The 54,922-nt window shown below is 45.1% G+C and carries 45 protein-coding genes; 17 read left to right on the top strand and 28 right to left on the bottom strand.

The window, feature by feature from the left end; all coding sequences use genetic code 11:
* Nucleotides 1-225 precede the first annotated feature (225 nt).
* Nucleotides 226-837: a recombinase family protein gene (locus J2Y43_RS33345; RefSeq protein WP_309993641.1), complete on the top strand. Its 612-nt coding sequence runs from the start codon at nt 226-228 to the stop codon at nt 835-837.
* A 45-nt stretch (nt 838-882) separates the two neighbouring features.
* Nucleotides 883-1,521, top strand: coding sequence for a hypothetical protein (locus J2Y43_RS33340; protein ID WP_309993643.1), 639 nt, complete (start codon nt 883-885; stop codon nt 1,519-1,521).
* Nucleotides 1,522-1,538: 17 nt separating this feature from the next.
* Here J2Y43_RS33340 and J2Y43_RS33335 read toward each other — a convergent pair whose 3' ends face one another.
* The 8 genes from J2Y43_RS33335 to J2Y43_RS33300 form a co-directional block, all read right to left on the bottom strand.
* Nucleotides 1,539-2,891: a hypothetical protein gene (locus J2Y43_RS33335; protein WP_309993646.1), complete on the bottom strand. Its 1,353-nt coding sequence runs from the start codon at nt 2,889-2,891 to the stop codon at nt 1,539-1,541.
* Nucleotide 2,892: 1 nt separating this feature from the next.
* A complete protein-coding gene (locus J2Y43_RS33330; RefSeq protein ID WP_309993648.1) occupies nt 2,893-5,079 on the bottom strand; it encodes a DGQHR domain-containing protein in 2,187 nt (728 codons plus the stop codon).
* The gene (locus J2Y43_RS33325; protein ID WP_309993651.1) at nt 5,080-6,219 is read right to left on the bottom strand and encodes a DNA adenine methylase; all 1,140 of its coding nucleotides are present in this window, start codon (nt 6,217-6,219) and stop codon (nt 5,080-5,082) included. It abuts the gene before it with no gap.
* Between the two features lie 196 nt (nt 6,220-6,415).
* A complete protein-coding gene (locus J2Y43_RS33320) occupies nt 6,416-7,240 on the bottom strand; it encodes an SOS response-associated peptidase family protein (protein WP_309993653.1) in 825 nt (274 codons plus the stop codon).
* Nucleotides 7,241-7,257: 17 nt separating this feature from the next.
* On the bottom strand, nt 7,258-7,734 hold the full coding sequence (locus tag J2Y43_RS33315) for a hypothetical protein (protein WP_309993656.1): 477 nt from the start codon (nt 7,732-7,734) through the stop codon (nt 7,258-7,260).
* A 15-nt stretch (nt 7,735-7,749) separates the two neighbouring features.
* Nucleotides 7,750-10,980, bottom strand: coding sequence for an error-prone DNA polymerase (locus J2Y43_RS33310; protein ID WP_309993658.1), 3,231 nt, complete (start codon nt 10,978-10,980; stop codon nt 7,750-7,752).
* A gap of 14 nt (nt 10,981-10,994) precedes the next feature.
* A complete protein-coding gene (locus J2Y43_RS33305; protein WP_309993660.1) occupies nt 10,995-12,494 on the bottom strand; it encodes a DNA polymerase Y family protein in 1,500 nt (499 codons plus the stop codon).
* Nucleotides 12,495-12,510: 16 nt separating this feature from the next.
* Nucleotides 12,511-13,248, bottom strand: a complete 738-nt coding sequence (locus J2Y43_RS33300; protein ID WP_309993661.1) for an Error-prone repair protein ImuA — start codon at nt 13,246-13,248, stop codon at nt 12,511-12,513.
* 69 nt (nt 13,249-13,317) lie between these two features.
* Here J2Y43_RS33300 and J2Y43_RS33295 point away from each other — a divergent pair, with 69 nt between their 5' ends.
* From J2Y43_RS33295 to J2Y43_RS33285, 3 genes are all read left to right on the top strand, one after another.
* Nucleotides 13,318-14,178: a LexA family transcriptional regulator gene (locus J2Y43_RS33295; protein WP_309993665.1), complete on the top strand. Its 861-nt coding sequence runs from the start codon at nt 13,318-13,320 to the stop codon at nt 14,176-14,178.
* Between the two features lie 925 nt (nt 14,179-15,103).
* Nucleotides 15,104-15,469 (top strand): DUF6876 family protein, encoded by a 366-nt coding sequence (locus tag J2Y43_RS33290; protein ID WP_309993667.1) that lies wholly within the window; start codon nt 15,104-15,106, stop codon nt 15,467-15,469.
* Nucleotides 15,470-15,994: 525 nt separating this feature from the next.
* On the top strand, nt 15,995-16,225 hold the full coding sequence (locus J2Y43_RS33285) for a DUF433 domain-containing protein (protein ID WP_291036806.1): 231 nt from the start codon (nt 15,995-15,997) through the stop codon (nt 16,223-16,225).
* A gap of 144 nt (nt 16,226-16,369) precedes the next feature.
* Here J2Y43_RS33285 and J2Y43_RS33280 read toward each other — a convergent pair whose 3' ends face one another.
* The 5 genes from J2Y43_RS33280 to J2Y43_RS33260 all read right to left on the bottom strand — a co-directional run bounded on the left by J2Y43_RS33280 (nt 16,370) and on the right by J2Y43_RS33260 (nt 21,092).
* Nucleotides 16,370-16,765 (bottom strand): hypothetical protein, encoded by a 396-nt coding sequence (locus J2Y43_RS33280; protein WP_291036808.1) that lies wholly within the window; start codon nt 16,763-16,765, stop codon nt 16,370-16,372.
* 401 nt (nt 16,766-17,166) lie between these two features.
* Nucleotides 17,167-18,084: a hypothetical protein gene (locus J2Y43_RS33275; protein ID WP_291036810.1), complete on the bottom strand. Its 918-nt coding sequence runs from the start codon at nt 18,082-18,084 to the stop codon at nt 17,167-17,169.
* An 856-nt stretch (nt 18,085-18,940) separates the two neighbouring features.
* The gene (locus J2Y43_RS33270) at nt 18,941-19,669 is read right to left on the bottom strand and encodes an isoprenylcysteine carboxylmethyltransferase family protein (protein WP_291036812.1); all 729 of its coding nucleotides are present in this window, start codon (nt 19,667-19,669) and stop codon (nt 18,941-18,943) included.
* On the bottom strand, nt 19,666-20,415 hold the full coding sequence (cmoA, locus tag J2Y43_RS33265; RefSeq protein WP_291036814.1) for a carboxy-S-adenosyl-L-methionine synthase CmoA: 750 nt from the start codon (nt 20,413-20,415) through the stop codon (nt 19,666-19,668). Before cmoA ends, J2Y43_RS33270 begins: the two co-directional genes overlap by 4 nt.
* A gap of 32 nt (nt 20,416-20,447) precedes the next feature.
* On the bottom strand, nt 20,448-21,092 hold the full coding sequence (locus tag J2Y43_RS33260; protein ID WP_291036816.1) for a hypothetical protein: 645 nt from the start codon (nt 21,090-21,092) through the stop codon (nt 20,448-20,450).
* A 554-nt stretch (nt 21,093-21,646) separates the two neighbouring features.
* Here J2Y43_RS33260 and J2Y43_RS33715 point away from each other — a divergent pair.
* The 8 genes from J2Y43_RS33715 to J2Y43_RS33225 all read left to right on the top strand — a co-directional run bounded on the left by J2Y43_RS33715 (nt 21,647) and on the right by J2Y43_RS33225 (nt 34,892).
* Entirely contained in the window at nt 21,647-21,973 is a 327-nt protein-coding gene (locus tag J2Y43_RS33715; protein ID WP_409012433.1) for a DUF6660 family protein, read from the top strand.
* 84 nt (nt 21,974-22,057) lie between these two features.
* On the top strand, nt 22,058-26,377 hold the full coding sequence (locus J2Y43_RS33255; RefSeq protein ID WP_291036818.1) for a CusA/CzcA family heavy metal efflux RND transporter: 4,320 nt from the start codon (nt 22,058-22,060) through the stop codon (nt 26,375-26,377).
* A gap of 3 nt (nt 26,378-26,380) precedes the next feature.
* The gene (locus J2Y43_RS33250) at nt 26,381-27,685 is read left to right on the top strand and encodes an efflux RND transporter periplasmic adaptor subunit (protein ID WP_291036820.1); all 1,305 of its coding nucleotides are present in this window, start codon (nt 26,381-26,383) and stop codon (nt 27,683-27,685) included.
* 79 nt (nt 27,686-27,764) lie between these two features.
* Nucleotides 27,765-29,783 carry a heavy metal translocating P-type ATPase gene (locus tag J2Y43_RS33245; RefSeq protein ID WP_291036822.1) on the top strand — a complete coding sequence of 673 codons (2,019 nt, stop codon included), beginning with the start codon at nt 27,765-27,767 and terminating at the stop codon, nt 29,781-29,783.
* Nucleotides 29,780-32,017: a T9SS type A sorting domain-containing protein gene (locus tag J2Y43_RS33240; RefSeq protein WP_298936343.1), complete on the top strand. Its 2,238-nt coding sequence runs from the start codon at nt 29,780-29,782 to the stop codon at nt 32,015-32,017. The genes J2Y43_RS33245 and J2Y43_RS33240 overlap by 4 nt, the downstream gene beginning before the upstream one ends.
* 164 nt (nt 32,018-32,181) lie before the next feature.
* Nucleotides 32,182-33,069, top strand: coding sequence for a DUF2279 domain-containing protein (locus J2Y43_RS33235; RefSeq protein WP_291036826.1), 888 nt, complete (start codon nt 32,182-32,184; stop codon nt 33,067-33,069).
* Between the two features lie 120 nt (nt 33,070-33,189).
* The gene (locus tag J2Y43_RS33230) at nt 33,190-33,945 is read left to right on the top strand and encodes a phosphatase PAP2 family protein (protein WP_291036828.1); all 756 of its coding nucleotides are present in this window, start codon (nt 33,190-33,192) and stop codon (nt 33,943-33,945) included.
* Between the two features lie 59 nt (nt 33,946-34,004).
* On the top strand, nt 34,005-34,892 hold the full coding sequence (locus J2Y43_RS33225; RefSeq protein WP_291036830.1) for a bestrophin family protein: 888 nt from the start codon (nt 34,005-34,007) through the stop codon (nt 34,890-34,892).
* A gap of 337 nt (nt 34,893-35,229) precedes the next feature.
* Here the strand turns inward: J2Y43_RS33225 and J2Y43_RS33220 are convergent, their stop codons facing one another.
* From J2Y43_RS33220 to J2Y43_RS33205, 5 genes are all read right to left on the bottom strand, one after another.
* Complete coding sequence (locus J2Y43_RS33220; protein WP_291036832.1) at nt 35,230-35,952, bottom strand: ZIP family metal transporter; 723 nt, start codon at nt 35,950-35,952, stop codon at nt 35,230-35,232.
* Between the two features lie 627 nt (nt 35,953-36,579).
* Entirely contained in the window at nt 36,580-36,897 is a 318-nt protein-coding gene (locus J2Y43_RS33710; protein WP_409021155.1) for a DUF6660 family protein, read from the bottom strand.
* A 106-nt stretch (nt 36,898-37,003) separates the two neighbouring features.
* Nucleotides 37,004-37,837, bottom strand: coding sequence for a metallophosphoesterase (locus J2Y43_RS33215; protein ID WP_291036835.1), 834 nt, complete (start codon nt 37,835-37,837; stop codon nt 37,004-37,006).
* An 8-nt stretch (nt 37,838-37,845) separates the two neighbouring features.
* Nucleotides 37,846-39,261, bottom strand: coding sequence for a hypothetical protein (locus J2Y43_RS33210; protein ID WP_291036837.1), 1,416 nt, complete (start codon nt 39,259-39,261; stop codon nt 37,846-37,848).
* Complete coding sequence (locus J2Y43_RS33205; protein WP_291036838.1) at nt 39,251-39,868, bottom strand: RNA polymerase sigma factor; 618 nt, start codon at nt 39,866-39,868, stop codon at nt 39,251-39,253. The genes J2Y43_RS33210 and J2Y43_RS33205 overlap by 11 nt, the downstream gene beginning before the upstream one ends.
* A gap of 234 nt (nt 39,869-40,102) precedes the next feature.
* Between J2Y43_RS33205 and J2Y43_RS33200 the strand changes: the two genes are divergently transcribed.
* Together J2Y43_RS33200 and J2Y43_RS33195 are read left to right on the top strand one after the other, a co-directional pair.
* The gene (locus J2Y43_RS33200; protein ID WP_291036840.1) at nt 40,103-40,711 is read left to right on the top strand and encodes an HD domain-containing protein; all 609 of its coding nucleotides are present in this window, start codon (nt 40,103-40,105) and stop codon (nt 40,709-40,711) included.
* A gap of 48 nt (nt 40,712-40,759) precedes the next feature.
* On the top strand, nt 40,760-41,452 hold the full coding sequence (locus J2Y43_RS33195; protein WP_291036842.1) for a DUF1345 domain-containing protein: 693 nt from the start codon (nt 40,760-40,762) through the stop codon (nt 41,450-41,452).
* Between the two features lie 578 nt (nt 41,453-42,030).
* Here the strand turns inward: J2Y43_RS33195 and J2Y43_RS33190 are convergent.
* Entirely contained in the window at nt 42,031-42,732 is a 702-nt protein-coding gene (locus J2Y43_RS33190; protein ID WP_291036844.1) for a hypothetical protein, read from the bottom strand.
* A gap of 67 nt (nt 42,733-42,799) precedes the next feature.
* Nucleotides 42,800-46,108 (bottom strand): C25 family cysteine peptidase, encoded by a 3,309-nt coding sequence (locus J2Y43_RS33185; RefSeq protein ID WP_309993677.1) that lies wholly within the window; start codon nt 46,106-46,108, stop codon nt 42,800-42,802.
* 281 nt (nt 46,109-46,389) lie between these two features.
* Here J2Y43_RS33185 and J2Y43_RS33180 point away from each other — a divergent pair, with 281 nt between their 5' ends.
* The gene (locus J2Y43_RS33180) at nt 46,390-46,956 is read left to right on the top strand and encodes a hypothetical protein (RefSeq protein WP_291036848.1); all 567 of its coding nucleotides are present in this window, start codon (nt 46,390-46,392) and stop codon (nt 46,954-46,956) included.
* A gap of 109 nt (nt 46,957-47,065) precedes the next feature.
* Here the strand turns inward: J2Y43_RS33180 and J2Y43_RS33175 are convergent, their stop codons facing one another.
* The 6 genes from J2Y43_RS33175 to J2Y43_RS33150 all read right to left on the bottom strand — a co-directional run bounded on the left by J2Y43_RS33175 (nt 47,066) and on the right by J2Y43_RS33150 (nt 52,742).
* Entirely contained in the window at nt 47,066-48,292 is a 1,227-nt protein-coding gene (locus J2Y43_RS33175) for a hypothetical protein (RefSeq protein WP_291036850.1), read from the bottom strand.
* Nucleotides 48,289-48,732, bottom strand: coding sequence for a ubiquinol-cytochrome c reductase iron-sulfur subunit (locus J2Y43_RS33170; protein ID WP_291036851.1), 444 nt, complete (start codon nt 48,730-48,732; stop codon nt 48,289-48,291). The genes J2Y43_RS33175 and J2Y43_RS33170 overlap by 4 nt, the downstream gene beginning before the upstream one ends.
* A 5-nt stretch (nt 48,733-48,737) precedes the next feature.
* Complete coding sequence (locus J2Y43_RS33165) at nt 48,738-49,934, bottom strand: di-heme oxidoredictase family protein (RefSeq protein ID WP_291036852.1); 1,197 nt, start codon at nt 49,932-49,934, stop codon at nt 48,738-48,740.
* Nucleotides 49,935-50,680: 746 nt separating this feature from the next.
* Entirely contained in the window at nt 50,681-50,962 is a 282-nt protein-coding gene (locus J2Y43_RS33160) for a hypothetical protein (protein WP_291036854.1), read from the bottom strand.
* A gap of 11 nt (nt 50,963-50,973) precedes the next feature.
* Nucleotides 50,974-52,131 (bottom strand): hypothetical protein, encoded by a 1,158-nt coding sequence (locus tag J2Y43_RS33155; RefSeq protein ID WP_309993681.1) that lies wholly within the window; start codon nt 52,129-52,131, stop codon nt 50,974-50,976.
* Between the two features lie 5 nt (nt 52,132-52,136).
* Entirely contained in the window at nt 52,137-52,742 is a 606-nt protein-coding gene (locus tag J2Y43_RS33150) for a recombinase family protein (protein ID WP_291036858.1), read from the bottom strand.
* Between the two features lie 341 nt (nt 52,743-53,083).
* Between J2Y43_RS33150 and J2Y43_RS33145 the strand changes: the two genes are divergently transcribed.
* Nucleotides 53,084-53,908, top strand: coding sequence for a hypothetical protein (locus J2Y43_RS33145; protein ID WP_309993684.1), 825 nt, complete (start codon nt 53,084-53,086; stop codon nt 53,906-53,908).
* A 194-nt stretch (nt 53,909-54,102) separates the two neighbouring features.
* On the opposite strand, the gene J2Y43_RS33705 is transcribed toward J2Y43_RS33145, so the two are convergent.
* On the bottom strand, nt 54,103-54,375 hold the full coding sequence (locus J2Y43_RS33705; RefSeq protein WP_409014535.1) for a MafI family immunity protein: 273 nt from the start codon (nt 54,373-54,375) through the stop codon (nt 54,103-54,105).
* Nucleotides 54,376-54,670: 295 nt separating this feature from the next.
* The coding region (locus J2Y43_RS33140) for a hypothetical protein (protein WP_309993686.1) at nt 54,671-54,922 on the bottom strand (252 nt) is incomplete at its 5' end.

Here is a 54,922-nt window from a genome sequence, read left to right as displayed (position 1 = left end):
CTTTGAGTTGACTTTGTGAAATTCTCAAAAGTGACCGATTGAAAATCATTCACCAGAAATCTCCTGCGAGTTCTGCAACGGCCACGGTCGTTTTTCTGTACTCTGCCGACCGATAGTCATTTGGCCACTTTCATCCAAAATAGGGCCTTAAAAGAGTTCATTTTAGTGGTACATCAAATCAAATTACAGTATATTGCAACCATAGGCGTTAAATTGTAATTTCAGATGATTTTAGGATACGTACGTGTTTCGAAGAATGAGCAAAACCAAGATTTACAATTTGATGCTCTCCGGAAGGCGGGGTGCGAGAAAATTTTTCATGAGAAGGTGTCGGGTGCATCTAAGGACAGGCCTGAGTATGCCAAGATGGTTTCAGAGCTTCGGAAAGGGGACGTGATTGTAGTATGGCGGATTGACCGACTTGGGAGGGCCACTTACGAGCTGATTAAATTGATGGTTGAATGGAAGGAGATGGGTGTGGACTTTCGAAGCATTTCAGAAGGAATCGATACGTCGACAAAGATGGGGCGTCTTTGGTATATGCTCAGTTCGGTATTCGCCGAAAATGAAAGGGAAATTCTGATGGAGCGAACACTGGCAGGAATGGAAGCAGCTCGCGCTAGGGGCAGGGTCGGGGGCAGACCAAAGGGCCTGACAAAGAAGTCGAGAGATTTGGCTAAGCTTGCGGCGACCCTCTATCAAAGCAAAGACTATACTACGAAGCAAATATGCGATCAGTTAAGGATCGGAAGCAAAGCAACTCTTTATAACTATTTGAGGCATGAAGGGGTAAAAATTGATGGTTGGGATAGAGTGAAGAAGTCCCAAGCTGAATAAATTTGTAATGCTCATTGACGTAGAAAAACGCCCACAATATTGAAAATGAACGATTTACATAAAGCGGTAAGACTCACTTTGTTTATTTCTGGGAGTTTCGCGACAATAGTAATTGTCGCCTACGTTGTAGCTCAGGGATGGAACGATTCTGCGATGTGGGGTGCATTTGGTGATTTCGTGGGTGGCATCCTGAACCCGATCTTTGCTTTTGCGAACGTTGTGGTACTTGTCGTCATTTCATATCAACTCGCAGAAATGGAAGATGATCGAGCTGAAAAGGATCGACGCGCGCAGGATGAATCGAATAAGTTTGGTATGAGATTCGCAGCAAGCAATGAACTACATCGGTTTCATTTGGACCTGCAAAACGCGGTCAGTACAGTCGACGCCGAACAAATCTACGAATTAAGGTCTAAGTTGTTTGGTATGATGCAATCTTACAAACTAATTTTTCCTTCTCTCAAAGAATTACAGGTTATAGATATGTTAGAAACCTATCATCATCTTTACACTTCGGCTTCTATATATGAGACAATCAAGACAATGGATCCTCGGATTGGAGATATAGACGAGTACAGGAAAAATAGAGATTTGAAATTTGAGGAATATAAGTTATATATTCCTCGAGCCTACGAGATTGTCAACGACATCCAGATTGCAATGACCAAAGATCTAATCAATTAGGTAGCTTGTGAAAAATATCAAAAATCTAGACCCCAAAGGCTTGCCCTATTGATCTGGGATAAATATCTAACGTGCTCAGGATTTCGATGAAAGATTGAGTGCATATCATATGAATGGCTTGTATCAGCTAAATCCAAATTCAATTCTTCGATAGAAATGCTTATGTCATTCCATAGCGAATTAAAACTGGTTGGCGATTCTCCTACGGCCCAAAAGCCGTTATCGATTCCATAGTTTTCCCAAACAAAATTCAAGTCTTTAATTTCTAAGTTTGCTTCGGAACATAGTTGAGACACCATTCCTACCGAAATTCTTAAGAGTAACGAGGCACGTGCAATTATTGATAATGGTGTTGTTTCCTTAATATTAGCCAACTGAAAAATCGAGTGGTCATTGTTATACGGTGGTGTCGCATCTAAAAACCGGAACAGAGTCTGATCGGATATCCCATATTGTTCAAATGCGTTTCTTACCGACTCTGAGTAAGTCTGAGTAGTCAACCCTCTTGACTGAAGCTCTTGATGTAGCGTTTGGAAAAGTTTGCGCAATAGATATGAATCCAATAGAGTATACTTGTCACCTCCAGATGGGCTTAGTACGTTCCAAAAACTGTTGATCGATGAAATAATAGTTTTGAAATCAACGTTTTTATCAAAATTTTTAATGCGCTGCGGGCGATAGCTCACCTCATTTCGGCCCTCGCGATCTGCCTTGTAAGATTTGATATCAAAACACCAATCCTTAAGCCATTTTTTAATCGTTCGCTCACTGAGTAGATTGGATGCAGCTACACTTGGATGGAAATACTCCGTCAATTCATAAAAATTTTTGCCTCGCACCTTGAATAATTTTAGAATACTGGAGGTCGGCTTATAAGCCGATGAAGCCCATTTATCCATTGCAGTCCATACAAACTGATGGGTAGCTCCCTTGTTGTAGTCCCTTCTGTGGTATTTGAATATTTCGCAATGGTCACCATCAAAAGCTCCGAAATGCTTTTTGTCAAATACTCCAAGGCCCTCCGTTGCTAAGATTGACATCGCACTTCGAAGTTCAGCATAATATGCTAAATGTATTGAAGCACCTTCATCACCGGAAAGAAGTGAGTTTATCGAGTTTGACAAGTACATCCATCCATCTAGCATATGGGCAACCGAAGAAGCCGCTAGGTATGTTCGAAAATCATGATTTCTTATTGTAAAGGCCTTTGCTGCATTTGCGTGGTTTGATATTGCTGATTTTGCATTTTTGTCAAGTGGATTTGCCGATGATAGCAATTGTTTTTTCGGAATATAATATTTCGAAATATGTTGAAGTCCGTCGATTACCGATTTTCTGGAGGTTCTTCTTATAAAGTGGCCAAGTTTCATGTCAGTTAATATCAGCCAATTGTTTTGCTATTGATTTAATTCGCTTATTGTCCGACTCGAGAAATACCTTTAATAGGTCATTCCAAATTTCGCGATAACCGCCACTTCCTCGGTATTTTTTTTGATACTCTGCTTTTTCTGGATCAAGGAAATTTGCAGTGGATGTCCGCCAATCGAATTTTAGAACTTGTTCCGCAAAAGATTGAATGTAAGAGTATATTGGATGTGATCTAAAATTGTTGATAGCGATGTCAATACTTGCCGCCTCAATCTGCCTCTCGTCAATCTCATTGTCCCACGCTAGGCTATTGAGATCGATATTAGGTTCATTGGCGACAATGTAAAAAAAGTCGTTTGAAAACATCATGAGTCCTGTCACACCCTGATCTCTTGATAAATTTGAAGATTTGCTTGTAAATGCTCTATCTAGTTGTAGTTCTTTCTCAATACTTGATGGCGATGTTTTTTCAGCTCTCACCATTTCAATCCACTCCACACCGTCCGTCGAAGGAGCATCGTTTTTAAGCGCCTGTGAAATTGCATCCCACAAAAGGATCAGAAAAGCGGCCTGTTGAGGTCTAACCCAGCGTAGTTCTTCGTTTTTACTTCGAAGTACGTCACTAAATAATCCGGAGATGCCTTTTCGAGACTTTTTGAAATAACTGTCTGTCAGTGCTCTGATGAATGCATGTTGCGAAATATTATTCGATTCTTCACCGAGCATGCTGATTCGATGGTGCCATGGGCTTTCTGGGTAGCTCCATAGGGCTTCGACTAGTTCCTGAGATCTAGTTTCTCTGTAAACTTTCAGACCGTCTCTTGAATTCTCAAGCCATTCCTGTGTTCTGAGTAGTGGGTAAAGATCGTAACCAAGGCTAGTATTGATTTTTTTTGGCTTTATATTTATAACATAGAATAAGTATGCCTGCCAAGCGCGATCTAGATTATAATATGCAACGACGGGAACTTCATAGTTCCCATTTATCTGTTCAGTTTCGTCGAATGCCCAGAGCCGGTGCTGACCGTCTATCACCTCAAACGGTTTTAATTCTGGATTCCATGTGTCAGAAAACGCTCCTTCTGGAAGGATGATTTTTGCGTCAGTTCCGGTTTCGTCTATTATAGCTAAGTCATCCGAATTTATAGTTGAATTTCCTCTCTTTTGACCTGCACCGAGTATGTTTACTAATATAGCGGTAGGAAGTATTCCCGGCATTCGAAGGATGTCATTTTCCGGATTTAGCCGATCTTTTTCACTAAGAGTGGATAGAGGAAAGCCCTGCTGAACATACTGTTGTATTTCGATAGACCTATCCTCTTTTAGATTTCTCTGGATATTTACTTCGTTTGCACGTGGTTTGTTTGTGCTTCGTCGATGAACATCTGATATCCGTTTCAAGAGTCTTATGTCCATCTTGAACATGTAAAAATGATTATCAGGCTTACTTCGCATTGGTAACGAATAATCGATACTGTCCCAGTTGGAAAGCCATTGGTTTACTCGAAAGCATGTATTGCTTTGATATTCATCTTTTAGAAGATTTAAGTCGTAATGAAATTCTTTTATCTGAGAAACAGACTTTCCTTCTAGCCAAGTTTTAAACTGAGGTTTTGTCAGGCCAAGAGCCAAGTGGAAGTCATTCGCGATCGCTAAGTTTACGGTATCAATTTGAACTTCTTTTTCATCGTATCCAATGCGTCGAAGTCTTTCTGCGATAAGTTCTTTAAAGTTTTTTCCGATTTCTTCCTGGGCGAATATCTTTGAGAAGTCAAACGGAACTTCATGTTTTCTCCTGTAACTTGTCAAGGCTGCCCCACCTTCTACAAGCGCGCTTCTCATATTTGTTTGATGCTTACTGCCGTCAGTGAGAACAAATGTTCCACCCATATTTTTAGTTGAATATGTATGGGCAAATTTTTCTATGTTTTCATGATGGGTGAATATACCAGCCAGCAAGGTAAACATCTTGCGTAGTTGTGAATAATTAGTAATGACATCTTTCCAATATTTTGGAATTGGATCAGAAAGTTTATCAACGCCGAGATATGCTTTTAATATCGCATGATCAATAGGTTGCTCATCATGCAGGTACAAATCCAGTTCGTCGTTTCCGACTATTGTAATGAAGCGAACAGTATCAAACTTCGTCCACGAAGTTTTTAATTTTGTGATATCTGGTTTCGACATTTATCGCTTTGTTATAGTTACTAGATATTCTTTTACCTCTCTATTTTTATCATCATTGCGCCCCATAGTGCTGTGAGTGTGTGGTACCTCACGATGTTTAACATCATATCCGCCGTTCATTGTTGATTGCGCAATACCTATGATTTCGGTTAAGGAGATCATCCCAGTATTGCTATAACTCAGTATTAAATTTGATCGCTTAGCCGAAGTCAGATAGAAAAGCGATTCAAACGCCTCTTTTACCTGTGTTTTTTGACCGAATGGGGATTGATGCCGATCTGATCGATACCGTCCTTTGTGTGCCACGTTTGGATAGTCATACTTAACTAACGTTTCAAGGGCATGGTAGAATCGTGAGTAGTGAACAAAAGCATACGGAGGATCTGCATAGATTAACGATTCAGCTTCTATGGTTTCTAGACAGTTCCGGTAGTCAAGAGTGGTTATTTTGTGTGGTAGAGAACTTTGTTTCCCATACTGTGCCAACTGATTAAACTTGGCACGGAAATATCCAAAAATATTCCGTTGTCTATATGTTAAAATATCCTCCTTTGATGATTCAGCATTTGCATCTCGATATTGCGCATAATGTCCTGTGCTTTGTGAGCAGTATGACATAGCATATATAAGACTTGATAGGATCAAATAGTATATTCGGGTGCCACCGTAGTCGTCTGCAACTCGCCTTAAGGCATCGATTGAAATGCATTGCTCAAACGACCAATAAGTTCCAGAATAATATTTTATGAATAAATGATATGGAAGATGGGAAAAGTCCTGATGTATTAGGTTCTGCTGTTCTTTTTCGATAAACACAAAGTTTTCGATAGACATATTTTCGCTATATACGAAGCCTACATTTGGAATCGTTTCATTAATTTCATCAATGTATGCTAGAAATTTGTGCTCTATGTTGTCGAGAAGTCCAGTGGCATTTTCTGATGAATTGTAACCGCTTAAATAAGTGTTTGCTAACACTGACGAATATTCCTGAATGTCATTCGAATGCATAGGAACAAGGCCACCTAGTGCGCCTGATAGTATGCTTGTTCCGGCGAATAAATCGCAAATTATCCCACCGTCGTAAATGTTGTCAATGCAGTGTACTACATGTTCTAAGATCCCTCTCTTTGATCCCATATATTTAGTTATATGAGGTACGTTGCGATCATATCTTTCAAGTAGTTTCCTATGGCCTATTGGCGAGGCAATTCTCACAATTTTTTGTATTATATAGTTTGAACAAAGTTATTGGTTTTGCTACTCAAAGCCGCATACCCGTTGGTTTGAGTCTCCGTTAATTCGTAAGGCGTTCAGCAAGTGCAATTTATAACTCTTAGAATAGGCTGAGTTGTGTCTGATCTGGCAGATCGTCGCCTAGCGACGGCAAATTCTCATAGCGCCAAAACTCAAACTTCGGCTTCCCATCCGGTCGGGACTTCGCTGACCTGATGCTGAAAACAGTGCGGTAGTCCAGCGCCTCGGAAGGTAGCATGTACTCGAAGACAGCCTTCATATCCGCATCGGTAAAATGCTCTGAAAGCCAAAATTCTTCCAGCTCTGCCGTGAGAAACAGCGGCATGCGGTGACGGAATTCGCCATCATTATGAATGTTAACCATCAGCTCGTTCGCCGTCCGGGTCAGCATCCCAAAGCTGGCGCTCTGTCTTTTTTCACCAGCTGGTCCAATTGACTCGATGATCTGAAAAAGCCCAGGCAGAAACTGCATTTTGCGGTCTTTGGGCCAGATGTAGTAGGGGACTTTCTTTGCCCAGCCCTGGATCGCACGATGCTCATAGGTACCTGTTACTGGTATAAGACACCGGTTCTGACGGATTCGATGCGCATAGGAGCGGGTATCGCCCAGCACGCGCTCGGACTGGATGTCGGCCATTTTGGTACGGCGCTTCCGGCGCTCGACCGGGTTTTTCTCGTAAACAGGATCCAGCGACCATTCCATCTCCGAGAGAATTAGCACTGTGCCCTGGCGGGTGATCACCGGATACTCTGGAAACGCAAAGGAGCTGATGTGGTCATAGACGGGCGAGTCCTGAACAATCCGTTTGTCTTTGATTTTGGGAAAAACCTCCTTGGTCAGCTCAATATCGCTGTGAAGTGATATGTCGTAACAGAGCTGACGTCGGAGAAGGTACTGGATCATATGTAAAAAAGGGGTGCTTATCTAATCATTTCATACAGGTCAAACTCGTGCTCCGGCCCGTTGGCAGTGACCGTCGCTTTGAGCCTGCCGTATTTCAAATCCATCTGAATGACGATCGCATCGTTGGAAGTGACCGGCATATGAGCTTTGATGTAAGATATCATATTCCGCTGATACAATTTAATCATTTTTTTGTTCCAGGACTCTTCGCGGAAGGTGCAAAGGAACAGGCTGTACCTGGGGTCATTGATCAGGGAGGTAATCTTTTCAATGTCGGAAGAAAGATTGAGCAATTTCCCCTCGTTCCCAGAGAGCTGCGCCGCATGCGCCTTCCCTGATTTCTCATCCTTGTAGGGTGTTGCCATAAACCCAAAGCCTTCCTTGATCCCCGGCCACTTGAATCGTTGCAGGACAATAAAGTGGTTTCCATGCTGGGTGATACGCCGGATCATGGGCAGGTTCAGGATTTCAAAAGGGTTGTATGCGGCTACCATGGCACAGAATACAGGTTAACGGAAGTTACGGCCGGAAGGAAAGATTTCCAATTGCACGGCCTTCTTTCGGACCTGGGTTTTGCGGTTAACAGCCTGGGAGACATATTCATCTTTTTCATCTGCGCGCGAGAGCGTAAGCACATCCGGATCCTGGTCTTTCTGGTTCAGGTTGCGCAGCAGCGGGGACATATCATAACAGCGCCGAACGACCACGTGGATTACTTCGCCCTCGATTTGCAGCTTTCCTTCGACCATCAGAAGCCGCGATCGCAGGATCTCTTTGCGGTATTTTTCAAACAGGCTCTGAAAAACAACCAGGTTGGCCACACCAGACTCATCCTCGATGGTGATAAAGCAAACCCCGCCGGCAGTACCCGGCCGCTGGCGCACTAGCACCAGGCCAGCCACCCGGACAAACTGCTTGTCGCGCAGCCCCGCAAGATCGGCCGTCTTGATCACCCGTTTTGCCGAGAGATCCCCACGAACAAATGAAACCGGATGCGCTTTCAGCGAAAGCGAGGTGGACATATAATCCTGCACGACATGCTCGGAAAGCGAAAGCTTGGGAAGCTCGACGGGAGTCTCGAACTCGCTGGCTGATTTGTGGCCCGCAAAAGCGCCCATCGGCCGGTCGGAGAGGGCAGAGGCCTCCCACATGGCCTGCCGCCGGTCCATTCCCATTGATCGGAAGGCATCGGCATCGGCTAGCTTTTCCAGCGCCTCTTGAGAGACGCCGGCATCCCGCATCAAGTGGATTGCTTTGTAAGGCGCGGTGCGCCCGGCGATCAAAGCCAAGGCGTCTTTTTCCGCAAGCCCTTTCACCTGCCGGAAACCAAGCCTGATAGCCCTATATTCCCCTTCTGGTTCTTCGAGGGTATTGTCCCAGCTGGAAATGTTCACATCCACCGGCCTGACTTTGACCCCGTGCTTCTGGGCATCAATCACAAGCTGGGATGGCTGGTAAAAACCCATGGGCTGGCTATTTAATAGTGCAGTGGTAAACACATCCGGATAATAACACTTCATCCAGCAGGAGACGTACACCAACAGCGCGAAGCTGGCCGCATGGCTTTCGGGAAACCCGTAGCTGCCGAACCCTTCCAGCTGCCGGAAGATCCGTCTTGCGTATTCTTCCGTATAGCCACGACCGGTCATCCCGTCAATCAGCTTCTTTTCAAACTGGGTGACAAGACCGTTGAGCTTAAAGGTTGCCATGCTTCGCCGGAGCTTATCGGCTTCCGCAGGGGTGAAGCCGGCGGCAACGATCGCGATCTTCATCGCCTGCTCCTGAAACAGCGGTACGCCCAGCGTGCGGCCGAGAATGTCTTCGAGCTCCTTGGAAGGATATTCAACCGGTTCTTCGCCGTTCCTTCGCCGTAGGTAGGGGTGCACCATATCCCCCTGGATCGGGCCCGGCCGGACGATGGCCACCTCAATCACCAGGTCATAGAAGTTTTCAGGCCGGAGCCTGGGCAGCATCGATTGCTGCGCCCGGCTTTCAATCTGAAAAACCCCGATCGTATCGGCATGCGAGATCATCTCATACACCTTCGGATCGTCCTGTGGCACCGTGGCCAGCGTGTAGGTCTTACCGTAGTGGTCTTTTAAAAGGTCAAAGCCTTTGCGGATACAGGTAAGCATGCCCAGGGCGAGCACATCGATTTTCAGAAAGCCCAGCGTATCGATATCGTCTTTGTTCCATTCGATATTGGTGCGGTCTTCCATTCTCGCGTTAATGATCGGGCAAAGGTCAGTGATCTTGCCCTGGGTGATCACAAAGCCGCCGGTATGCTGGCCCAGCTGGCGCGGAAAGCCCATAAACTGCTTGGTCAGATCCAGCACCTTTAAAAGGTGCGGGTCGCTGGGATTAAAGCCCTGGTCCGAAATCCGCTTTCCTTCAAACCACTCATCGGTAAATTCCCAGATCGAGCTGGAAAGCTTATTGATGGCATCGACTGACATGCCCATTGCTTTGGCCACATCCCGTACTGCGCCTTTCTGGTGCAGCTGGGTGACAGTAGCTACGATCGCTGAGCGGTCGCGGCCATACTTCTGATAGATATACTGGATCACTTCTTCCCGGCGCTCATGCTCAAAGTCCACGTCGATATCCGGCGGCTCATTACGGGCAGATGAGATAAACCGCTCGAACAAGAGATCAAACTTGGTAGGATCAACGCTGGTGATGCCAAGGCAAAAGCAGACGGTCGAGTTGGCCGCAGAGCCGCGCCCCTGGCACAGGATGCCTCGCTCACGGGCAAACTTGACGATATCATAAACCGTCAGAAAGTAAGCGGCATAATCCATTTCGGCCACGAATTTGAGCTCATGCTCGATCGCGGCCGATACTTTCTCAGGCACCGGCTCCCCGTAAAAATTTTTGGCACCCTTCCAGGCCAGGTAAGTCAGTTCTTCCTGTGGGCTTCGGTCGCCGCCAGTGATTTCTTCCGGGTACACGTATTGCAGTGTGTCCAGCGAGAAAGTGCAGGCTTCGGCGATTTCCTGCGTGCGGGCTATGGCGTCCGGATAACCCCGGAAGATCCTGAGCATCTCCGCCTGGTCTTTCAGGTAGCGTTCCGCGTTCTGGTGCAGCCGGAAGCCGGCATTGTAGATCGTGCATTTTTCGCGCACGCAGGTAACGATGTCTTGCAGCTGACGCCTGTCAGGATGATGGTAATGCACGTCGTTGGTGGCGACCAGCGGAATGTCCAGGCGCCCAGAGATTTCAGAAAGCCGGAAAAACTTTTTGACATCACTTTCCACGTAGGAGCGCGTAGCGGCAAGGTAAAGCTCTGAGCCCAGCTCCGAGCGGTATTCGCGTAGCGCCCGTTCAAAGCCCGGCTCAAACTCAAAGGAGGCATTCAGCGTCACCGGCGCTACGGCAACGAATTTCATTCCTTCGGCATACTCGTACACATCCCTTCGGTACAGGTCGCATTTTCCCTTTTCAGTCCTTCGGTTACCCAGTGATAAGAGCGCCGAAAGCCGCGCGTAAGCGGGCTTGTCGGTAGGGTAGGCCAGAAGGCTGGGCCCGTCGATCAAGTCCAGCCGCGCGGCCGGGATGATATCAAAGCCTTTGCCACGTGCGGCCGAATGCGCCCGCACGATCCCTGCCAGCGTATTCCGGTCGGTGATGGCTATTTTCTTGTAGCCATAGTGGATCGCCTGGTCAACGAGCTCTTCGGGATGCGAAGCGCCGCGAAGAAAGCTGAAATTGCTGGTTACCTGTAATTCTGTGTACTGCATGGCAGGGGAAGGTTTTATGCGAAAAATCCGTGGATGAACCACTCGGCGGTTAGCTCTTCATTGTAGTGCCCAAGCCGGAAGATCCAGTAGCGGCCTCCCTGCTCGTCTTCGACAGCGTAGTAGTCGCGGTGCATGCCATCAGATATCCACCATTCCTGCTCGATCCGGTTAGGGCCGTCTGCTTTCTTGACGCGGTGGATATCGCCTTTATAGCGGAAGAGCATAGGCGGGTAATCCGGTACCGGGGCAGAGACGATGATGCGCTCAGGCTCAGAGAGCAGCTGCACCGGCCGGTGCTGGTCGGTCCGCCATTCTATTTCCGGCTGATCGGTCAAGGAAACAGCCTCGATGATCGCCCGCTCCGGCCAGTGGTGCTGGGCAGGAAGGTAGCGGTGGATGACGCCGGTGCCCGCGCGCGCTGACAGCCGGTCGATCAGCTCTGCGATTTGTGTGATCTTATTGCCACTGCTTAAATCCCAGAGCGCTTCCTGCGCGTTCGCCAATGGCTCGACCACCGGGGCCTCCATGACAAACAGCTCAATGCCCAGGGCGGGCTCGATGCTGGCAACTTTCAGCTCAAAAAGCTTGAACATATGTGAGGCGCTACATGAAGGGCCACTGGTGCCGATCTGTACGTGTTGGATCTGTCCGTCGATCCGGTAGCAGCGCAGCACCGCCTGCCTTGCGCCCTTGCCGTCTTTGACCAGGCGCTCACATAGTTTTTCCAAAAGCTTCTGGATCGCGATCTCGATGCCGGCCGCGGTCTGGATTGGTTCCAGGCTGGAAAGCCGCTCCTGGTAGGGCTCACAAGGATGTACCGGCTCAAACGATTCGTGCGTGGTGCCGAGCGCTTTGCCGATCTGGTCGAGTGTCGTCTGCCCAAACCTTCGGCGAAGCACTGATGGCGGCATATAGATAAAGCTTTTGATCTGGTAGAGCCCCAGCTTCTGCATTTTCTCAGTGACCGGTACTTCCAGCCGAAGCGAATGCGGCGGCAGCTGCAATAGGGCAGACAGCTGCTCGCCTGGCGGGATGATCGGGTAAGCGCGGGAGTAGCGTGACACTGCCCAGGCCGTACCGATCGTATCAGCCATCGCGGTACGGACATCATAGCCTGAGGATTTCAGCCGCGTGGCAATGTCTTTCAGGTAAGCTGCTTCCGATCCCCACAGGTGCGCGCAGCCAGTAGCGTCCAGGATCAACCCGTCAGGCAAGTCAACCGCTACGAGCGGCGAGTAGCGGATCGCCCATTCTGCCAGGGCTCCTAGCAGCTTTTCAGGTAAGGCCTGGTCATAATCGAGCACTTCCAGGTCGGGTTGCACCGCGCGGGCGTCGGCAAGCACCATCCCTGCTTCAATCCCTAACTTCAAAGCATCGCGGCTGGATGCTTTCACTACCACCCGGTTACGCTCTTTGGCGGCAAGCACAAAGGGTTTGCCTTCCAGCTCGGGCCGGGTAAGCAGCACCCGGTCTACCAATAGGTGTCTAAGCCATATCGCCACATATCTTTTCATAACCCTCGCAGCTTTGCTAACCAACCTTTGATATGTACTGGTGAGAAGAAACAGATTCACCAAACAGCTCGAAACTGCCATCCCGGAACTCTAGTGGCCAGCTGCCTGGCTCGCCGTTACGCACTTTCTCGATTGCTACCTGCCAGCGCGGAAACCCGATACCAGGAAGCACATCGTCCGTTACGCCTGGAAGTGGGCTGATCCGCCAGCGGCATACTGCGGCAACCGGATTGGATAGGCGGGGGGAAACCCTGTGCAATAGGCCGGTCACTTTGCTTTCTTCGACGGTGAGCTGCAATCTACGCGATTCGGTCAGGTTGAGCTCTTTAATCTCACCTACGACCGCTGAGAGCGCGTCACATTTGAGCGCTTCTTCGATCGCCCAGAGAAGATCTTTGTCTTTTTTCAGATCGACAAAGATCACCCGGTCAGGTGTGACGCCAAACTGGCTTAGACCGAACGGATAAACGGTGCGGCGGGTGCCGACCCAGACGCAGAGCCCGTCCTGTTTCATCATCTTACCGGCCAGGGCGGCCATAAAGCCAGATGTGGCCGCTGTCTGCTCGGCAGTCTGGCTGACAAACTCGTGCATCCCCACACGGGGAAATACGCCCTGCGGGAAAGCCTTCATCACGGGCCCAAGGCCGAAGTCGTCGTGTTTTACGCCCAACGCTGGCGCACGGAAGCCCTGCAAAGCGAGTATATCGCTTCTGAGCCTGGCAACCAGCTCACTTTTTTTTAATGCAGTTTCCATAGTATGAATGTTTTATTATCTTTGGTATTATTAGTACCATTTATGTGATTTCAATAATAACATTATGCCATGACAAGCGCAAGACTTTTTTTCGGTAGCAACATTCGGTTTCTCAGGGAGCGCCGCAGACTGACTCAGGAAGATTTCGCCGAGCAGCTGGGCGTTACTAGGGTGAAACTTGCTGCCATAGAGGCTGGAAGGACGGAAAACCCGTCAGCAGTAGACCTGATCAAATTCTCTGATTTTTTCGGGCTATCGATCGACAATCTTTTTCGCATCGATTTGCGCGGGGTAGGGGAGCTGCCGCTTAGGGAGCTGGAAGCGGGCAGTGAGCTCTACATGAAAGGGACGAACCTTCGGGTTCTGGCTATCTCGACCGATAAAGCCAACAAGGAGAACGTCGAGTATGTACCTGTGAAAGCCAAAGCAGGTTACCGGAGCGGGTATGCCAACCCTGAATTCATTGCCTCGCTACCCAAGTTTTCAGTGCCAGGCCTGCCGCAGACGGGCACCTTCCGGATGTTTCCAACCACGGGCGACTCGATGCTGCCGGTGCCGGAAGGTGCGGACGTGATCTGCCGGTATGTCGAGGACTGGACAGCCTTGAAGCCAGGGACGCTGTGCATAGTGATCCTGGATGGTGAGCAGGACTTTGTATTCAAGAAAGTGACTGTCCTGCCAGAAGGGAATAAAATGCTTTTAGAGTCGCTGAACCGGGCGTATGAGCCGTATGAGGTCAGCGCCGGTGATGTACTCGAAATCTGGAAGTTTCACAGCTACTTTTCCAAGGATGTGCCTGAGCGCGTTTCGGAGATACAGCATATTTCGCAGACAATGGATACCATCGTTAAGCAGCTGAAAGAGATTCAAGAAAAAATGGATACGAAAACGGAAGACGGGATAAGTTTTGCTGATGATAAGAACTTTTAAGTCGCTTTACTCACGGTAGATAAAGGGTCCCCGTACAAACGTCTTACTAGGTAGAATGCGGATTTTGGCCGCTTTATTTGAGAAGTTTTTTAACCACTCTGTAACCAACACATGAATTTTCACAAGTACTTTCTATCGTTAGAAAAGCGCTTCATTGAGCTCTCTGGCTTTGTTTACATCCATCCGGACAATGATGCCGTATACAGTACAGAGATAGCGTTGCTTTATCTTACCGTTTGCTCCGAGTTTGAAGTCGTTTCCAAAGCTCTTTGTAAAGCAATTGATTCTTCCCAGAATGATCTTAATATACATAATATTCGTGCAGTAATTAATGGCCAAATGTTGACAAGATCGTTCTTCGACGAGGGAGTTGCAGTAAGTGGCTATGACTATCCTACCGTTTTTCCATTTATTGAATGGACTGATCAGATAAGTCCTACTTGGTGGAAATCTTATAACAAGGTTAAGCATGATCGATTTGCTAGGTTTCCGGAGGCCAATCTTCGAAACTTGTTATATGCGTTCGCTGCATTACATGTTGCAAATTTTTATCTGAATTGGCATCCCAGGATCCAGTTTGGGCATCGGCGTCATGGGACATTCCAACTAGATCCACCCCCAGCCATGTTTAGAATTCATAACGTTGATTATGAGGGTCCTTGGTTTTCGAATGAATTAGAAGGTTTATGAGAGCCTTAGATTAGCTGGTGAACGCTGGCCATCATGGACTGATATCCGCTCTGACCTAACCGTTGCCCATGTCTGCCACCTAAGAGAAACAATGCAAGGTGCACAAAGCAGCCTGGACGTCAATCACGCTGCCCGCTCCATTCGCTTCGCTCCCGTGTTGGTGTTGCCTTTCCATGCCATTGCTTAGCGCTGATGGGCATTGTTCTCCAACGGTGGAGGCGATAAACAACAGAAAATGGAAAACCAGCAATTGACATCGACAGAACTATCACAATTCACCGGCACTGAAACCTGGTACCGCCATCCGGTCGTCTACGAAATGCTCTACACAGATGGGATCAGGTTCATGATGAACAAAGCCGGAGCATACTGGCTGATCGACGAAATTGCATTCCAGCAGTACCACCCGCGAGTGAAAACTGAAGAATTCCAGGTCTGGATACTCGCAGTCAATCTAGAAGCGTCAACGGCCGCACTTCGTTGCGAAGACGGCAACGGCCGGGTCCTTTGTTCAAAGCAAATCCCTTTTTCAGACTTTCCACTCGCTGAAATCAAAATCTACGTTTCAGAGAATGTAATTCTACTTCCGAGTGAGTACTAGCAATGCAAGTGGCTGCTGCCGAAAGGTAGCGGCCAAGTTCACATGCAACCGCGGTGTAGGTGGGGCAGGGAGTGCTTCAGGACCTGCGAATCCAGTAATCCAATTCTAATCTTCCACATTCTATTTAACATAAGAAAAGTTATGTAACAATTTATAAATATGAATATATATAGTAAAATGGCTATTAACTATGGGTAATATTGTATTATTACTGGTTTGTATTAATACGATAACTATCGTATCTATGGGTGCTTAACTGATGCTATTCCGCGAAAGACGCAATTCTTGTTATCGACCGAACAATGTCAAATGCGAGCAGCATTGCCAACTGAATTTTCGGATGCATAACTACGATTTAGCCCGTAAACACCGAAATGGAATTCGATCGCAAGACCATGGACTTCACAAACCGGAATATTCAGGCGACTAGAATGTTGTGAGAGATAGTTCGAAGGTGTTTCACTCCCGGAGTAACGAAGTTGCGATTTAGAATTTAGTATCTTTAGACCAAAGTAGATATAAAGTATGCGATATCAGGATTTTATAACGTCCGATCACAACGTATTGCTGGGTAAGCCGATCATCAAAGGCACCAGGTTGACGGTTGAGCTAATACTCAGGAAACTTGGAGAAGGTGCGACGTATTCTGATCTGGCTGACATGTATCCTGGTCTGAGCACTGAGGCCATACTTGCCGTCTTACAGTATGCGGCAGATTTGGTTGCCAACGAAAAGGATTTAAGAGTAGCTCGATGATTTCGGCACCTAGTGGCTCGATTCAATTTATACCACTTACCGAGATAATCTTATTGAATGTAGTGTTCGGTCTAGCAACGGCAGAATAAACGTTGCTCATCTCACACTCTTCACCTCAGAAATCTTAACTTGTGCAAATCGAATTTAGCTCTTCGGAGCAGCCATAAGCTTTTTAAGGATCGAAATGAACTGTTCGCACACCTTTTTATCATCCAAGTCGATTGCCCAATAAGCCCTTCGAAAAGTCGAATCACCTGTCTTGGTTACGGCAGTTCCGTTTTGGAGGAAAAATTTCACCTGATATTTTCCCTGTTCTTTCTCACACCTTACAAGTGTGGTCTTCGCCAACGGGATTTGATAACCATTGATTTCGATCGCTTGGTTTTCCGCTGTCAGCCGAACAGATACCTGCTTATTGGTGCCGGCATACTCTAAAATGGTTTTAAGATCTTTGATTTCATCAGAATTCGTATGTTGCTGGGCGCATACGGTTTTGCATAATAAGGTGAAAATGAAGATGGCAAGCGTAATTGGCCTCATAAGATTCGATTAACTAAGTTTCAGATAAGATGTCAAATGTTGAAGTCAGGTTGCATCCAGTTCAGTTTAAGCATAATTAATTAGCGTATTGCAACGTGATGAACCGACCGTCATGCTTGTAAGGTTCGGTCAGGCCCACATTGCTAAGGCTAGGTACTTTAAATTTTAGCCGATGGTTTTTATTTAATATAATGTCATATCATCCTGGATGATTAATTCGGTTGGATGCTAAGCCTTTGTTGCGAATCGCTGGTCGGTGAACAGCTCGTTGCTGTGGCAACTGTCGCTTTTTTGCTTATGAAGTGCCATGCCCCCTATCTACTGGAAAACCTTGCCTGATTGATTTATTACGGACAGCCTTTCTTCTGGCCGGCTACAATGTTCATAACTTCGCATTATTTTTAAAAAGGTTTCGTTACTCTAACGAGTTTTACAATTCCGTCGGCTTGTTGTCCACCGGCAGCGCCGGGGTCGCCAGGAAATCCGTGTGGGTTACTATCATCGCCTCGATGACCGCCATCACCGCCAACCCCACCATTCCCACTTTTGCCTCTCTTAGCGTCGGCTGCGATGGCCTGCATTTTATTCAAGTCGACGGATGAGTTTACCGGCCAGTATTTGATGTCTAAATATCCGCCTGCACCACCAGTACCACCAGTGCCACCAGTGCCACCTTTGCCACCTCCAGCATGATGGCCGCCAATTTGGCCGTTTCCGCCACGGCCCCCATCTCCGCCGTTTCCGCCTTTTGAAGTTATAGATAAGGTACCAAACGAGAGAATACCTAGTTGAATTTTAACATTGGTTCCGTTAGTACCGTTATGTCCAGGCAGGCCCGTTATTCCTTGTGCTCCCGTTACTCGTGAGGGTGCCTGCCACCAGCCACCACTTTTTATCCAATTATCCTCCATATTTTGACCACCATTAGCACCATCTTTTCCCCCAGCAATTATTTCGCAATTTTTTCCGAATTTAAAATTATCAATAATCACTGTGCACGAATCCTGCCCATTATCGATTATGATTTTAGAATAATTGCCAATTTCGAGATGATTGAAGCCAATAGATCTGCTGGTAATATAAATTATAGAGCTGTCCGGGTATGTTGACGCATTTACCACATCAATATTGTTTTCTTTCAAATATGTTTCCAGCTTCGTTAGATTATTGGTAGAGTCGGGCGCTTCTTCTGATCCATCAATGCTTGTTACTACATCGTCATTATCTTGGTCCGGTTGATCAGCTGGTTTCTTTGAGCATCCGCAAAGCAAGGCCCCAAATAGAATTAGCGATAAAGAGAGGTTTTTTTTCCTTTTCATCTTGTTGCAAGATTATCGTTCAAATCAAAGTGATCAATGTAAACAATTGAATGGTAATGCCTTATGTCACACTTGATAAATTTAGTTTACGGTGTAATTCGGCTTGGCTCGCCGTTTTATCTACTATTAAAATGACTATGAAGGTCGCTGTGAGGCCTATGATGGGTTAAGACAAGTCGAATAAGATGCCATGAGGTATTTATGAAGGAATTCTTACTTTGGATGCACAGATATTATCTTTTAATAGATATGTAGAAATGACGGATTTTGATAGACCATGTGCAGCCAACTTCGTAAAGCAACGCATCCATGGTGGATTTTTATTGAACACGCTTCCATCAAATTCGGTATACCGTGGTTGATTTAAAGCATGTTGATCGGAAAGAATTGGGTGTTTGTAGCCGGAGTAGTTTCAAAAATTGGGTTCAATATGGATATGAGTATTGCCCAGATTTGGCAAGTTTCGGAGTAGTCGGTCTTGTAGTCGGTGCACCAAATTGCGGCCATAACGTACTGGAATATATCATTCACGATAGCATGAAGGTCAACATGATAAGTTAGACCGATCCTTCGAATCGAGCATTTTTCTGTGCCCACAATCCCCGGCTCTTGCAAAGACACGGCGCGGATCTCAAATTCTAATCCTGGTACAGATTCTGATTCAATATTTCTACCAACGCCAGCCAGAATATTCCATAGCATTTATAGAGAATAAGACCGGCTGCAAATATGAAACGCAATCATCAGCAGATTCATACTCTTACCTAAAATACACGCAATGCTTATACCAATGAATGCTGCGATTTAACTGATAGCCTACTTCCGATCGTGTATCGTATAGTGATTAGATGTTACATTATAGCATGCTATCGGTCATTTTACGAGATTTTTTCAGATAACGGACGTAGCCGTAGACACACCCAAGCGCTATGACTGTGATCCCGAATATGTAGATTTTAATGTAGCGATTTGACTCGAATACAGGATATTTAAACAGCAGTACGGTAGTAATGCCCACCAGCCATATGAACAGCGTGTTATACTCCTTCAAAATCCATCGCTTGTAGTTGAATTGCATCCCCCTTATTGTGTCTGATATTCCCGTGAAATCAATCATCCAGCGGTTAACCTGGCTGCAATACTCATCAAAATCAGCCCCAAATTTGTTCCGAAGAAAATTTTCTTCGGCCAGAACGATTGCTTGATAAATAAATAAGAAGAACGGGATTACTATGCCAACATAAATGGCCGAATTAGCCAATATGCCAACTCCAAGCAGCATGAGAATGTTGCCCACGTAAAGGGGGTTTCGGCAATGCCGGAAAATCCCTTCGGTTACCAGCTTTTCCGCATAAACTTTTTTGTCCTTGCCACCGCGGATAATGTAGGCAAGCCCGATGGTGATACCGCGTATAATTTCACCAGAAAACGTCACTAGCATGCCTGTGAGTATCGGATACAAGTAGTAGTTTGATCCAAATTGACCTTGCGAAAATATCGGCGGTGAAGGGAGCAGTATCAACAGGTATAACACGATAAAGAGGGTGTTCCTGTGTTTGAAGAAGAAGTTACCGAAATCTATCATGCTCTTTTATAGGCGATCAAGCCTGCAAAATTGTACCACTTGAAGAAGACCTCACAGTCTGCAAAGCCAGCTTCTTTGAGTAGGAGTATGTTTTCTGACAGTTTATACGGAATCAAGACATTTTCGAGCGCTTCCCGTTTTTGAGAAATTTCAAGTTCACTGTACTGGTTGCGACGTTTGTAATTGTAATAGTATTTTATGAAGTCACGGTTGAAAATGCTGCTTTCGGCCAACACCTTTTCTACCAACAGCAGCACTCCACCAGGGTTAAGTCCCTGATAAATATTCCGAAGTAGTCGCTCGCGATATAGTGGTCGCACGAACTGTAGAGTGAGGCAAAGAATTACAACAGAACCGTTAGAGATTGGAACTTGCTGATGCAAATCGCACGAGATGAGCTCATATGGTCTTTTAAAACCAACTTCTTTTAACTTTTTATCACATTTTTCTAGCATTTCGTTCGATTCATCGATACCAATGAATCGAACATCGGAATCGAGAAGTTTATCCACTTCAATCAGGGTCGTTCCCGTAGAACACCCCAGATCGTATATCAGCTGATCTTTTGTAGCATGATCGGCCGTAATTTCGGCCAGCATGCGTTGCATTTCCAAATAATATGGTACTGATCTTTCTACCATGTCATCGAAGACATTGACTACGGTGGGGCCAAATTTAAAGTCCGAGGCTTTGGTAAGCTGTCCCTTGAATACTTGGTCGGCATTGGTTTTTTCAGATATCTCCACTATTCTTTTTATGGGTTAAATTGATGTCAGAATCACATTGTTGATTCTCGGAGCGAAGTCGACAAATTGTTATACCTCAAAAGGCCTTTCCACTTCCCAGCCAGCGTGTACTGCTGCCGAGTATCTAAATTTTCTATGATGGCCTTGAATGAACAGATCACCTCATAGCCTTCAATCTGATGGCTAATCAAGATGAGGGATTTTGGAGGGATTTTTACCGAAATTGATTGGTTTTCGTAAGAACCGTAAGGTTTTACTTGGAGAGAGGGAGTAAGTGGAAATGTTTGAGGAAAGTAGTCAAATAACTTCCCTTTGATGAATCCCTGAGGTACCCGAACCTCGAGCTTAGCAAGATCTGGTTTGCCGGGTAAAAATGGGGTTGAATCGAAAGTAAATTGCGAGGTTTTTGTTAACTGATCCAAGACGATATCAACCTGTTGAGTTTTGAGCATACTAGTTGAATTTTGCAGACTAGCGCCGGTTAGTTGCAGAACAGCGGTGTCTACTCTATCATTTGGCCCTAAAAAGTACGATATATCGTTCACTCGATACTGAACTGGACTTTCAGGTTCAGGTGCGGTGGTTGAGCTATTCGAACAGGATGTTAACAGTGCTAAGAAAACTACACAAAAAGCGACTGCGCAATTATGCATGGATTTAAATGCTGTGGTTTGCATTGGTTCGATTAAATTGAATAGCATTGGATTAACGTACGGAAGTTAAGTACTTACCTCGAAAGTTGCTGCTCGACGTAGCGAAACGATACTTTGAGTATGTGATGATTCGTTTGTCCCCTGCGATATTGTTAAAGTAAGAATGCCATCTTATTTACAGGTTTCAATCACCGGTTATAAGCAAATTATGGCGATGACGTTCCACTTCCCAAACCAGCTACGAACAAAGTCCGTTTTGGGTGGGGTGGGTTCGTAAAAATAATTGATAACATTTCTGAGTTGAAGGGTCGAGTAGTGTAGAATGACATTTAGGGGCTGGAATGATTGCTCAATAAAGCTAAATCCGGTTTGAGATGGAGTTTGTTGCCCGTGCAGCCCATAGCACAAGAATGAATGATCTGATTCTCTTTCGCAAGTCGAAATACTTTTAAAAGGTAACTCATTCTGAGGTCGATAATATTAACTATCATACTTGAAGCGGATCACGTCCAGCCGTTTTACGAAGGTATTTTGCTTTTGCCTACCTGTTGCATCTTCCTATGTTGTAAATTTGCAGTATGAAGTTATCGCTGATCATATTTGCATTATATGTTACCGCACTGTCCTGCTTTCCCTGCCAGGACGTTCCGGTTCGTTTGGCATCTGAGATCAGTTCTTTGGCCGCTGTTTCGCACGAAGAGTCAAATCATAAGGACGTTCCTGGTGATTTTTGCTCGCCTTTTTGCATCTGTACTTGTTGTGCAACGGTAAATATGCCTCCGATCGTATTGGGGTTTGCTCTATCGACACCGCTACCAGTATCTGCGGAGAAAACCTTTGAATACAAATTTTCATTTAGCCAAATCAACGCAAATCTTATTTGGCAGCCGCCACGTTTGGTATAACCTGTCACGTTTTCAGTTTGGTCTTGACTCGTCCCTAAACGGGGAGTGTAGACTATTTCTGCACACTTTTCATGTTATTTTCAAATGCTGGATAGAATCATTCATTTTTCGATCCGCAATAAGCTTATCGTAGGTATTTTTACCCTCGGACTTATTGCGTGGGGCCTATGGAGCGCGTCACAGATCCCTGTGGACGCGGTGCCCGACATTACCAATAATCAAGTTCAAGTTATTACCCTCACCCCTACCCTAGCTGCACAGGAAACTGAGCAGTTGGTTACTTACCCCATTGAGCAAAGCCTGGCAAATCTGCCTGATCTTGTAGAAATGCGGTCAATATCTAGGTTTGGGTTATCGGTAATTACAGTCGTTTTTGAAGACGACATCGATATATATTTTGCCCGTCAGCTTATCACCGAAAAGCTGAAAGAGGCAGAGCAGAAAATCCCTAAAGGCCTCGGAACACCGGAACTTGCCCCGGTTAGTACAGGCCTTGGGGAGATTTATCAATATGTTATCCACCCCAAGAAAGGTTCCGAAAATAAATACACGGCCATGGACTTGCGAACGATGCAAGATTGGATCGTTGCACGTCAACTTTATGGAACCAAAGGGGTGGCAGAAGTAAACAGTTTCGGTGGTTTGCTTAAACAATATGAGGTCGCGGTCAACCCCCAGAAGCTAAAAGGGATGAACGTAACGATTGCGGATATCTTTAATGCGCTCGCTAAAAATAATGAAAATACAGGAGGAGCGTATATTGACAAGAAGCCAAATGCTTACTTTATCAGAGGTATTGGACTTGTTTCATCACTGGATGATATAAGCAAAATAGTCATCAAAAACGTTAACGGTGTTCCTGTACTAGTGCGCGACGTTGCCTTAGTACGTTTAGGCAATGCCGTTCGCTACGGATCAGTGACTTTTAATGGAGAGAAAGAGGTGGTAGGTGGCATTGTTATGATGCTCAAGGGCTCCAATAGCGCCGCGGTCGTCGAGCGGGTAAAAGCTAAAATGCAGACCATTAAAAAGTCATTGCCCGCAGATGTAGAGGTAGAGGCATATTTGGATAGGACGAATCTTGTTGACCGCGCGATCAACACTGTTAAAACGAACTTGATAGAAGGCGCACTGATCGTTGTGTTTGTTCTGGTGCTTTTCCTGGGCAACCTGCGCGCGGGATTAATCGTTGCTTCGGCCATACCGCTAGCCATGCTTTTTGCCTTGGGTATGATGAACACATTTGGTGTATCGGCTAATCTAATGAGTTTGGGAGCGATTGATTTCGGGTTAATTGTAGATGGGGCGGTAATTATCGTAGAGGCCGTGCTACATCATTTGGCGCTCCGAAAGACAACCGAAAAGCTTACCCAGGACGAAATGGACCAGGAAGTATTCGAATCTGCTTCAAAGATCCGTAGTAGTGCGGCCTTTGGCGAGATCATCATCATGATCGTATACATCCCAATTCTATCCCTTGTTGGTATTGAGGGCAAAATGTTCAGGCCCATGGCAGAGACAGTATCATTTGCCATCCTTGGTGCATTAATTCTGTCACTGACCTATATTCCAATGATGGCGGCGTTGGTATTGCCGAAATCTATTTCGCACAAAAAGACGCTTTCCGATAAAATGATGGACCGCATTCAGGCAGCTTATTTGCCTATACTTGCCTGGGCGATCCGCTTCCGCATTGCAATTGTAGCAGCAACTGTAAGCGTCTTCGCCATTGCTATTTTCTTTTTTTCAAGAATGGGCGGTGAATTCATCCCCCAACTCGAGGAAGGGGATTACGCATTCCACTGTATACTACCCCAGGGCACGTCGCTTTCTCAAAGCGTTGAGACATCGATGCAAGCCAGCAGGATCATTAAATCCTTTCCTGAGGTAAAAATGGTTGTAGGAAAAACTGGTAGCGCAGAAGTTCCGACCGACCCCATGCCTCCTGAAGCGACCGACATTATGGTTGTGCTTAAACCGAAGGATCAATGGACAACTACGGAAAGCTATACTGAGCTGGCAAGGATGATGCAAGAAAAGCTGGAAGCAATCCCAGGGGTATTCTTTGAATCCAACCAGCCTATCCAGATGCGTTTTAATGAGTTAATGACAGGTGTCAGACAAGATGTCGCCATCAAAATATTTGGTGAAAATATCGATACACTGGCTTCACTTGCTCCAAAAGTTGCCCAAGTAGTGCAATCTGTCCAAGGATCGACCAATCCCCAGATTGAGCGGACAACTGGGCTCCCCCAGATTACCATTCAATACGATCGAGCCAAAATCGCGGCATATGGTATGAATATTGAAGATATCAATCGGACGGTTAGAACTGCATTTGCCGGGGAGGCTGCGGGTGTAGTTTTTGAAAATGAACGTAAGTTTGATCTAGTGGTACGCCTCGATAGTGCTAACCGGGCTTCCATAGAGGATGTGAGTGATCTTTTCGTGGCGATGGACAATGGGACACAGATTCCGCTTTCCCAGGTAGCTTCAATATCCTTTAAGGAGGGTCCTGCTCAAATCAGCCGCGAAGACGGCAAGCGGCGAATAGTTGTCGGTTTCAATGTGCGTGGTCGTGATGTACAAAGCGTAGTGCAAGACATTCAAGGAAAGCTTTCAGCCGCTAATTTGCTGCCCACAGGGTACTATTATACTTATGGCGGTACATTTGAGAACTTGCAAAAAGCCAGTGCTAGATTACAAATTGCAGTTCCAATTGCTTTGGCTTTGATCTTCCTACTGCTCTACTTCACCTTTGGCTCTTTCAAAGAATCGCTATTGATCTATACGGCGATCCCGATGAGCGCGATCGGCGGGGTGTTTGCGCTGATGCTTAGAGGTATGCCATTTAGTATTTCGGCAGGTGTAGGTTTTATTGCACTCTTTGGAGTTGCTGTATTAAACGGAATAGTATTGATCAGTACTTTCAACCAGCTCGAAAAAAGTGGTTTTGATAAGCTCATACCTCGCGTTGTAGAGGGGACAAAAATGCGGCTCAGGCCTGTGCTTATGACTGCGACAGTGGCCTCACTTGGTTTTCTTCCGATGGCATTTTCGACAGGTGCCGGTGGTGAAGTTCAAAAGCCGCTGGCAACCGTGGTAATCGGTGGGCTAGTTACGGCTACGTTTCTGACGCTAGTTGTGCTGCCTTTGCTTTATATCCTATTTGAAAAGCCGAAGGGAAAGATATCGGGGGCGGCCGCAGCCATGCTTGCACTGTTCTTAATAACATCTGGAAACGCCAGTGCACAGGATAGTAGATCACCTGATCAACGCGTTCGGATCGAACAACTTTTGGATGCCAGTAAATCCAACCTCGAGCTGGAGGTGAACAGGAAGGCGGTTCGGCAAGGCGAATTTCAGGTCAAATCTGCCAGGCTAATTCCTAAAACTGGGATGTTTGCAGAAAACGAGGATCTCCGACCCTCAGATAGCCGTGGCATCTTAAAAATTGGCCTTTCTCAGACGCTTCCGTGGCCAGGGCTTTATAAAGCCCAGCGAAACCTTTACCAACAACAGCTTGAAGCCACCAAGGTTAACGGCGCGCTAATCGGGACTAACCTTAAAAGGGATATTCGCTCCGTTTATTACCAGCTATGGTATCTGCAAGACAGGGGTAAGCTCTTTCAAAGCTTAGATAGCATTTATACCGCGTTGAACCAGACAACTACGCTCAGGGTACGCACAGGCGATACGCCCGGGCTGGATAGCGTTGCCTCAAGTGCGCGTTCCCGTGAGTTGAAGGCCTTTATTGCCCAGACAACGAAAGATGTTCTAATTCAACAGAAGCTGTTGATGCAGTTATTAAATGTGCAGCAGCAGTATCTACCTGCTGACAGTGCGCTGCAGAAATTGCCGCTGCCTGAACCGATACAGCAATCCTCCCACCCGCTGATCGAGTTGCAAAAACAAAACGTCGCCATAGCTGATGCCAGCGTTTCTGTTGCCAGAAGTGAAAATAAGCCCGACTTTTCCGGCAGATTCTTTTCGCAGCGTTTATATGGTCTGAATAACCCGTTCAACGGATTTTCTGTGAGCGCAGCTTTCCCTATCCTGGGAGCGGGTGCGTACCGTAGCCGTGTGAAAGCGGCATCGGCCCAAGTTGACGTGCAGCAAAGCCAGCTTACATATACGCAGCAGGTTTTGCAGACGCAACTGGCCCAGACCCAACAAGAGGTCGAAAAAAACCTTTCTCTGTTGGCCTATTACGAAACTACTGGGCTTGCTCAAGCAGCTGAAATTATTAAATCGTCTACCCTTGCCTACCGGCAAGGGGAGATTAGTTTCGCCGAGTTGTCACAGTTTCTGACCCAGGCGATTGACATTCGTCGTAACTACCTGGATAGTCTGAACGCTTACAACCAGTCGGTTATTCAATTCAACTATTTTCTGAATCGATAAACAATGAAAAAGATATTAATTATAACCAGTCTGCTTATTTCCCTGTACTTTCTGGCGTCCTGTAAAAATGAAAAAACCGGGGAACAGAAGCAGGAGGGACAAACCGAGCAGGCTGCGGAAGAAGGTGAGCATGAAGAGCACGAGAACCCGAGTACAGCGAATTTGACTGCTGAACAAATTAAAAGCATTGGCGTGGAAATGGGCTCGATCGAAGAAAAGGAGCTAACTGCTGCACTCAAAGCAAACGGTACCCTGAAGGTCCCTAATCAAAACCGAGCTACCGTGAATACTTTGTACAGCGGGGTCATTCAAACTTTGAAAATTCAGCCAGGCGATAAGGTTAGAAAGGGCCAGGTTATTGCCACCCTTGCTAATCCAGATTTCATGCGTTTCCAGGAGGAATATGTGGCAGTAAGCGACCGCATTGCGCTGGCGGAGCTGGAATTTAACCGGCAGAAGGAGCTCTCGGCGGGGAATGCAGGCGCTTTGAAAAACTTTCAAACCGCTAATACGGATCTGAAAACGCTTCAAACCCGCCGAAATACGTTAGCTCAGCAAATCCGTCTAATGGGAATTGAGCCTTCACAGCTTAGCAGTGGAAAACTGGTTTCTGTTCTTTCAGTGAAAAGCCCCATTTCCGGCGTGGTGAGCAGCGTCAGTGCCCAAATTGGCAGTTATGTAGATTTGACTTCGCCCATCGCCGAAATCGTCGATAATAGTCAGCTTCATCTGGATCTGTTCGTATATGAAAAAGATCTCTCTAAGCTGCGTGAAAATCAAACCATCCACTTTACGCTTACTAATGCCCCAGGCCAGGAGTACGATGCCCAGATATTTTCATTGGGTTCCTCCTTTGAAGGAGAAAGTAAGGCTGTCTCGGTTCATGCGAAAGTCATGGGTAATAAATCTGGATTAATTGACGGCATGAACATTACGGCGGCAATTAGTCTTGAGAAAGCAAAAGTTCCTGCAGTTCCTACTGACGCAGTAGTTAACTATCAAGGTCAGGACTACATTTTTATCGTCACAGATCCGCACACAGAGGACGAGCATCACAAGGAATCTAGCAAGGATGCAGCATCAAGTCACCAAGAGGCAGAGCCACATGATCATAAGGCTGGTGAGTCGGGCGAGAAAGAGCCCGGAGTTACCTTTGAGAAGGTACCGGTTGCAAAAGGTACTTCCGATGTGGGCTATACAGAGATTACTTTGTTGAAGCCAATACCCCAAAATGCCAAAATAGTCGTCAAAGGAGCGTTTTTTGTTCTCGCTAAAATGACCAATGCTGGCGGCGAGCACGAGCATTAGTTGTAATTGGGCTGGCGGCCCTGTGTCGCCAGCTTTCAGCATATCACTATCACATTCTTAATTTAAAAAGCGGTTTCATATGGCAACTTCAAAAGAAACTTCCGAGGCAAGAAATCAGCATTCGAAAAAGGACCAGCATGACGAATCTGAGCATGGAGGAATATTCGGAAAAAATACAGAGCTAATTTTTAGTATAATTTGTGGTGTGTTACTCGCTACTGGTTACGGGCTCTCCTATACGGGTATGCAAGAAAATGTTTCCCTTGGCTTCTACATCGCAGCATATGTTTTTGGAGGTTTTTATACTTTGAAGGATGCCATTGAGGCCATTAGAGAACGAAAATTTGAAATTGACTCACTGATGCTGCTTGCAGCCATTGGGGCGGCAATTTTGGGGGAGTGGGCCGAAGGGGCTCTACTTCTGTTTTTGTTCAGCATGGGCCATGCATTGGAGCATTTCGCAATGGCAAAAGCGCGAAAGTCCATTGAGGACTTGACCAATCTAGCCCCTCCGGTTGCAACAGTTATCAGGGATGGAAAAGAAAGCGAAATAGGAATTGAGCAACTGGTCATTGGCGATCTGATCATTGTTAAACCCAACAGCAAGATACCTGCCGATGGTGTGGTTGTTAAAGGTCATGCTAGTGTGAACCAAGCCCCTATCACAGGAGAAAGTGTGCCGGTTGATAAGTCGCCGGTCGACGATCCTGAGAAAGACTATTCTAAGGATGCGTCTATTAAATCAGAGCACCGTGTTTTCGCGGGAACGATTAATGGAGCGGCGGCGCTGGAAATTAAGGTAATCAAAAAATCCAGTGATTCGACGATTTCACGACTTATCGAAATGGTCAATCAGGCAGAACAACAAAAGTCCCCGACCCAGCTTTTTACAGACCGCTTCGAGAAGTATTTTGTGCCATCGGTGGTCGTTCTAGTTGCAATATTGTGCTTCGCTTACGTTGTTATCGACGAACCTTTCAGCAAGAGCTTTTACAGGGCAATGTCAGTTTTGGTAGCAGCGAGCCCTTGCGCGCTGGCAATCTCCACACCCAGCGCAGTACTTAGCGGGGTAGCCAGGGCAGCTCGGGGCGGTGTGCTTATCAAGGGAGGAAGGCCATTGGAAGATTTGGGTAGGATTAGCTCAATTGCATTCGACAAGACAGGCACACTCACCGAAGGAAAGCCTGTCTTGACTAATGCTTTGCCATTAGGTGATGTCAGCGAAGAAGAGCTTTTAACTACTGCTATTGCTGTCGAAAAGCTAAGTGACCATCCATTGGCAGCGGCGATCGTGAAAGGTGCCAGTAAGAAGCTCGGCAATAATGACGTAAATGCTGCTGACAAAGTGCAAGCGGTTACCGGTAAGGGTGTAACAGCTGAGCTAAATGGTAGGAAAATCTCTATTGGCAATAAGGCTCTTTTTGAGCAGGATGGACATAACATCCCGGATCAAGCGCAAGAAATAGTAAAACGACTGGAAAAAGAGGGGCACACGTCAATGCTAGTCAAACGGGACGATGAATTTATTGGAATCATCTCGCTGATGGATGTACCCAGAAAGGAAGCCAAGGCAGTTCTTGATGCACTTTCAAGTATCGGTGTTAAAAAGATGATCATGCTCACCGGCGATAACCAGCAGGTAGCGGAAGCAGTAGCGAAACAGATCGGGATTACTGATGCTATGGGCAATTTGATGCCAGAAGATAAGGTGAAAGCTGTCAGTGAACTGGATAAGTCGGAAAATAGGGTCGCCATGGTTGGTGACGGGGTTAACGATGCGCCAGCTATGGCGAAAAGCACAGTTGGTATTGCTATGGGTGCGGCAGGGTCAGACGTTGCCTTGGAAACCGCTGACATTGCACTAATGGGTGATAAGCTGGAAAGTTTGCCCTTTGCGATCGGACTTAGCCGGAAATCACGGAAGATCATCCAGCAAAATCTTTGGTTTAGTCTCGGTGTGGTAGCGATCCTGATACCGTTGACCATTTCCGGTATTGCCAGTATTGGTCCAGCTGTCATGGCACACGAAGGCTCTACCCTCCTGGTCGTGTTTAATGCGTTGAGACTGTTGGCATATAAAAAGAAACCGTTCTCATGAAAATGGGACGTCACTGCTGGCTCCTACTATGTGTGCTATCATTAGTGGTCCATATTCCTGGTTTTGGTCAAATCTCTTGGTTTGTGCGAGATACATCAACGGTATTACTAAATGGCTCAAAATCGGCTAGTCTAGCATGGACAGGTGGGCTGAATGCTGCTCAATACCACAAAATGGATCTTGACGGCGACCAAACAGAGGATCTTGTAGTCTTTGACCGCACCAATGGCAAAATCAGTACTTTCGTAGCGGCCACTGACAACAAGGGTTTACAATTCTGGAAGTATGCACCGCAATTCGAGAGTCGATTTCCGGTCTTATATAACTGGATTTTTCTAGCAGATTATGATGGAGATGGCAGAAAGGATCTGTTTGCAAGCACCTCGTTAGGAGTTCAGCTTTACCGTAATGATCTTAGTCAAGGCAAATGGAACTGGAAACTAGTTAGAGATGCTCTGTATACCAAGGGCTATTCTGGCTTCCTGAATCTATTGATTTCTGGCTCTGATATTCCTGCTATCGTCGATCTGGACAATGACGGGGATCTGGACATCCTTGGATTTGATTATTCAGGAACTTTTATCGAGTTGCATCAGAATATGAGTATGGAGCGGTTTGGAGTGCCTGATTCGCTTGGTTCGGTGGCAAACCCGGTATTTGTGCGGAATGGGGATTGTTGGGGAGACTTCGCCAAGAATAGCGCACAGGATTATGTGTTGGGAATGGATTGCGGCGTCTCTCAAAACCCAGATAGCAGCGGCAGGGTCATGCATTCTGGAAACAGTATCCTGGTGGACGACCTGAATGGGGACGGCAAAAAAGACTTAATCGTCGGTCATATCAGTAGCACAGAATTGGGCATATTTTATAATGGAAGGCATGGTATTAATGCTGGGTTTACTTCATATCAAAAGACATTCCCCGATAAGAATCCGGTATCGATGCAGATTTTTCCAGCTGCATTTGTGGCAGACTTGGATTTTGATGGCATCAAAGACTTGGTAGTAAGTCCCAATCTCCCGTCTGGTGATGCTGGTCTGACAGATTTTGCTATTTCGAACTGGTTTTACCATAACGCAGCAAGCAACGATAGTGTAGATTTTAGGCTGGTGAGCAAGGCATTCCTGCAAGAGCAAATGCTGGATATTGGAGAAAATGCGGCACCCTCATTCTTTGATATTGACGGCGACTCCGATTTGGACCTAATCATTGGCACTGGGCCAATTGCGGGTGCGATTGGAATGCAAGGAAGTTTGTGGCTTTTTGAAAATATTGGAACCTCCAAAGCACCAATTTATCGAGCCATCCTGGATAACTATTTAGGAATCAACAATCTGATTAAGGGATACAACATTAGGCCTCAATGGGCGGATTTTGATGGCGATGGAACAGTTGATCTCGGTTTGGGTTTTTCAACTCCGCGAGGCTTGGGCTATGTATTTTTTCCCAACCGCTCCACACTTGGCGCAGCAGCGGACTTGCAGATGAGCAGAATGGTCACCTTATCGCTACCAGCTGATGCCAATAGCGGCGATTCTCCTTTTTTTGTTGATGCTGACCATGATGGGGATCTCGACCTTTTGTTGGGAAGTGTGCAGGGCAATCTTCGCTATTATAAGAACGACGGTACACCAATAAAGCCAGTATTTCGACTGCAAACTGAGAATTTGGCCGGAATTGCCCTGAGCTTCGAAAAAAGATATGTACACGCCCTGGCGGCAGATGTAGATTTGGATGGGGAGCTCGACTTGATCACCGTTGATTATTCGGGAAAGGTAAGAATCTACCACCAGGGCCCGTGGGGAGAATGGAAAAGAATAGATGAGCTAGTGTTAGATACGGGTAGCGGCGCGGTTGCTCCGGTGTTGGGGCGTATGCTTCAAGCAGCAGCTGCTGACTACAATGGTGATGGAAAGATTGACCTTGCTGTTGGAAGTAGTGCTGGTGGCCTGCAGCTCTTTGCCAACATCCTAGCAGTTCAACCACGGACTTCTGATCGGGACGCTTTGGTCGTATACCCCAATCCAGCCCGAGGCTATATCAGGGTCAATGTAAACATGAGTGGTAAATTAAAAATCCATAATGTTAAGGGACAGCAAGTCATACCCACGCAGGATGTTAGACAAAATGAACTTCGCCATATCAATGTGCCTAATTGGCCATCGGGTTTGTATGTAGTCAGTTTGGAAACCGAGCATGAGGTATTCTCCAAAAAAATAGCGCTTACGAATTAGGCTTGCATACAGTGTGACCAGCTCAGTTAGGGCAGGAAGAAATCACAATTTTTTTCAAACATCAATACGGCAACCGCATGCTGACAGGGAAGCTATATTCATGCGGTCGTAAAATCCAAAAGATGGTTATCACCCATTTTCAAATTCATAAACTGCCATTGCTCATGTCAATTTTCTTTCTGATCAGTTGGCAAAAGCGATTAAAAGCTCAACCCAACAAACGCCAAGAAGACAGCATAACTGTTGACAAAGCGAGCATTCAGAGACTGCGTTGGGTTCTGGCAGGTCAGGGGCTAGTCTACGGTGCGAGCACATACGGTCTCAGTAAATCTTGGTACAAGAACCCGCTAACAAATTTTCGTTTTCGGGACGATACAAGCGAGTGGCTTCAAATTGATAAGGTTGGCCATTTATACTCCTCATATCAGATTGCAAGACACAGCGAGGCGATTTATATCTCGACAGGAATTCCAAGAAAGAGAGCCATTTTGTATTCGGCACTCTCAGGAATCATGTTTCTGACTCCGATCGAGATTTTGGATGGATTCTCGCCTGAGTATGGATTTTCGCCCGGCGACATGATAGCTAACGTATTGGGTTCTTCTATATATGCTATTCAGATGTCCCTTTGGAACGAGCTCCGCGTAAACCCTAAATTTTCCTTTCATTACACTAGTCTCGCGGGGCTTAGGCCCGAGCTGTTAGGAAGCAGTTTATCGGATCGTTGGTTGAAAGATTACAATGGTCAGACGTACTGGCTATCTGCAAGTCCAGCCTCTTTTTTTGCCGGTAGCAAGTGGCCGGCTTGGCTGTGTGTTTCGCTTGGGTACGGGATCGGAAACACCATATCTGCAAATATTATCCAAAGTACTCAGATGGGGTACCTTCCGCATAGAGAATATTATCTGTCCCTCGATATCGACTTCGGGAAAATCAAATCTAAAAAAAAGTGGGTCAGGGTGGCATCTTTCCTTGCCAATTCAGTAAAAATCCCAGCTCCTACCCTATTTCTGTGCAAAAAATCATTTGGTGCACGTGCGCTGTATTTCTAATACGCTTGCTATCCTGCCAAGGCCCCGTCTGGGCATTACTCATTCGAAATAGTAATTGAAATGACAACATTTTTGACTTTAATGAAACGTACAAAGACAGAGGTAATATTGAGGCTCTTAATGACCACACTAATCGTGTTTAGCATCAGCTATGTTGGCTTTTGCCAGGATTCGACACGAATCGACAATCAGTACGCTATTGACTCAACGATTTTGAAGTCAGTCTATAAAAGGCGCTTGCAGCCATACATTCTTTCTGGATCACTCATTGCAGCGGGATCGATTACGTATGCGATTAAGCCGTTCAGAGAATTAGATTATGGGATACGGCACACAATTAATGATCTTCCCAAGTCCAGGCTGGAAATTGATGACTATACCCAATTTGTCCCGGCTGCGATGGTGTACGGCCTTAATCTCGTTGGATTGAAAGGTAAGCATGGTTTCTGGGACAGAACAGGGCTGTTGGCTTCTTCACAAATGATAACCGCAGCCTTTGTTTTACCTTCCAAGCGAATAATTGGGCGCACCAGACCAGATTACTCGGATAATTATTCGTTCCCGTCGGGACATGCCGCAGTGGCATTTACGTCGGCGCATTTTCTGTTCAAAGAGTATCGCGATACTAATTTTTGGCTAAGTGTGTCCGGATACCCCATTGCAATATTTACGAGCGTTTTCAGGGTGGTCGAAAGCAGACACTGGGTGAGTGATATTGTGACCGGTGCCGGTATAGGCATATTGTCAACCGAACTTGCTTATTTGCTTTATCCCAAGGCTATCAAATTGATAGGAAAGAAACAGAAGCATCGAGCTTTTTTCTCTCCCAGCATTGGTTCAAAAACTGTTGGATTTACCTTCTCAAAACAATTTTAACTTATCCACACATTTGAAGTGTAGATTGCTCCCCGTTCAAACAATAAACAATTGATGCTATGTTGATTAACAAAAAAATATCTATCAGCTACTTTCTGAACCTGATCAAATGGGATGTCCTGGCGATCACCTTCTATGCAAGTGTGATTGGGACACTTGATCATTTTTCTCTATTTAAAGAGTTTTCGATTCCATTGAATATTTCAGCATTAATTGGGACACTGGTCTCGTTGTTGCTTGCCTTTAGGACTGCCCAATCCTATGAGCGTTGGTGGGAAGCGCGTACAGTCTGGGGGGCGATCGTCAATGACAGTCGTACGTTAATCAGGCAGTTGATCCAGTTCTTGCCGCCAGACGAAAAAAAGCAAACTATACTTTCTGAATTCGCAGTCAGACAATCGATTTGGTGTTTTGCGTTGGCGGATAATTTGAGAAAAGTGTCACCTTCGCCGTTTGTGGCCGAATATCTGGATGCTAATAATCTACACGACAACCATCTCACTAATCAGCTACTGACCCGACACGCCGAAAGGCTGGGTGTGTTGGCAAACAAGTATAATTTGAATGCCATTAAGCAGGCTCAAATCGATAACACACTGGCCCGATTAACAGACTCGATGGGAAAATGCGAGCGTATCAAAAATACGGTGTTCCCGCGCGCCTATAGTCTATTAATTCATTTTTTGATTTACGTGCTGATGACAATCCTTCCTTTCGGGTTGGATGACAATCACGCTATCCTGGAAATTCTGATGGTGATTCTGGTTCCAGTGCTACTGATCGCGATTGAGAAAACTGCAATTGTCATGCAAGATCCGTTCGAAAATAGACCAACAGATACCCCTATGACAACTTTGTCAATAAATATTGAAAGAAATCTTTTGGAGATGGTATCGATGCCTGTTCCGCAAAGGGATAGTAAATCGGGGACTTATTACCTGCTTTGAGCCAATCCGTGGTTGTAGCTATAAGAGTGATGCATCGGCTTTGCTTTCTCTTGCCATTGCCGGGCACTAGTTTGCATATTATCTCTACTATCGGCGTATCGGTATGAGTTCAAAAAGCAGAAGGGTTATTCCCAATGAAAATAATCGGCACAAGCCAAGAAAATCACCGTATAGGGAATTTACAAAGATGCCAAAGCGACCAGCTGAGTCACTCTTGACCCGGCTGATGTATTTCATTTTAGCCATTGTGCTAGTCGGAGGAATACTGATCCTATTTAGGCACTTGATATTGCACTTCCTACTCTTCGAATGGCCAAAATAGTATCAAAAAACTACATTAGAGCATCATTCCCAAGATCATGAAGATTAGAAAGCCGGTAAAAAAGGATGTAGTAAACAGCGCGGTCTCCTTCTGCTGATGTGCTTCAACCAACAGTTCCTCGGTAACAAGGAACAGTAATGCCGCAGATCCAAAAGAAAGAATTAATTCAAGTACGTTCTCTGATGTATTGTGAAGTATTAGTAGTCCAGATATAGAGCCCAAAATAAAGATCGACGCTAGTCCAGAGAGTGTGAGATAGATTACTTTTCTCGAAGACGTCGATTCAAGGATCGATGTTACCGTAGCGATACCGAGCGATAGACACTCCAGGGCCAATGCCACCGCTAACAGTACTCCTTCTTTTTGTCCCGCTGCGAATCCGATACCCAATAGCATTCCGTCAATTAGCAAATCAATGCCGATCCCAATTATCACACCAATGGGGAATACTCGTCTGCTATCATTGTTTTTTCCAGACTCAATTTTTCCCGTCAAATTTTTGATTACTAGCATCGCAGCGACGCCACTCGAAAACCCAATAATGATCGATTTCGCATCGTGTATCTTGATCATATCAGGCAGCAGCTCAACGGCTACGACGGAAAACACTACGCCGGCCGCGAAGTGGAGGATAACGCTTTTTAAGGCGGTACTCGGTGGCTTAAGAAAGGCAATGACTCCGCCGATAAACCACAATAGTACGGGAATGAAAATAAAAATGATCTCCTTGTATGACATTTCTTACCGCTCAAATTTCAAGTACCTGTTACATACCAAGGCGAGCACGGCACTTAGCAAAATGCTAGAAATCATCGTTTGCGCCGATATGAATCCACCTTTCAGATGGTTGTCAATTATCATGCCGCTCCATATAAATAGGCATAATTTTAATGATATCAGGCGTTTTCCTAGATAGATACTGCAAAAGAAGGCTCCACTGAGGGCAAGCGTAATATGTCCAGAAAGGAAATGTTGTGAAATCTGGTTAATGATTACAACGACTAGTCCAGACATTGTCTCTACCATGAATAGGGAAGCGAAGATCCTGGTTAGTTCCAACCGATTGTATTTAATAATCAACAGGACGATGAAACAATATAATGGAATCCAAACATAAAAATTGCTTAAATAAGTCGGGATAAAGCCGATGTTCAGATGTTTGGGTGTGACAATGAACTGATGCAAATTTTGATCTATTACCATATGCCATATATGTAAATGGGCAGCAACACCTGGGCGGACTATGCCATTTCAGCCATTCCGGGCCGTGGGCGCATAGTCGAGCTAAGGTCTTAATGTTATGATTGACGTATTTAAAGCGGTAAGCAGTGCCAGTAGCAATCGGGCAACTCAGTTAAGGAAGATTTAGAGTCTTGGCGGTTGCCAGATGGAGGCTAATTCGGAGCTAGCCTCAAAGCGCAGGTAGTAGAAGGCGGAAACATGATCGAGTGTAAGTGCTCGATTCTGTTGCGTTGGCTCAACTCTCTGATGTAACAAAGTGCTTGCACAGCATACACAGTTACAGAATGGTGTACACAGATCGGGCAGATGATGATCCGATTTCCCTTCAGTTTCTATTTTTTTATTAAATGATGCTTGTGAAGGACCTGACACTTTATCTGTACATGGCGCGCAAGCAAGTACCACAGTATAGATTATCATTAATATGAGAGCAATCCGCATCATCTCGCAAATTTACACTAAGAACTCATGCAACAGGTAGGCAAATGAAAACAGTTGATTAACCTAAGATGCAGTTGTGAGTACGGTTGAAAAAACAATTGATGACTTAAAAGGTTAAATCATTGATGCGGGTTTGATTGCTAAAATTATACTGATATGTTGAAAAGCTAGAATCGGAAACCTGTTGAACTATACGATAGCCGCGATAAGGCGTACCCCAGCTACTGCCGAAATGTCCGTCAAACAAAATTGCCTGTTGACCTACCATTATACCTGTATCTTTTGAGTGGTCATGGCCATGAAAAATGGCACGTATATTCGAGTAACGGGAAATAACTTTTGGTATTTCAGGGCATTCCTGGGTGGTGTTAACTCGAAAGTACGGTATATGCATAAATAGGAACGTGGGATCACTTTTGCCAACACTCTGCATCATCTTCTCGATCCAAATTGGATTTCCACATAGCGTATCGCCAGCCTGGTTTGAAGTATCTACCAGTAACAGAGTAAAGTTTTTTCTGGAAATAATTTGATTAGGGGGATATCCCCAGACCGATTCCCAAACCTGGTCCGAGACCCTATCATGGTTACCTCTTGTAACAAAATATGGGCAAGGGAGCTTATCGAGATATGCTTTGGCTTCATCAAGTAAATTTGTTGCTGTTCTATGAACTATGTCGCCATTGATTACTGTGAAGTGGAGTGGGGAAGCTTTGTGTTCTTTTGTAAGTGCAGTTATCAGGTCTTCAAAGTTTTGTCTCCAAGGGGTGCCAGTTTCCCCATAATGCCCGTCAGATGCGACTGCGAAGCGAATTAAGTTTTCTAGGGGCACCGTTTTTGTTTCAGACCGGCATGCCAAGGTCAAACTCGAAAATGCGCCGGCAGAGAGAAGTTTGATAGTCTGCCGACGGTTCATCAAGTTCAGAATGGGCTCACCCATAGTTTTTCTTAATTTATCGAATAAAGTAACTGAATTTTAGCTCCAAGGGAAAGATCCTTTTTCTCATAATCTGCCGTTCTTAATCCGCAACCGAGTGTTGGGGTCACCCGGACATGTATCCGGTTCCAGGTCCTCTCAACTCCAGCCATAGCAGAAACTGAGTTCAAAACGGGCCCATCGACCGTTGAGCGGTGCACTTTCTTGCCCAGCGAGGTATTGAGCTTCTGAAATTCGTAATGAGTCTTTCCGGAAGAGTAAACATTGAATTTTGTTCCCGCGCCAACTATAAATGCCCAGTTTGACGTGATGCGATGGCGATATGTCAGTATTATTGGGACTCGCAGGATTTGGTAGCTTTGTTTGATGTTGAGAAGTTCTATCTCTTTATCCACGCTAGGCTCGTATAAGTTTCGGAAGTTTACACCTGTCTGCTGTGTGAATTGTTCTGCTGTATGGTATCGGGCGCCCTTAACGCGCGTCCAATTAAGGCCTGTTTGAACACTCCATTTTTTTCCTAAACTTATTTCAGCAATCAGTGAGGATCCAATTTGCTCTTTGATCGCATCCAAAGCAATTCCCACATTGATGTTGGGACTTGATACACGTTTTGATGGTTCAACAATTTCACCGTATCTGTCTGCCGGGGGTATCTCGCCTACTGTATTGGGCTCTGATGCAGGTGTGAATAGATCTTTGTTCTCTTCTATGTTTATACTATCAGACATGAATGAATGATTTGTCTGATCTCGATGGTATTGTTCTGAATCATATCCGGCCGGCACAGCCACTAGGTTTGACGGCTGTTGCCGAGCCGGTATGAAAGCTAGCATTAAGGCATTATGCTTTTGTGTATCAATGTTCGAATCATAACCGACGGGCAAGAATTCCCGATTAAGGGCCCATTGCCACGTCGGCACAAAGTTTATATTGGCGAAAGCCTCCTGGTAAGTGTGTGTGGGTGGACCGGAAACGTTGAGTAAAGAAAGTGCGATTGACTGTGGATTTCTGTGGGTAGTGTTGTTGAAGTGAATTCGTTTAGCTTCGATTACGGGAATCGAGGTGTTAGTAGCAACTGGTCCGGTCTGCAACGGAGAAATTTTAGTGCTGAAACCACTATTCGCTGAGACCAATCGTTGTCCATTCCTTTTCAAACGATTACTGCTTTTGCTCCTCTTTTCTTGTAGGTTTATAGTAAGTTTATCCTTTATATCACCTCTGTGGTATTTTATATATCCGATCGACGTAATGAGCATTGTTGCTACTAGACCATACACGAAAAGAAATGTTGCAGAACTCCTATTTGCGTCCTTCTCTACGCCGACCACGAAGCGAAAGATAGTGTCAACTTCACTTTCCTTAGCTTTTTGGAGACTCACATCCAGCAACTTGCCTCGAATCTCATCGTCAAATTCCTCAGTTTCCATTGGACCTTTTATTTGGACAGTTGTATAGTTGATACAAGTCTGGATGACAGGCCTTGATCATAGTCTGCAGTTTTTTTCTCGCATCTCGAAGGTTGGACTTGGAGGTTCCTTCTTGAATGCCAAGCATCCCGGCGATTTCCTTATGAGAATATCCATCGACAACAAATAGAGTAAAGACAACCCTGTAGGCCGGGGGGAGCCCTTGGATTAATTCAAGAATCTCTTCTGAAGTTATAGCACTAATGGTATCGATATTCACATCAGCTACATCAATATCACCAAGTTCTTCGGTATTAAGTTGCCATTGCAAATTTTTCCGATGGTAACTAATAGCCGTATTGATGATGATTTTTCGAAACCATGACTTGAAAGGAAAGCTTACATCGTACTGCTTCAGATTCAAAAAAACTTTCAGAAATGAATCGTTGATAATCTCTTCGGCTTCCTCTCGATTAGCTGAATACCTTACTGCCACGCTTTTTGCATATCCTGCGAAATGGCGGATCAGGCAGCGTTGCGCTTGTGGATTCCTGAGTTTACAGGCTTCAAGGACACTATTCAGGTCCTGTTCATCGAATTTAGACTTCCTTTTGAACAGCAAGGTCAATAAGTAACGGCAAGATCTGTTTGAATTAATTATCAAAGCCTAGTACGCAGTTTTATCCTGAAAGGTGGGGTCTTGTATTAATTTTTTCGCGGCGGACCCAGCATCGATATTATGAGGTAACTAAAGTGAGTTTTTTTGGTCTATAACCCCACCTTTCTATCCCGTTGAACGTAATTGCGTATAGTTATAAGGGCTATTGTTAGACAAGGATGGGCAAATTAGAAGAGTTTGATTATGACTTATCAAGAATTAGGAACATTTTGCAAGAACTATGTAGCCCAGCTGTACGCAGGCCGAACCGACAAGTTTCTCATATTTCATAATCTAGCTCACACTTGCCGGGTGGTAGAGCGGGCAGAGCAGATCCTTTCTTACTATCAACTCCCTGATCGTGAAAGATTTGTAGTCATCGCTGCTGCACTTTTCCATGATGTCGGTTATCTGTACAACGATTTAGTTGCCCATGAGGAAACAGGTGCTGCTGTAGCTAACAAGTTATTGCAAAGCCAGAACGTGGACGAAGAGGACATTTTGGAGGTTTTGGGTTGTATTTTGGCAACGAGCCTACCCCAGCATCCAACAGGGCTTTTGCAGTCGATAGTTTGTGATGCGGATCTTTTTCATCTTGGGACGTCAGAATTCTTTCCACGGGATGCATTAATGCTTGCGGAGACGGAAGTGAGGAAAGGAATCAAAATTGCGCCTCGAACATGGATTGAATCGACAATAGAATTGATGGAAAATCATCACTTTCATACGCAGTACTGCAAAATGTTGCTAGATGGGCCGAAGGGAACAAATTTGGAGAAATTGAAAATTAAATTGGAACAGATACCCGAATAGTCTTTTGTTCTGTGTTTATATTCATGGATATATGTTTTCCGACGATATATGCAGATTATTAGTTTTATCAACAAGTTAGACGCCCATTATAAACTTGCGATTTCGCTATTCGTAGCAATAATCGCAATTGTGATAACTTCCTTTTTTGTTGAAAGACCTTTAAACTGGATGTTCGCGTGGTTGGCTTACAGCGTCACTCATCTCGGACTTGCGTGGACAACTATACTAAGTTCTCATCCTTCGGATGTAAGGCATGAGGTGCACCAGCAGGATTCAAGCCGCGCAATAATTTTTTTATTTGTTGTAAGTGCATCATTTGTTAGCCTGTTAGCCGTATTGTTTTTGCTTCAAGATGCGAGAAAAAATGCATCGTGGTCGGAATTGACCGGCCATGTTCTTCTCACATTTGCTTGCATAATTTTTTCTTGGGTCTTGATCCACACCATATTTACGCTCAGATATGCCCATCTTTTTTACTGCAACATTGAGGATGATCAAGATGGGAGGAATCAGCAACCATCAGGGGTTGACTTCCCAAACGAAACTGAACCTGACTATTTGGATTTTACTTATTTTGCCTTCGTGATAGGAATGACCTTCCAGGTATCTGATGTCAGTATTACATCAAAGGAGATTAGACGGCTAGCTCTTATCCACGGTGTGTTGTCATTTGCTTTCAATACCTTGCTTGTTGCATTGACAATCAATATTATATCCGGACTGATACAGAGTAAAGGGTAGTCCCTGGCACCCCACCAAATCGGCAATATTTTCGTACTGAGATATGATAGGCCACATCTTTATAATCAGGCGATAGGCCCAAAATGATCAATTGTAAGAAATGTGCACCGACTCATACTCAGCAATGGATTTGACCTTGGATAGCGTTCGAAATTTCTTATTGATTAAATGCGGAATCTTGCCAGAGCGGATCTCGCTGCAAGCGAATTTCCACAAAGATTTGGGAATGACGTTTGATGAAATTGATTTGCTGCTCAATTTTGTCAGTGATGAGACATCCATATTCTTCTCCCGACAAGTCAAAGAAAATATGTCAGACTTTTTCGATCTATTGATGTATATAAAAATAAAGGAGATTGAAATTTCATACGAAAGCATATCTTATTCCGATCTCGAAATATCATTTGCCTCCCTTGAGGACGCGCTTGTTAAGTTCAACTGATTACCATCACTAATGAAAATTCACCATATGTTTCAGAGTTGCCAGAATTCTGAGAGCTTTTCTTGAGTACAAGTGCTCAGGGATCGGACAGATGGTAATGCATCGTAAGGCCGTTGTGAATGCGGTGGCATAAATTTCAAAGATCCCCAAATTCCACAATTTGCCGGGACGTGCGAATACCGGATTCAATCTTGCCTGACCCTATGCAGTCGGTAGTTTGGCAAAGTTCCAATGCCGTGAGTTCATCGGCGACCAGCCCGATTCCTAGTGCATATTGTTTAGTAGAGATGTAGCGATTAATGATTGAGGTGTCGTTTCGCTCTATGACCATTAAAACCTGTTTAAAGACTTTAGTATTGATTGTCGCAGGTTGATTGATCTGGTCATATGAGAAGGGTGCGGGGCCATTGGTATTAAAGCTATTGCCGTTCCAGGTAACTCCTTTGGAGATCGGATAAACCATTGAAATAACTGGACGATTGTCCACGTTTGTAACTATCATTTCGGGATACTTTTTTACGGTATATTCTTTGACCTTTTGCCAATAACCTTTCGATGTGGTACGGCTTGACCTGATAACCAAGTAAGTAGCAATTCCCGCTGAATCCGAAACTAAACGGCTAATTTCGTCTTTTTCTTCCCAATTAGATATGGACGGCGTCTGCTGAGCAGTAGCATATACTTCCTGGCTGACCTGGTAGATTATATAGCGGCCCACAGTTAACGGAAAGAAGTCACGACTATTGCTGATCGCTGAGACGTCTCCAACGCATGAAACTATGGCGGTAAACAGTCCTATAATAATCGCGACACGCTGCACGCGTGCTCTAGAATGCATGTCCATCTAAACTGGTCAAATTGAATCGCGTTGTTTGCTTTCCATACAACACTTGTTGATAAATTGGTTAATTTGTAATATTCAGTCTGCCAGTAATCGTTTTTGCAGAACCATCACCTTTGCTGACAACTGCTTTGTAGATGTAGCTTCCTGAGCGGAGTTTGTCCGTCCAATACCAATCTTGGACGGATGCGAGCGGACGAAGGCTTTTTTTCGCCTGGACGATACCTTTCACGTCATAGATCGTGTAATCGACCTGTATGATTTTTTTCTGTTCAATGCCAGTCAAGCGGAATCGGACGTAATCGGTAGCAGGATTCGGCGAACAAACCAAATTGATGTCATCGGCTACCTGGGTGATTTGAAATTTTATTTGATAGGGGTTCTCCGGTGAGTTCCCGGAAACATCCTTCGTATTAACCAACACTTCGTAAACCCCCGGCAATGACAGATTAGCCCCATATTCTACTGAAATTGACCGGTCTGAACTCTGTCTGACTTTCAAATCCCTATACGCTATACGTTGGAAGTCGCAATTATTGTCAGCACATGGCTTGACGAAAATCTCCATCAGATTAGTGTCAACGGACATCAATCTGTCATCAGATAGTTCAAATTGAATCTTTGGTAATGGTCCAATTGCCTCCATATCCTGGATCATCCTGTCGTTAAATGTGACATCCAACACGGGGTGTACCAAATCCTTAACTCTTTCAATTGGATATAGGTATTGTGCGCTGGCCTGTTCCCAGTCAATTAGAAGTTCTGCGATATTATTTGATTCACTGAGTTCTCTGATAGAATTTTCCTGGTCCAGCTTTACTTCAATTTGCTTTAATGCTCCTTTGATGGGGAACTCAATCTGAACTGTATCCTGATTAGGTATGGCCGGGACAGTTTGATATTTAACTTCACTTGTCCCATTTTGATAAACGTACTTTAACGCAACCGACAATTTCTCTCCCGCGAAATATTTTCCACTGTTTTTGATTACAACTGAAGCTCTTAATTTGGTTGAATTACCCAAAGTCTTCTCTACGGACTCAGAGTATATGGTGATGCTTTCGTAATTATCAACCTTGTAATCCGGTAAGGATATATAAGCCATTTTCAAAGCTGGGTCACCCTGCAAAAGTGCTTGATGAGCATTGGCCACATCGTATTCTTGATAGCCGTTGGCGAATATCCGCTTTGCGACCTCTATCTGTATCTTTCCGATTGACTGCCCCGAAGTGGTTGGATCTTCAAAAAGCACAGAATACAATTTTTCCAAATAATTCTTAGTCGGGCTCACATAGGTGCTAAAAGTGTTTGCCATAATCGCAACGGTACCATGCTTGGGCGCAAGTATCCAGTCCTGAGATAATGCAATTCTGTTCGACGAAGAAGGGTTCGTACCTGTACGTCCGCTGAATACGTTTCCCACGCCGCATCCATTGAAATACATCAGCGGATACTTACCTTGATTATTATATGCCCGTGTCACATCGGTTATATAACCAAAGTCAAGGTCGGTAATCGTAGGGGAACCATGCCCAAAGTACGTCAAAAGTCCTACCCCTGAGTTGATTTCTGGCGTGATGTTAACCGTTTCTACCTCGCTGATTCCCTGCTGTTTTACAAATGGCTTCACCTTCCCACCGATGTAGCCTTTTTCAGCAATGGGTGCAAGACCGGCTAGAATGTTTTTGAGCTGCGTTATCTCGGAAGAAGATTTTCCACCATTTAGGTGCAGAATATTCTTTTTCCAACTTTGGTCCGTTGCATTGCTCTGTTCGTATTCCTTTACCTTTTCTAAGTAGTCATATATGTTCTTATTGTTCAGCGCTGCAAGTCGTCCGATTGGGACCGCGGCGATCTCTCTACCAGCGCCAGCCAGCCCTTCAACGAGCAAAATATCAGAACCTGGGAAGCCGATAGTGGGTACTTCATTGGGTAGTTCACGTACCATCCGCTCGTTGAAGGTCGTCGAGCTGCCAATCAAAAAAAGATTCTTTTCACGGTTACCGTCCGAAAGCATGTAATCCACAAATCGTCGTATTGCTATTGGACTTGGCTCGCCGAAGTTGAATTGATTATAAACATCTGTGATTTTTACAACCAAGGGAGCGAACGAGCCTCCTTGAGCTGACTTCCGATATTCTGCGTATGCAACAGCGCCAGCCTCAAGGGGTTGACTAGTTATGATGATGTAATCATATTTTTTAACTTCCGGGCTGACCATGTCCACATTTGAAATCTTGTCAGGTGCTATCTCGATAGGCTTGTTGGAAAGGTAAATTCTCAACGCGCTATTCTTAGTTCGCGAAATGCTCAGGTCTGTTCCTTTACCCTCCAGAATCCTTGGCGCAATTTGACTGGTAATATCATAGACCTTAGTTTCGGCAGTACCATCAGCTATTTTAAAGCGAGTATTTGCCTCTGAGGATTGGGGGAAATTTAACTCCTTACTACTTTGGCCGTTGAGAGCTATACGCTGATCATAAGTTATCGAATAGTAAGCAACTGAAAATCTTTCCAGCTTATCGGATGCCACAGACTTAAATACAAAAAGGCCGCTACCATCCGCATTCAGATCAGACTCTTCAAGAACAAATGAATATTTCGAAGCCGTGAAGTAGGCATTTGCTATTGCACCGACCTTGCGCACCGAATTCTCGTTCTTACCGGCATAAACTTCGATAGAGCGTGCATTGTTGCTTCGTCCGTGAACCATCACACTCACGAGCGGGCGACTACCAATAATTTTTCCTGTGAGTTTAAAGTTGTAACTAATTGATTTTCCGGCGAGGACGGTAACTCCTGTCTTGCTAGCCCCTTTTTCGAAAAAACTGTTGAAAAAGTTAGCTCTTATCGGGCTAAGTGTACTTAACGAATACTCGTTAGAAAATGCCTGCACATCAGTTTGTTGATGGAATTCAGTAATAGCACCATTTACAGGGCTTGACCCTACGATTTTTGCCCTAAGTCCATTTTCTTTTCCAACAGTTAGAAAATATGCACTTACATCCGAATACATGCTTACATAAGGATTCATACGGCTGTTCATAGGGCGATAAAGAAGGGAGTCTGTCGAACCATCGTTTGGTACTCCATAAAAGAGAATTTCATTATTAGCGACACTTAAAATAGCGACTTGGCTCCCACGATGCCATAACTGGAGCTTTTCAGGTCGATTAACTGAAAATTTTGCTGGTAGCGCCGAAAATGCCACTCTATGAATCCCCTTAGCTGAAACTTTCAGCTTCACATAGGGTTGGTCATCTGAAATCCATTGATTGGTATAGGGAGGTCTCGCTTGCCCGTATAAAGTAAGGGGTGCATATAAACCAAGAAATACTAGCAGTCGCAGATTAAGAAGGGCTCGGAATGACATAGCTGACCTGAGTTACAAGTAACAATTTTCATTTCACGATCCATCGATCAAATGGCCGTCGTGCATCTATACGACCAACAGGAAGGTTTGGTGGGGTCGCTCAATCCAAAAAAGTGTGAATGAAAGAGGCGCGTCCGAATTTCTATCAGATTGTTCGAAAGGATAGCGCGGGAAATCAGCGAGTTGACGATGGCAAAAGTTTGGCATGCTGCCAGCGGGCAAGATTTTGGCGAAGGCCTTTATGGTTAAAAGAAATGGTTGAAAATTAACGTTAATAGAAGATGATTAGAAAAAACCTATTCTCTGTCATAGGTGCGATTATTTTTTCTTTGACGGCGTTGTATTTAGGCTATACAGCTCTGGGCTTTTGGGCTATGCTCGTATTTACATTTGGTTACCTTGGAGGCTTTCTATTCTGGCTCGTTTTTTATAAAAAATTAGAAATTAGAGCAATACTGGCGCCCTATTTTTTAACGCTCGTTCTATTTATCATTCACAAAATAGAGGAGCGGCAGCAAGCCTTCTTTCCGGCATTATCCCAATTGACTGGCAAGCCGGTACCAGAAGCGGACTCGATGCCTGCAATTGGATTGTATGCCGTTGCAGTCGTCTGGTTAATGATTCCATTACTTGTTTGGAAGAAACAGGCTTTTGGCACTTATCTTACCTGGACCTTCTTTGCATCCATGGGAATTAGCGAGCTGGCGCATTTTATTTTCCCACTGTTTACAGATCATCCTTATGGTTATTTTCCAGGAATGTGGAGTGTGATCCCCCTGGCTCCGGCAGCCTGGTGGGGAATACTAAAAAGTATAAAAATTAATTCAGATTCAAGGTCTTCAGCTTAAAATAGTGAGGGCGGAGCAGACTGCGTTTTGCAATCCAGAATTTTTGCTTGCACACTTTCCTAACCTATATAAATCGGAATTATGAAAACGTAGTTACTCGGAATGTGTTTCAGAAATAGGTCGAAAATCCAAGTTGGATACCCCCGGTTCTAGTGGCTGGGTTTCCCAGAAAATCCGTTTGCCACTGATAGCGATAATTAGCCCGGATCACGGTTTGCGGCGCGGGGCGAAAGCTCAATGCAAGGGATGCACCATAAATATGGTCCGCTATCCTAGCATTATTTTCTGCGAAGCTGCCAATATTATAGTCAGCGTATTCCCCACGGCCGGCTACGTTAATGACGCTTTCGGACCATCCAAGTATCCGCCCTTTGATGATTGGTTGAACAATATCGATAAAACCTCCCTGTTGCCTATTTCCGAACTGCTGCGAATATGTTGAAGGGATGTCAACCCAGGCCCAAACCCATTCGCCATTGATAATGGTCTTCGATCGCAAGGTTGTGTTCACATCCAGTGCAAGGAAATTAAGATATCTCTTGTGATCAAGCCGGATCCCATCGTTTTGAAATTTATTGTAAACCCCGTTCATCCATGATACTCCCAACTCTGCTATCTTCCTGTGCCTGATCGCCATCTTGGCCGTTTTGAGTGGTGTACCATTAAAGCTTTCTTCGAACCGATCGGTATTCAGTTTTACGGCAGGAAACCAAGTTCTGTTTTCGGTATTGTCGATAATCTGGTCATTAAAACCATTACTCAGATATGCCTCGTAAGCCCATACCCAATTTTTGCGGGCTATCTTTCCGAACAAACCAAAACCAACATTACTCCAAGTGCTTGGAATGATCGTCGTAGATGAGATCGGCCTATCGACAAATTCCCATTTGGGGCCATCGTGATTTTGGTTGAAGGAGCCGATCGGATTCATAATAACGCCGCCGCGCAAATTTAATAGTGGGTGGAGCTCTATATCCAACGCCGCGAACTCTATATTGACCTCTTTTCCTCCTTCTTCAAATTCGATTTCTGTCATAAACTTAATGCGCTGCCGGATAGTGGCAGACATGAATACTGTCAAACGTGGAATTTGAAAAGACAGGCCGTCGCTAACACCGTCCGAGCTGAAATAGCTACTGTTTGCTTCGAGGTATCCGCCCAGGGCGACCGGCATTTTACCCATTTGCAGAAACGGCCGGTCATAAACCGCATCCATATTAAGTTTCAGCTTACTAGAATCCTGTTTGACACGCGAGAAGAAAAAACTTGTATCGCTTTGCGCATGCAGACAAACTGGGATATATAGCAGAAAAATTAAAAATAGAAAATGTCTCATGCCAGATCAATCAATATGTTAATGCCTTCCGCCCTGACAGTAAATTGTCGAAGAGCTTCTTTTGCGGGGCCCTTAATAACTTTTCCATATTTATCGTATTCACTTCCGTGGGCAGAGCATGAAAGCAAGTCGCCATGTACACTGACTTCGTTACCCTGATGGCTGCATTTTAGCCACAGTGCTGTGTAATGGTCATTGCCATTGTCGTACACGGCCACGGGGAATTTTAGGCCTTCCACATTGACCACTACTACCAGCCGCTCTAGCTTTTCTCCTGATTTTTTAATCTCGGTGAAAGCCTGTTTTGGAAACGATATCACATTTTTCGTCACAGTGCCCTGCACAGAGTAAACGCTCGCGCAGGCTGTTAGCCCCAATGCCAATGCTGCGAATCCGACACACGAAATTCCACAAGTTTTTATAAAGTCTTTTCTTTCCATTGTAGTTAAAGTGATTCTAGGAATTGGATGAGTTTATTCTGATCCGAGCTCGTAAGATTCTCAAAACGGTCTCTGCTGCGCTGGCCCTCGCCGCCGTGCATCAGGATTGCTGCACGGACACTGGTAGCCCTGCCGTCGTGCATAAGGAAGTATTTGCCGCCCTGTGAGCGCGGCGACAAGCCGAGTCCCCAAAGTGGAGGGGTTCGCCATTCTGCACTCGTTGCGCTGCCTTCGGTGTAACCATCATCAAGTTCTGGTCCGACATCATGTAACAGCAGGTCGGTATATGGGTGAAATGTCTGGTTAGATAGTGAGGCAATGGGGGAGTTACCGGTTTTCAAAGTTTGCCGGTGACACCCCTCACAACCTATATCTATAAACGTTTGTTTTCCCTGCTGCACTTGTGCATTCCCTGTGTTTCTCGGGGTTGGAGCTTTTAGGGTTTGCAAATAGAATACAACATCATAGATCGTTTGGCTTGAAATTTCGGGATCAATATCCTGACCATGATAAATGTCCTTTGGCGAAAAAACCGAACTTATCCCGATATCTTGACTATATGCATTTACCGTTTGGTGTAATAAATTATAGGCAGCAGCCTTTTTCCCAAACCGGTGAATGTATTTCCCATCCTTTTCAACCGCATTAGTGGCCGCTGTGATAAAGGCGGGCAACGTTCCATACGAGGGAACGCCCGAGACTCCGTCACCATTGCTATCCAACGGATCTGCCATGGAGAGAATTTCTTGATCTGATACAAGCTCCAGGAATCCAAGACCCGTATTTGCCGGTGGGGTAAACTTGGAAAAAGTAGCACCAGATGGGATTTTCTCAGGTAGATAGCCAGGTATCGCCCTGTTCTGCAGTTGAGGACCACCCAGGTGCAGATATTTATTGCCGGTTTGATCTTTTTGGCCAAAGCGAGTCAACGTAGAAAACGGTGTGCCCTTTCCATCACCTGCATGGCAGCTTCCGCAACTTGTCGAGACAAAAATGGGCCCTAGGCCTTTGCTTGCCGTAAACACGTCGTTGTTAAAAGCTGCGTCGCCCAATAAAAAGCGCTTTTGATTTTCCGGGGACAGACCATTCACGGGACCGTCTAAAACCTGATCTTCTGGTCGGGCGCCAGGCAACATGCTGTCGCACGAATAGATGGAAAGACACCCTAACACTACCGTCCAAAATAGTAACCACTGTTTCATTTAGCCCGTTATTTGAATAATATTTAGACAAACCTAAATAAATTAAATGAAATACCTAAAAAAAACTTTAGATGTAGTTTTTAAGAATGAGATTAGCCTCTATAAATTCAGCAATTGTGCGTCGACTGACTTATCGATTTTGTCTTTATGTTTGGGAATTTGCTCGCGCGAAGGCTTGTGCATTTACGACAGCTATCGCTTGTTGGGGGAGATGTAACCGATGGTAAATACCCTCTCGTTTACGATTATGGTATATATTCTTATCGATTTACTGCTGAAACAGCGGAGACGCATCATTTCAGAAAGTGATCGGGATAGCTATTCAAAAAAAGATGCTAAAGCCCAGAAACACTGGCGAAGGCTTGATCGGGATCCTTTACAATGGGCGATGCGTATGGACATTGGCCTCGAACCAAAATATGGGTTCAAGATATGCAATACCGAACTGACTAACAGGCAGTGGAATATCGGAGCATACGTAGCGGCAATTACGCTGGATGCTCCACGGCAATGGTAACGGTGACCAGACTCCACTCTTTAAGTATATCGTCACAGTAGCTGATTTTCATCAAGTGATCCATTGTCAGTTGTTCGCTCAAAAGTTGCGGCATAAGAGCTTCTTCTGGATACACCAGGTTGTTTTTTACCTTCCCCATATCAGCACCCCTGACGATGCATCGATTCTGGCTAGCGCATTAAAAGTCTTCTGGTATTCCATATCGTTGGCCCTTTGGTTGTATTTCAAGTCAAGCCGAATAACCCAATGATCTTATCTGATCAACAAGGGTAAATATATTGCCAATTGGTTCAAGCTCATCACCGTAATAGTGCTCGATACTACCGTCATGGGTAATATGAATGTGCCTGGTAGTCCCGCTTCCATATTTTTCCCACAGGGTTAAATAGCCGAGTTCAGAGTCTTCCACGTGCCCAAATTCAGTTGGTCCACAGCCTGTTGTTACCAGCTGGAAAATGGTTTTACATGCCTTCTGATCGTTAATCAGGTCTGCCAAAGATTTATACTCCATAGATGTCAGGTTTAGAAATCAACTACAATTTTGCGTATCAGCGCATACTCCTGGTGAGCCAAGATATCAATTTCACCGGAAGTAGCTGTATGCACCTGGTCGCGGAAACGCTTTACACGCGATAGCATTGGCGAGATGATCGTGTTACTATGGCTTACGAAATCATTAAGGTCAGCTTCGCTAGCCGGTAACTTGTACCCGCGGGAGCTGCTTGCGATCAGCACGCCGGCGTCCCGCAGTTGGGCTATCACCTTTGTTTGAAAATAATGTAAAGAAACTTTCTTGCCTGTCCTTGCCCTGATGTGCTCCATTAGTTCAAAGCTGGTGATGTAACGCGTCGGATTGATATGCCTGAAATGGAAAAGTAAATACCCTAAACAGCTTACCTGGTCTTTCAGCTGCGGAACCGGACTTAGTGACTTGCGGTGTAGAAAGTCATTGGCCAGATTGGTACTCAAAGTGGCCAGTGTTTCATTGTAGTTTTCACAGGAATATGGCACTTGCACTATACTTGTACGGAAAGTGTCAGGGAAAAACTGGACCGAAAGTAGCTTGCGGCGAAGCAGTTCAATATATTCACCGCGCTGGTCAGTAATTACAGTCTCGTCATAACAACGTGCAAGTGTGCCAGCGATATAGCCCGCTGCCTGGACTAGTCCATCATTTTCAATTCCGGCAAAGCCAAAGGTGGACTCATTAAATAGATTGGAAATATGATTCTGCTCAACATATTTGACAAACCCTTTCATAAAGGTGTTATCGCCGATCGGGCCACTTACCAAGTCAAGGTTTGGTAGCAAACGGAACAGCTCCCGATCTGCGAGGCTATGAAGAAATTTATGAAACGAGCCCTTGTAACGCAGTCCCTCTCCTATCAACTGCCGCTTGTCGACAATGACGGCAAAAACCTTAAACGGTGCTTCGTCGATGTCTTCCAGGATTTCTTTCTGCTTTTCATGATTGTTGGCCGTCAGTTCGGGATCTAGGTTGCCACCTGCAAAATGCCGAATTCGCACAGCTTCGATGACCCGTTTGGCAGAAGCAATGTCTTCTTTGTTAAGAATGATTGCGGTGATAATGAAATGAGTGGTTGGCACTTCTACCCCACGCTTGGACAAATCGAGGGTGTCATTACCCCATTCGGACAAAAAGGCAACAGTCTGCTGCATGGTTCTTAGTATTGCGCTGATGATTGTTTTTCATTTTCTGAGCGGTGCTGCTGCTCGATCTCTTTGATGTACCGGTAGACCGTAGCCCTGCTAATGCCTAAGACTTTACCAATTTCTTCGCCGGTCTTGTCTTTCTTGTCGTAAAGTGCCTTCGCTGCATGTGCCTTTGACATGGCCGCCTTGCTTAGTCCTTTGGGCTTCCCTCCCATCCTTCCCCTGGCGCGCGCGGCCGAGAGCCCGGCCTTGGTCCGCTCCCGGATAAGGTCACGCTCAAATTCGGCCAACGATGCGAATATGTTGAAGATCAACCGGCCTTGCGCAGTCGTCGTATCGATCGCGTCGTTCAGGCTCCGGAATCCGATCTGCCGCTCTTGAAATTCATTGATCAGATGGATCAGGTCTTTCAGTGACCGGCCTAGGCGGTCGAGCTTCCAAACGATGATCGTGTCGCCCTCCCTTGCCGAGTCGAGCAGCTTGTTAAGCTCTGGGCGCTCTTTGACTGAAGAGACCTTCTCGCGAAAGATGCGTTCACACCCCGACCTTTTCAAGTCGTCAATTTGTAGGTTCAGGTTCTGATCTTGGGTAGAAACCCGGGCGTATCCAAAAATCATATCATTTGTCTCACTTATTCAGCCAAATATAAAAAATAAGACATAGAAAAATGAGATAAAGATTTAAGACGAATTTATATAACTAAAAACATAGTAAGTTGATATGTCACCTGTTCTCATTAAACGCACCATAATTGAGACAAAAATAGGATGGGTAAGATCGTAGAATTGCTTTTGAATTCGTAGCAACAAATAATCTTTGTTATATATAAGAATATTATATATTTGTGGAGAGTTTGCTGAGTTGCCGGTATCCTGGCATAGCGTATGTTAAATTCGAACGATTCCTTCTTTCGTTTAAGTTTATTCAGGTGAAAATTGAGATTTTAAATCTGCTAGTTATGATAACTCGTCAAAACCTAAAAATCTGGATGATATCCTTATGGGTGCTGTTTTGCTTTAATGTTTTCGCGACAGCGCAGAATCCAGATAGGCTTGTTTACAAAGGAGATACACTTTTCATTTTCGCGAATCCTCTCGAAGAGCTATATAAAAATGATTCAATCAGACCCAAATTTTTTGCCAAGCAAGCAGCCTGTATCACAACTGCCTGCTGGCGCGGTTACATAGCGGATTGGAAAATTGAAAACGGTCAACTCTACTTGACCGGCATATCTAGTTGCTGCTTCCGAGATGATGGCGTCCGTGCTAATTTGGAAAGCCTATTTGGCGACAAGGTCACCGACGGTATTGTCAAGGCTGATTGGTTTTCTGGAAATATTATCGCTCCGCAGGGGAAGCTGCTACACTATGTCCATCTCGGATATCAATCAATTTATGAAAGGGAGCTTGAATTTTGTTTTAAAGATGGACGCCTCAGTGGGACGAAAATGTACGACAATTCAAAAACGAGGGAGTCAATTTACAGTAAAATCCCAGGCAAACTGCAAGAATTCATATACTCGAAAATTAGTTGGGATAAGTTGACCGATATGGGGGATGAAGAGATTAGGGTGTTTGTCTCGTTTTCCGCCAATGAGAACGGTGTAGTGGATAGTGTCAGGGTTTTGAGAGGACAAAACCCAGATTGTAATGTCGAGGCAATCCGTGTAGTGAGACTAATTCCTGAGTGGGATGTTTTTTACCGTCTTGGGAAACATCAAAGAACTAGCTGGATGCTTCCAGTGATATTCAGCAGTTCTAATCGAAAAAAATACAGCAAATAGTGTGTCTGAGCGTTGAATCTGTAATCGCCGTTTTACTGTACGCGTCAGATTTGATTGCAAATGACGAAAGTTTAGAAGTTGCCCGATGATTTCTGAGATTACAGCAGCCGCACAACATTTCGGAGCGTCTGCAAAAATGACCGTGGCTGTTGCACAACTCGGAGGCATGTGAAGTCTGGTTGTACCGAAGACGGCTACTTTGAAGGTCGTATCAACTTTGATATATATTCGTATTCCTGGCCGCTCAATGACATTTTGCGGGCTATGACTTCTATCTGGAGGTACAATTCTGAATCGATTAAAATGTTGTATTCAAACATTTGTGTTACGATCGTATCGAATGCCAAACCAAATTCATGGTAATCAAGAAATGAGCTTGCCTCGATGCAATCCTTTTCAGGTAATCCAAATGATTCGCACTTCGATATTAAGTCACGTATCTCTGTATTAAGTGATTTTCTAAACATTTTAGTTGAATAAACCAAGTTTGGTACTTCCTTGTCAGCGAGTAGTTTTGAAACTTCAGAAATGTAAGGAACGAAAAATTACTTGGAAAAGCTCTTCGTCAGCTTCTAACTTTCAGATCGCGTTTCTAAGGAAAATTTCTATCGATGGCTTTACGAATGCTCGATTTACAGTTTCTATACAATGACACCCGCAATCTGTATGGCAGTGCTGGGGTAAGCTTACAGTTCCAACACCGGTTTTATTGAAGTCACCAAATCTGACTTGGCGGAGAAGACATACTTCGTATTTAACATATCAACCATCTGAATTCGGCGGCGAGCCATCTGTCTCAAATAAAGGAAATATTTGAGACTTTAATCGATTCAACTCCATTTGTGCTGTTGTAAATGATCGATTTCCCATTACACCCCGGGTACTAGTTCGGTTTAAACCAATCAGGGATTGTTGCCTTATGGATATACCGGAGGATGTTGACCCCTTAAAATCCGGAATGTCTTGGAATGTTAAAGTGGCCTGATTCGCTGGAATCGACTGCCATTCCGGCAC

The organism is Dyadobacter sp. BE31, from assembly GCF_031457695.1.
In the GTDB taxonomy this organism is placed as follows: Bacteria; Bacteroidota; Bacteroidia; order Cytophagales; family Spirosomataceae; genus Dyadobacter.
The sequence above is the reverse complement of the archived record's forward strand: the minus strand, read 5'-3'. Positions and strand labels throughout refer to the sequence as shown.

What these genes read in the sequence shown, in the direction of transcription:
- J2Y43_RS33345 (WP_309993641.1), top strand. Translation starts at nt 226, where the DNA reads ATGATTTTAGGATACGTACGTGTTTCGAAGAATGAGCAAAACCAAGAT.
- J2Y43_RS33340 (WP_309993643.1), top strand. Translation starts at nt 883, where the DNA reads ATGAACGATTTACATAAAGCGGTAAGACTCACTTTGTTTATTTCTGGG.
- J2Y43_RS33335 (WP_309993646.1), bottom strand. Translation starts at nt 2,891, where the DNA reads ATGAAACTTGGCCACTTTATAAGAAGAACCTCCAGAAAATCGGTAATC.
- J2Y43_RS33330 (WP_309993648.1), bottom strand. Translation starts at nt 5,079, where the DNA reads ATGTCGAAACCAGATATCACAAAATTAAAAACTTCGTGGACGAAGTTT.
- J2Y43_RS33325 (WP_309993651.1), bottom strand. Translation starts at nt 6,219, where the DNA reads ATGGGATCAAAGAGAGGGATCTTAGAACATGTAGTACACTGCATTGAC.
- J2Y43_RS33320 (WP_309993653.1), bottom strand. Translation starts at nt 7,240, where the DNA reads ATGATCCAGTACCTTCTCCGACGTCAGCTCTGTTACGACATATCACTT.
- J2Y43_RS33315 (WP_309993656.1), bottom strand. Translation starts at nt 7,734, where the DNA reads ATGGTAGCCGCATACAACCCTTTTGAAATCCTGAACCTGCCCATGATC.
- J2Y43_RS33310 (WP_309993658.1), bottom strand. Translation starts at nt 10,980, where the DNA reads ATGCAGTACACAGAATTACAGGTAACCAGCAATTTCAGCTTTCTTCGC.
- J2Y43_RS33305 (WP_309993660.1), bottom strand. Translation starts at nt 12,494, where the DNA reads ATGAAAAGATATGTGGCGATATGGCTTAGACACCTATTGGTAGACCGG.
- J2Y43_RS33300 (WP_309993661.1), bottom strand. Translation starts at nt 13,248, where the DNA reads ATGGAAACTGCATTAAAAAAAAGTGAGCTGGTTGCCAGGCTCAGAAGC.
- J2Y43_RS33295 (WP_309993665.1), top strand. Translation starts at nt 13,318, where the DNA reads ATGACAAGCGCAAGACTTTTTTTCGGTAGCAACATTCGGTTTCTCAGG.
- J2Y43_RS33290 (WP_309993667.1), top strand. Translation starts at nt 15,104, where the DNA reads ATGGAAAACCAGCAATTGACATCGACAGAACTATCACAATTCACCGGC.
- J2Y43_RS33285 (WP_291036806.1), top strand. Translation starts at nt 15,995, where the DNA reads ATGCGATATCAGGATTTTATAACGTCCGATCACAACGTATTGCTGGGT.
- J2Y43_RS33280 (WP_291036808.1), bottom strand. Translation starts at nt 16,765, where the DNA reads ATGAGGCCAATTACGCTTGCCATCTTCATTTTCACCTTATTATGCAAA.
- J2Y43_RS33275 (WP_291036810.1), bottom strand. Translation starts at nt 18,084, where the DNA reads ATGAAAAGGAAAAAAAACCTCTCTTTATCGCTAATTCTATTTGGGGCC.
- J2Y43_RS33270 (WP_291036812.1), bottom strand. Translation starts at nt 19,669, where the DNA reads ATGATAGATTTCGGTAACTTCTTCTTCAAACACAGGAACACCCTCTTT.
- J2Y43_RS33260 (WP_291036816.1), bottom strand. Translation starts at nt 21,092, where the DNA reads ATGCAAACCACAGCATTTAAATCCATGCATAATTGCGCAGTCGCTTTT.
- J2Y43_RS33715 (WP_409012433.1), top strand. Translation starts at nt 21,647, where the DNA reads ATGAAGTTATCGCTGATCATATTTGCATTATATGTTACCGCACTGTCC.
- J2Y43_RS33255 (WP_291036818.1), top strand. Translation starts at nt 22,058, where the DNA reads ATGCTGGATAGAATCATTCATTTTTCGATCCGCAATAAGCTTATCGTA.
- J2Y43_RS33250 (WP_291036820.1), top strand. Translation starts at nt 26,381, where the DNA reads ATGAAAAAGATATTAATTATAACCAGTCTGCTTATTTCCCTGTACTTT.
- J2Y43_RS33245 (WP_291036822.1), top strand. Translation starts at nt 27,765, where the DNA reads ATGGCAACTTCAAAAGAAACTTCCGAGGCAAGAAATCAGCATTCGAAA.
- J2Y43_RS33240 (WP_298936343.1), top strand. Translation starts at nt 29,780, where the DNA reads ATGAAAATGGGACGTCACTGCTGGCTCCTACTATGTGTGCTATCATTA.
- J2Y43_RS33235 (WP_291036826.1), top strand. Translation starts at nt 32,182, where the DNA reads ATGTCAATTTTCTTTCTGATCAGTTGGCAAAAGCGATTAAAAGCTCAA.
- J2Y43_RS33230 (WP_291036828.1), top strand. Translation starts at nt 33,190, where the DNA reads ATGACCACACTAATCGTGTTTAGCATCAGCTATGTTGGCTTTTGCCAG.
- J2Y43_RS33225 (WP_291036830.1), top strand. Translation starts at nt 34,005, where the DNA reads ATGTTGATTAACAAAAAAATATCTATCAGCTACTTTCTGAACCTGATC.
- J2Y43_RS33220 (WP_291036832.1), bottom strand. Translation starts at nt 35,952, where the DNA reads ATGTCATACAAGGAGATCATTTTTATTTTCATTCCCGTACTATTGTGG.
- J2Y43_RS33710 (WP_409021155.1), bottom strand. Translation starts at nt 36,897, where the DNA reads ATGCGGATTGCTCTCATATTAATGATAATCTATACTGTGGTACTTGCT.
- J2Y43_RS33215 (WP_291036835.1), bottom strand. Translation starts at nt 37,837, where the DNA reads ATGGGTGAGCCCATTCTGAACTTGATGAACCGTCGGCAGACTATCAAA.
- J2Y43_RS33210 (WP_291036837.1), bottom strand. Translation starts at nt 39,261, where the DNA reads ATGGAAACTGAGGAATTTGACGATGAGATTCGAGGCAAGTTGCTGGAT.
- J2Y43_RS33200 (WP_291036840.1), top strand. Translation starts at nt 40,103, where the DNA reads ATGACTTATCAAGAATTAGGAACATTTTGCAAGAACTATGTAGCCCAG.
- J2Y43_RS33195 (WP_291036842.1), top strand. Translation starts at nt 40,760, where the DNA reads ATGCAGATTATTAGTTTTATCAACAAGTTAGACGCCCATTATAAACTT.
- J2Y43_RS33190 (WP_291036844.1), bottom strand. Translation starts at nt 42,732, where the DNA reads ATGCATTCTAGAGCACGCGTGCAGCGTGTCGCGATTATTATAGGACTG.
- J2Y43_RS33185 (WP_309993677.1), bottom strand. Translation starts at nt 46,108, where the DNA reads ATGTCATTCCGAGCCCTTCTTAATCTGCGACTGCTAGTATTTCTTGGT.
- J2Y43_RS33180 (WP_291036848.1), top strand. Translation starts at nt 46,390, where the DNA reads ATGATTAGAAAAAACCTATTCTCTGTCATAGGTGCGATTATTTTTTCT.
- J2Y43_RS33175 (WP_291036850.1), bottom strand. Translation starts at nt 48,292, where the DNA reads ATGAGACATTTTCTATTTTTAATTTTTCTGCTATATATCCCAGTTTGT.
- J2Y43_RS33170 (WP_291036851.1), bottom strand. Translation starts at nt 48,732, where the DNA reads ATGGAAAGAAAAGACTTTATAAAAACTTGTGGAATTTCGTGTGTCGGA.
- J2Y43_RS33165 (WP_291036852.1), bottom strand. Translation starts at nt 49,934, where the DNA reads ATGAAACAGTGGTTACTATTTTGGACGGTAGTGTTAGGGTGTCTTTCC.
- J2Y43_RS33160 (WP_291036854.1), bottom strand. Translation starts at nt 50,962, where the DNA reads ATGGAGTATAAATCTTTGGCAGACCTGATTAACGATCAGAAGGCATGT.
- J2Y43_RS33155 (WP_309993681.1), bottom strand. Translation starts at nt 52,131, where the DNA reads ATGCAGCAGACTGTTGCCTTTTTGTCCGAATGGGGTAATGACACCCTC.
- J2Y43_RS33150 (WP_291036858.1), bottom strand. Translation starts at nt 52,742, where the DNA reads ATGATTTTTGGATACGCCCGGGTTTCTACCCAAGATCAGAACCTGAAC.
- J2Y43_RS33145 (WP_309993684.1), top strand. Translation starts at nt 53,084, where the DNA reads ATGATAACTCGTCAAAACCTAAAAATCTGGATGATATCCTTATGGGTG.
- J2Y43_RS33705 (WP_409014535.1), bottom strand. Translation starts at nt 54,375, where the DNA reads ATGTTTAGAAAATCACTTAATACAGAGATACGTGACTTAATATCGAAG.